Below are 41,963 nucleotides of genomic sequence, written 5' to 3' on the forward strand. Positions count from 1 at the left end.
GTTTAACCGCTTCATGTTTTTCTACACTTGTAAACTTTTTTCTCACAATCAAACACCCCTATTGTTTAGATGACTGTCCAACAATAGGGGTGCAGTTCAGGACGCGAAGTGTCTTGGGGGAGCGAACAGCTGGGCACCTATCAGGTGTGGAATCATTCATTCGTGAGTATTGTCACAGTCTCTCTGTTGAATGGATATATTCTTTATGAAAGATGAAGTCTAGCGGACACAAAGCACCTCCGAACGCAGTGGGATGAAGAGTCGCTGCCCAAATCCACTTTTAAAGAAAGGTAGTCTGACGCTAACCCACCGGACGCTGAGTGTCTTAGAGGAGCGAAAAGCCGGGTCTCTAGCATGTGGAGTTCTTCATTCATGTGTATTGTCCCAGCCCTACATGTTCATATTTTTATTCATTCATTACAATGTGATTTTTCCACATAAGCTGAATTATTTAATGATTGGTTAAACATTATTCAATTTGTTAAATAAAACATGCACCAAAACAAAAAAATACATTGTGAAAAATTGAAACATTTTTTAAACTATAACGTATAGATGATTGTTCACACTTTTTAAAAAGGAGGGTAGCGCTCATACATAGCTAATCTCATAAAAAGAGAATAAGCTTAGATTGACAAAGCCATATGTAAGGAGGAGTGACCTATGGAAGATATCCAACAACTTTATTTTTACGGTCTGATTATTGGAGCTGTACTTACAGTTATCTATATATTACTCAGTGATATTCTAGATGGACTATTTGGATTTCTTGATGGGATCTTCAATCCAACGCTAATTTTATCTTTTGTTACTTTCTTTTGCGCGTCTGGCTACTTGTTAGAACGATTCTTTCCTATCGACTCTTTTGTCATTATTTTCTTATCAGCAGGGGCTTCATTATTACTAGTAACCATGCTGAATGTCTTTATTTTAATTCCTTTATCAAATGCAGATTCAACATTAGGGTATAGCGAAGAGGATTTGAAAGGTCGAATAGGAACGGTCATTACCTCCATACCAGAAGATGGCTTTGGAGAGGTTTTAATTGAGAATCATAGTGGCCATATTTCAAAGTCGGCTAAAAGCTTCGATGGTGATTTGATTAGCCAAGGACTCGAAATCATTGTCATAGACGTCAAGTTAGGTGTTCTGTACGTGTCAGAAAGAAAAAGCTTAGAAAATAGGGAGGTTTAATGAATGGGAATTGATACAATTTTTATCGTGATAGGTCTTGCTGTAGCTATTGTCATTGCTTTAATTGCTGTCTTTATTACTAAATACCGCACAGCTGGACCAGATGAAGCTTTAATTGTAACAGGGAGTTATTTAGGCACTAAAAATGTGAATACAGATGCAGTGGGTAATCGTATTAAAATCGTACGAGGTGGTGGTACGTTTGTATTACCTGTTTTCCAACAAGCAGAGCCTTTATCTTTATTATCTAGTAAATTAGATGTGCAAACTCCTGAAGTTTATACCGAGCAAGGTGTACCGGTTATTGCTGATGGAACTGCTATTATAAAAATAGGAAGCTCTATAGGTGAAATTGCAACAGCAGCGGAGCAATTTTTAGGAAAGCCTAAATCAGAACGTGAGCAGGAAGCGAAAGAAGTACTAGAAGGTCATTTACGCTCCATTTTAGGTTCTATGACTGTAGAGGAAATATATAAAAATCGAGAACGTTTTTCTCAGGAAGTACAAAAAGTTGCTTCTCAGGATTTAGCAAAAATGGGTTTAATCATTGTTTCCTTTACGATAAAAGACCTTAGAGATAATAATGGCTATTTAGAATCACTAGGGAAACCAAGAATAGCACAAATCAAAAGAGACGCAGATATTGCAACAGCTGAAGCTGATAAAGAAACTAGAATTAAGCAGGCTGAAGCTAACAAAGAAGCACAGCGTTCTGAATTAGAGCGTGCAACAGAAATTGCAGAAGCAGAGAAGACCAATCAATTAAAAGTAGCAGAATTTAGAACGGAGCAAGAACGTGCGAAAGCAAAAGCCGATCAATCGTATCACTTAGAAGAAGCACGTTCGAGACAAGAAGTTACGGAGCAACAAATGCAAATTCAAATTATTGAACGTCAAAAGCAAATTGAATTAGAAGAAAAAGAGATTCAAAGAAGAGAGCGTCAATACGACTCTGAAGTTAAGAAAAAAGCAGATGCAGATCGTTATGCTGTTGAGCAAGCAGCTGCAGCAGCAAAAAGCAAACAAATTGCCGAAGCAGATGCCGAAAAGTATCGTATTGAAGCAATGGCAAAAGCAGATGCCGAAAAAGTTCGATACGATGGTTTAGCGGAAGCAGAAGCTCAAAAAGCTAGAGGTGAAAGTGAGGCAGAGGTTATCCGTCTGAAAGGTTTAGCAGAAGCCGAGGCAAAAGAAAAAGTAGCAGAGGCATTTGAGAAGTATGGTCAAGCTGCTATGTTAGACATGATTTTAAACATGCTTCCTTCCTATGCAAAAGAAGTTGCTAGCCCACTTTCTAATATTGAAAAAATTACGGTTGTCGATACAGGTGGTAAGGGAGAAGGTAGTGGAGCAAATCGAGTTACTTCATATGCAACGGATTTAATGTCGACTCTACAAACTACTCTAAAAGAGTCTTCGGGAATTGATGTAAAAGAATTGATTGAAAACTTCTCTGGAAAAGCCAATGTTAGAAATTCAATTGATGGTCTTACAGAAGAAATTAAAAATCAAAAGTCAGAAGAGCCAAGTACTCCAGCTACTACAAATGAGGATGCCTCTTAATTGATGCTCTAAATAGGTTTTAGTAAATAGCCATTTTCTTATGGACCGTTTTGGTGCATGAAGAGATGGCTTTTTTGCTTGAATTTCTAATAGAAAAAAGGGATATTGCTAATTTTGTAACAAAATAAACAGGATGTGTCTTGCAGATAGCTTCTATTATTTCATATAATTGGGTAGGACGACGAACAAGAAGGGTAGTTGATTCATCATGCAGAGAAGGTTAACGTTAATCATTATGATCATTGCTCTGCTTAGTATTGTCTTAACGTTTGTTTTGACAGATACTGCTGAGGTTGGTCACTCCATTGGTGATATTGCCTATGATTTTACCTTACCTAGTAATCAGGATGGAATTGAGAGATTGAGTGATTATAGTGATAAAGTGGTTATTCTAAATTTATGGGCATCTTGGTGCGAGCCTTGTGTCGATGAGATGCCTGAATTAATGGATTTTGCTGAGGATTACCAAGAATCCAATATTGAAGTAATAACGGTTAATATGCAAACGTTTGAAAGAACGTTAAATGATGCTCCTAATTTTATTGAAGAAATTGGTTTAACATTACCTGTTTTTTTTGATTCCGAAGGCGTCGTTTATGAGAAATATCAACCAATGAATTTCCCGATGACTTATATTATTAATGATGAAGGAATCATTGATGATATTTTTAAGGGAGAAGTTAATTATGAGATGTTGGAAAATAGTATACAGCACTATGTAAATGAAAGTAGCTAAAGCTACTTTCAGACCGTAGACAAAACGCATTTTGAGGATCGTTCTCAAAGGCGTTTTTTTGTTCAAAGCACTTTTGCCGAAAGAGTGCTATGACAGCGAAGAGCCATATCGTGACAAACAAAAAAGCAGCTAAATTTTGATGCAACATATTTTACCCTTACAAAATACACGCTTAGTTTATCAAAAAAAGAGTCTGAAAGAAGAAATCGTCAATATAATGAATAAAGAAATCTTATGGAGGAGAGTGAGGGTTTGTATAATGTAGATGAAGTACAAGTGTTATCAATATTGTTCGAAGATGAGCAGATTCAATGGCTAGAGACAGACGGTTTCAGCCGAAAAGCGATTCTTTATAAAACCTTTTTTCACTCTGTAAAACCAAATGACATCATTACGATTAATGTTACTGCAACTAACCTACGATTAGGAACAGGTGGCTTTGATATAGTAACAGCTCCTCATTCTATTTCAAACTCCTCTTCATTAAAAGGGCATATTATGAAGTTGAGGTATACACCGTTGCAACATAGTATATCTGCCATTGATTCTCCTGAGAGTCAATATTATTCTTTCTTTAAAAATTTAAATAAAGAACAAAGCCATTTAGAAAAACAGTTTATTTTACTTGCAGAGCTGCATAGTATGCTACCAGTTATATGGGGTGTAGTGAAAGAAGTGAGTTCATCTAGTAATATGATTTTTATCATAGACGACCAAGCCGCTTTACCTTTAGCAGTTAGTCACCATATGCAAAAGCTGCATCAAGATAACCAAGTATCTTCGATAACAATTGGTCAAGCATTTGGTGGTACATATGAGGCAACGACTTTACAAAACGCGCTACTATTTGCCAAGCATTATTTACAAGCTGATTTGATTATCATTGGGGTCGGACCAGGGGGGGTAGGTACAGGAACAAAATTTGGATTCACAGGCCTACAACAGGCAAATTGGGCAAATACGGTAGGGGCAATGAATGGAGTTCCTGTTTGGATCCCAAGAATATCTTTTGCTGAGAAGCGTTCTAGACATTACGGCATCAGCCATCATACTTTAACGAGTCTCTTTCATTTTACCTATGCTCCTTCCTTACTTCCTTTTCCGCCATTGAAAGATAAACAGGAGAAAAAGATAAAAAAACAAATTTCAGAAATGGAAGACTCACACCGTACTATTGTATCTCATCAATTTAAATGGTCGAAAGAAAATAAAACAGAAAATTTATTAGAAGCTGCTTTAACTCATTATGATGATCACATCTTATCCATGGGGAAAAGTGCTCAAGAGGACCCAAGCTTTTTTTTAGCAGCTGTACAATCTACATTAACAAGTTTAGGGCGAACGGAGTGAACACTATCACGCCATTCCTTTACTGTTTCAAAATGTTTATTGGCTTCTTTTAATTTAGCTAAAACCTCCCAAGCCTTTCCAGTGATTTGAACACCCTGTTCGTGAACATAAATTTTCATTTATATCATACCTTTCAGCATTTTTTCCTTCTCCATTCAATAGTGATGGCCTTTTTACAAAAAGCTTGTCACGAATTTCTATTTAAGAAGCCAGAGCCTGTGTTAAACTCATATGTAGATAGATAGAAATTTAGAACAAAGGATGGGGCTTATGGATCATTTAATAGAAAAAACCATTTCAAAAAAAGAAATTTATAAGGGTAAAATAATCAATTTGCAGGTTGAAGAAGTTCAATTACCGAACGGAAATACTAGTAGTCGAGAAATTGTAAAACATCCAGGAGCGGTAGGGGTAATAGCTCTTACGAAAGATCACAAGATTATTATGGTTCGTCAATATCGAAAGGCTTTAGAGAAGATTTTAATAGAGATACCTGCAGGTAAGCTAGATGCTGGTGAGAAACCTATAGATTGTGCGAACAGAGAGTTAGAAGAAGAAACGGGCTACCATGCGACTAGTTTGGAATATATCGTGTCTTTTTATACTTCACCAGGTTTTGCTGATGAGAAAATCTATCTATATTTTGCTGAACATTTAACAACAGGAGTAAGAAAACCAGATGAAGATGAATTTTTAGATCTATTAGAAGTTAGTTTAGAAGAAGCTGAACAAATGATAGACAATGAAGAGATACATGATGCAAAAACGATTTATGCGGTATCCTACGTAAAAGGGTTACTAGAAGCAAAAAAATCAAATTAATAGATGGCCGTCATAGTTTTCCTTTTCTTTTCATAGAATAGATTTATGAAGTAGAGTAGAGAGGGAGGATGAAGATGAGAACAACCAATCTGAAGGATTTAATTTCTGCACATTTGGAAGAAAATAAGTCCATCTATGTTTTTACAATCGTTCTTTTTATTATGGGGATTATTTTTGGTGCGATTATTGTTAATAGCATGAGTCTTACACAAAAGCATGATTTATATATGTATTTAACACAATTTTTTGGACAAGTATCTAATGGCCACGTTGCTGAATCTTCGGATATATTTAGTAAAAGCTTTATTCACTATGCTAAATATATTGGACTAATGTGGTTATTAGGCTTATCTATCATAGGCTTACCTATTATATTTGTCATTTTATTTCTAAAGGGTGTCGTAGTTGGATTTACAGTCGGATTTCTTGTTAATCAATTAGGGTTTCATGGTTTTTTGCTTTCATTTGCTAGTATCATGCCTCAAAATTTCATTTTAATCCCAGCTTTTATTATTGTGGGAGCAACGAGTGCTGCTTTTTGTATTCGCTTAATAAGACAGCAATTTTTAAAACAATACGCCGTTCCAATCTTTCCTATGTTTATGCGTTATTCTTTGTTAATTTTATGTGTTGGAGCAGCGGTTGCTTTTGCTGCCGTTATTGAAGGATATCTTTCTCCTTCTTTAATGAGAATGGTTATTACTTATTCTCTATAATTATTATTATTAAATAACCATTTTATTTTTCTACTTAATAATGATTATCGATTGACACATTTTTTTTAGCTGATTATAATGAAAGAAGGTTATTAGCTAGAGGGGAGGCAATTGTGATGGAGAAGCGTTTAGAACGAATTAAGAAGCACTTACATTCGCAGGGCTATAAATTAACACCACAAAGAGAGGCAACTGTTCGGGTGTTATTGGAGCATGAGGAAGATCATTTAAGTGCTGAAGATGTCTACCTCCTCGTTAAGGAAAAGTCACCAGAGATTGGTCTAGCTACTGTTTATCGAACATTAGAGCTTCTTGCAGACTTGAAAATTGTTGACAAAATCAATTTTGGTGATGGGGTTTCAAGGTTTGATCTTCGACAAGAAGGAGCGGCCCATTTCCACCATCATTTAGTATGTATTGAGTGTGGGTCAGTGGATGAAATACAGGAAGATCTTTTAGGAGATGTAGAAGCGATTGTAGAACGCGATTTTAATTTTCGTATAAAGGATCATCGCTTAACATTTCATGGAATATGCTATCGTTGTAACAGTAAAGGAAACAAAGAAAATAAAAATGAATCTCAAAACGCAGAAACTGTATAACCAAAAAGTCTTCTAATTAGATGGAAGACTTTTTTCATTGCTTGAACTTTTTTTGAACATTCGGTATAAATAGAGGGGTTTTTGGCATAGCTTGTAACAATAGGAAGAGCACTTAGTTACAGTGGTCCAATTTTGTTCAAAAGGAGTGGTTATCATTGAAGGCGACATTACATCTTTTTTTACATACTATAAAGGTTTTTCTACTATTTACGGGATGCACAGCCCTATTTTATTATGGTATTCTATGGATAAGCGAAGAATATGATAGTTTACATCGCTACGATGAACCTGCTGGCAAAGCAGTAAAAGTATTTCAAATGAATGGAGATACGCCTGAATCGATGGCCGAAAGGTTAATGTGGTTTTATCGACTTGGTGAATAAATAATTAGGAGCGAATGCACTTTGTTGAAGCTAGTCGAGCAATTTATTGATTTTATTCGAATTGAACGTGGTTTAGCCGATAATACGATTCAATCCTATAAGCGTGATTTAGAAAGCTATGTTCACTTTCTTAGAAAGGTAGAAGATGTTCATTCGTTTCAAAATGTTGAGCGAGAATCGGTACGCCAATTTTTATACTTCTTGAGAGACGAAGGAAAAGCAGATAGTTCAATAGCTCGTATGCTCTCTTCAATAAGAGCCTTTCATCAATATCATCTTCGATTGCAGCGTTTAAATCAAGATCCTAGTGCATTAATTGAAATTCCTAAGCCTGTCAAACGTTTACCGAAAGTGCTGAACTTAGAAGAAGTAGAAGCTTTACTTACCGTCGCAAAGGGCTCAAAACCTTTACAGCTGAGAAACCAAGCAATGCTAGAGCTTCTTTATGCAACGGGGATAAGAGTAACTGAGATGGTACAATTAACATTAAGCGATCTTCACTTATCAATGGGGTTTATTCGTTGTATTGGAAAAGGAGAAAAGGAACGAATTATTCCATTGGGGAAAATGGCTACAGAATCTATTCAACATTATTTAGAGCACTCTAGAGGAGTCTTAAAAAAAAATCAGCAGCACGACTATGTGTTTGTGAACCACTTTGGTCGCCCTTTAACTAGACAAGGGTTCTGGAAGATACTAAAACAGCTGACAAATGATGCAAAAATTACAAAAGAGCTTTCACCTCACACATTAAGACATTCATTTGCTACGCATTTATTAGAAAATGGTGCGGATTTGAGAGCTGTACAAGAAATGCTTGGACATGCAGACATTTCAACGACACAAATTTATACGCATGTGACAAAAACAAGATTAAAAGATGTTTATTCAAAGTATCATCCACGGGCATAAAAAACGAAGCAAGGCGTTTTTTATGATTAAGAGGTCAGACTTCTGACGAATAATGGATGATGAAAATGGTAGGTGGGTGGGTATAGTATTATAGAAGTCACATTTGATGGAACAATTAACACTACAAAACATTTCATCAAATGGGGTTAATAAGGAGGAAAAAGATGAATCAGCACTTTAAAAGAATTTTCTTAATTGTATTAGATTCAGTAGGAATAGGTGAAGCCCCAGATGCAGCACAATTTGGGGATGTTGGAGCTCATACATTAGGACATATCGCAAAAGAAATGAAGGGCTTACATATGCCTAATATCGAAAAATTAGGCTTGAGTCATATTGAACCAATTGAAGGAATATCAAAAGGTCAGGAACCGATTGCTCATTTTGGTAAAATGCAAGAGGCTTCTAACGGTAAGGATACAATGACTGGACATTGGGAAATAATGGGTCTAAATATTAAGGAGCCATTTCAAGTATTTCCAGAAGGATTTCCTGACGACTTAGTTAAACAGCTTGAAGAAGCAACAGGTCGAAAAATAATTGGAAATAAAGTAGCTTCTGGAACAGAAATATTAGTAGAACTTGGGCAAGAGCATGTTGATACAGGAGCGCTTATTGTATATACATCTGCTGATTCAGTGCTTCAAATTGCAGCTCATGAATCCGTCATTCCACTTGAAGAATTGTATGACATTTGCGAGAAAGCAAGAAAGCTGACCTTAAAGCCTCCATACCGTTTAGGAAGAATTATTGCAAGACCTTTTGTAGGAACGGAAGGAGAATGGGAGAGAACAGCTAATCGACATGATTATGCTTTAAAGCCCTTCTCGAGAACCGTGATGAATGAGTTAAAAGATGGAGGATACGATTCTCTCTCCTTAGGGAAAATATCTGATATATATGACGGAGAAGGTATTACGAAATCGATACGTACGATATCTAATGATGATGGAATGGAAAAATTAATTGAAGTTATGAAAACAGATTTTAATGGATTGGCTTTCTTAAATTTAGTTGATTTTGATGCGAAATATGGACATAGAAGAGACCCGATAGGCTACGGGGAGGCATTGGAGCAGTTTGATGTTCAACTTGGTCAGGTTTTAAATCTATTAAATGAAAGCGATTTGCTCATCATCACAGCTGATCATGGTAATGATCCAACATTTAAAGGGACCGACCATACTAGAGAATTTGTTCCATTACTCGTATATAAAAAGGATTTAGAATCTGGAAGTTACTTAGGTATTAGAGATACCTTTGCCGATATAGGAGCAACTATTGCAGATAATTTTAATGTGAAAGCACCTGAATATGGGAAAAGCTTTTTACAGGATATTGAGTAAGAAAAGGCATGCTAGGAAGGTTAAGAAAATATATTAGGGGGAATACGTGTGGTAATGAAGCAGCATATTGAAGAAACGTTAGAATTATTAAGTAAAAGAGGAATTAAGAAGCCGAAAATTGGCTTAATCTTAGGTTCTGGATTAGGTGTACTTGCAGATGAAATTCAACATTCGATTAAAGTTCCGTATCAAGACATTCCGCATTTTCCAATATCAACTGTAGCTGGACATGCTGGTCAACTCGTTTTTGGAGAATTAGAGGGTCAAAGTGTTATCGCGATGTCTGGTCGCTTTCATTATTATGAAGGGTATTCCTTAGAAGCTGTTACTTACCCAGTTCGAGTATTTAAAGCTTTAGGAGTCGAGCAATTAATCGTAACGAATGCAGCTGGTGGTGTAAATACGGATTTTAATGCAGGAGACTTAATGATTATTTCTGATCATATTAACAATATGTATCAAAATCCTTTAATGGGAGCGAATGACCCTGAATTAGGTGAGCGTTTTCCTGATATGTCTAGCGCTTATTCAGAGAAGCTTAGGAGCTTAGCGAAAAACGAAGCTGCAAAGCTACAATTAAATGTGCAAGAAGGGGTTTATGTTGCCAATACAGGTCCTTGTTATGAAACACCTGCAGAAGTTCGGATGATTCGAACAATAGGTGGAGACGCAGTAGGTATGTCAACAGTTCCGGAAGTCATTGTTGCCCGCCATAGTAATATGGAGGTTTTAGGTATATCATGTATTTCTAATATGGCAGCAGGTATTTTACCTCAGCCTTTGACTCATTCTGAAGTAATCGAGACAACGGAAGCTGTGAAAGCAGACTTTATGGAGCTTGTAAAAAGTATTATTAGAGAAATGATTTAAAAAGGAGAGTTGTTAAACATGCGGATGGTCGATCTTATTGAGAAGAAAAGAGATGGACAGGCATTAACAGACGAAGAAATTAACTTTATCATTCAAGGGTATACAAAAGATGAAATACCTGATTACCAAATATCTGCTTTAGCGATGGCCATTTATTTTCAAGATATGAATGCCAAAGAGCGTGCACGCTTAACGATGGCGATGGTCGAATCAGGAGATCAGCTTGATTTATCCTCTATTGAAGGAATAAAAGTAGATAAACACTCCACAGGTGGAGTCGGCGATAAAACAACGATCGCTTTAGCCCCTCTAGTTGCAGCTTTAGGTGTACCAGTGGCGAAAATGTCTGGTCGTGGTTTAGGTCATACGGGTGGTACGATTGACAAGCTAGAATCTGTACCAGGATTTAGTGTGGAATTAACAACCAATGACTTTATTCAGCAAGTGAATCAACATAAATTAGCGGTAGTAGGTCAAACGGCCAATTTAACGCCTGCAGACAAGAAATTATATGGCTTAAGAGATGTGACGGGTACGGTTAATTCCATTCCCTTAATAGCTAGCTCGGTTATGAGTAAAAAAATTGCTTCGGGAGCTGATGCTATTGTTTTAGATGTAAAAGTTGGTTCTGGAGCTTTTATGAAAGAAGTGGACCAAGCAAATGAACTTGCAACAGCAATGGTCGAAATTGGTAAAAAATTAGGTAGACAAACGGTAGCGATTATATCGGACATGAATCAACCTTTAGGACGAACAGTAGGAAATGCTTTAGAAATTCGTGAAGCCATTGAGTTACTCAAAGGAGAGGGGCCGAAGGATTTACATGAGCTTTGTTTGGAGTTAGGAAGTCAAATGGTTTATTTAGCGGGCAAAGCTAAAGATTTAGCGGATGCTAAAAAACAAATCCAATCTGTAATAGAAAATGGAAAAGCGATTGAGTCATTAAAAAATTTCCTAGAAGCTCAGGGTGGTGACCCTTCTGTTGTAGATGATACGAACAAATTGCCGCAAGCGAAACATTTAGTTGAGGTGTTAGCGGAAAAATCAGGTTATGTGGAAAAGATAACGGCAGATAAAATTGGAACGGCTGCGATGAAATTAGGAGCAGGCCGCGCAACAAAAGATTCTTCCATTGATTTGGCTGTTGGAATTGAGCTCCACAAAAAAATCGGAGATTACGTAGAGGCAGGACAAGCTTTAGCTACTTTACACAGCAATAACGAACAGGTCGAAGAGGTAAAAAGTATTGTAAAAGAAGCCTATACAATGATTAATGACAAGGTTGAACAAAATCCTCTTATTTATGACACGATTCATTAAAGCTTTCAAATGATGTTACTAACTTTCTATTATATTTCTTTAATGTTTGGAATCGATGTTTAAATGATAACCAAAAGGTGAATAGATAAAAGGAAATATAATATGGAAGGGGTAATAAAAATGGCAGATGTAATTTTAAAAACACAAGCTAAAGCACATGGTGGTAGAGATGGGCATGTAAAATCAGATAACGGCGTAATTGATTTTAAATTAGCGATGCCTAAAAAAGGACAAGAAGTAAACGATGCTACAAATCCAGAACAGCTTTTTGCAGCTGGGTATTCTGCTTGTTTTGATGGTGCCCTAAACTTAATGGCTCAAAAAGCCAAAAAAGAAATAGAGTCAGAAATCGAAGCTGAAGTATCATTGGTTAAGGATGAAAGTGATGGAGGCTTCAAAATAGCTGTAACTCTAAATGCTCTAGTCCAAGGAGTTTCCGACGATGAAGCAAAAGAGCTTGTTCATAAGGCACATCAATTCTGCCCATATTCCAAAGCAACTGCTGGGAATGTAGATGTGACACTAAATGTCAAAACAAAATAATAGGGTTGGATTTTATAAACCGATTAAGAAAAAGAGTCGAGAAGCTTTAGCTTCCGACTCTTTTTTGTATATGTTCATCCAAAAAGATTTAATGTTCTCAAGGTCCATTTTCCTACTAAATTAAGAGGTTTTTAACAAGTATTCATGTGTTTTTTGTATTAATAGCTGTTCCCAATTCGTATTCGTGAAGGTGTGATCAGCAAAAGGAATCCAGCTTCCACAAAATCTTTCGGGTTCGTTATTGGCTAAAAAGGCTAGCTTATATTTCTCGAGATTTAATGATGAAATATCTTGATCACGATCGCCATGTAAGGCTATTAATTTCCCTTTGAATTCCTCCATTTTTTTAAGCGGATTATGATGTTTTAAATCTTGGAAAAACTGCTTACTTAATATGAATCCATTAAAATCATATTCACCATTTAAGTAAGCTATTTCTTGAGCGTCTTTTCCTGTTATGGATAGTAGCTCTTCATAAGGGTCACTAACAGCTGACCATAGAATGACCTCCTGTATGAATGGAAAATCGGCGGCTACTAAAGCACTTATCGCACCTCCCAAACTATGTCCTAATAAGATGATTCGTTTCTGGTCGATTTCTTCTAATGTTTGAGCATATTGAATAATCTCTTTTAATTCTATTAGTTGTTTCGATAGTGTCACCTCACCATAATCTCCAGAGCTTTCACCACAACCACTAAAATCAAATCTCAAGGTGGCAAAGCCTTGAGAAGCAAAAAAGCGTGAAGCCTTAATAAATAGGCGATGCTCACCGATTTTGTTACCTGCAAAACCGTGGGTGAAAATAATCAGTGGAAATGGCTGGACAGTTGATTTAGGTGATGTAAAGGAAATAGATAGTTGTTGGTCATTAACAGGTAATTCAAAACAAGTATTTTGCATATCATTCACACCTTCAATGTATTGTATTCCTATTAATTTACTTGGTATTAACACTCATTATAAAGAATCCTTTCAATTTGTGCAACTAATACTTTCTCCTTTATTCGTATAAAGAGTTGGAAATATGGAAAAAATAAAATGAAATTATATGGTGACGTGAGCTACGATCAACGTCCTAATTATTGAAAGAATTAGATGGAGGTTATATAAGTGAAACAAATAACAGTGTCGGTATTACTATGTTTAATGATGACAAGCTTTTTTGGAACGAATACGTATGCAAACGAACAAACAGGAGAAATTCAATTAGCAGAGCAATCAGCATCAGCTATCGTCATTGAAAGAGATACAGGACAGGTTTTATTTGAAAAGAATAGTCATGAACAGCTACCACCTGCGAGCATGACTAAAATTATGACTATGCTCCTTATTATGGAGCGAATTGATAATGGGACTTTATCCTATGATGAAAAAGTAAGAACAAGTGAGAATGCAGCTTCTATGGGAGGGTCACAGGTTTTTTTAGAACCGGGTGAAGAAATGACTGTTACCGAAATGTTAAAAGCGATAGCGGTTGCCTCAGGTAATGACGCATCTGTCGCGATGGCAGAGCATATTGCGGGTACAGAAGAAGAATTTGTTTCATTAATGAATGATAAAGCAAAAGAATTAGGGTTAAAAAATACAAATTTTATCAACTCAAATGGATTACCAGCCGAAAATCATTATACGACTGCTCATGATTTAGCTGTCATTTCTAAAGAGCTATTAAAGTATGAAGATATTACAAAATTCACGAGTATTTATGAAGATTATTTAAGAAAGGGTACGGATAAAGAATTTTGGTTAGTAAATACGAATAAGCTGGTCAAATTTTATGATGGAGTAGATGGGTTGAAAACCGGTTTCACAAAAGAGGCTATGTACTGTCTAACTGCTACTGCTGAAAAAAATGGAATGAGGGTCATCTCGATTGTGATGGGTGCGCCAACACCAAAAGAACGAAATTCTCAGATTACAGAGATGCTTGATTATTCGTTTAGTCAATATATGACTCATCCTATGTATGAAAAAGATCAATTAATGGGTGAAATTGAAATCATAAAAGGGGATAAAAAGGTAGTTTCTGTTTTAACAAGTGAATCTATTTCTCTTTTGACCAAAAAAGGTGAATCGGTGGATGAAGTCGTTGAAAGAATAAAATGGAATGATGAGTTAAGAGCGCCTATTCAAAAAGGAGAGCAAGTAGCGACGCTGATTTTAGAACAAGATGGCAAGATTTTAAGTGAATCCCCTCTAGTTGCAGCGGATGATGTCGAATCTGCTTCGTGGTGGCAATTATTCAAAAGAGTTTTCTCGAAATTTGGAGGAAATTAAAATTTTCCACTACTTTTTTCGAAATTGATCTAGTTTTGTCAGGTGGCAGGTGTTATGAATGAACGAAGCGAACTACTCTCTAAAGGTTTTTATAGTAAAGCAAAAGGGAGTTGAAAATAGTGAGCTTATTCATTGATTTAGAACGTAAGGGATCTGTTTTACTTGTACGTCTAGAAGGAGAGCTTGATCATCACACAGCAGAAACACTGCGTACCCAAGTTGAAGAGAAGATAAAGCAAACTCAAATTAAGCATATTGTGTTAAGCTTAGAACAGCTTACATTTATGGATAGTTCAGGTCTTGGCGTTATTTTAGGACGCTACAAGTATGTGAAAAGTTTGGGCGGAGAGATGGTCGTTTGTTCGATTTCACCTGCGGTTAAAAGACTTTTTGAACTTTCAGGATTGTTTAAGATTATTCGTTTAGAAGATAATGAGCAGTTTGCACTTCAAACCTTGGGGGTGGCTTAAATGAACAAAAATGAAATGGAGATTCGCTTTTCTGCTAAAAGCGAAAACGAATCTTTTGCAAGGGTAACAGTAGGAGCTTTTATTGCCCAATTAGATCCGACAATGGATGAAATGACTGAAATGAAAACGGTCGTATCAGAAGCTGTCACGAATTCAATTATTCACGGCTATCATAATAATCCTGATGGAATGGTCTATATTCATGCTGTTATAGATGAGCAGACAATTGAATTAACTATTCGTGATGAGGGAATGGGAATTACAGATATTGAAGAAGCTAGACAGCCTTTATTTACATCAAAGCCTGAGTTAGAACGATCAGGAATGGGCTTTACAATTATGGAAAACTTCATGGACGAAATAAATATCAATTCGGAACCGATGATTGGAACCACTATTTTTCTGAAAAAACACCTAACTAAAAGCAAAGCAGTTTGTAATTAAGGGGTTTTGCCAATGGATGTAGAGGTTAAACAATCTAAACAGAAAGAAGCGCCATTGTCCGATAAAGAAGTGAAAAAGTTAATTGAAGAAAGTCAATTAGGAAATCAAGAAGCTAGAGACAAAATTGTTAATCGAAATACCCGTTTAGTATGGTCCGTGGTTCAGCGCTTCATGAATCGTGGGTACGATCCAGAGGATTTATTTCAAATTGGATGTATTGGTTTAATTAAATCAGTTGATAAGTTTGACTTATCTTATGATGTTAAGTTCTCTACCTATGCAGTTCCTATGATTATCGGTGAAATACAAAGGTTTCTACGAGATGATGGGACTGTGAAAGTTAGTCGTTCTATAAAAGAGCTTGGCAATAAGGTGAGAAAAGTAAAGGATGATTTAACGAAAACGTTAGGGAGAGTACCGACTGTACAAGAAATTGCCTCTTATTTAGAGATTCCTGCTGAAGAAGTGGTTTTTGCAGCGGAGGCTAATAAGTCGCTATCTTCCATTCATGAAACTGTATATGAAAATGACGGAGATCCTATTACGTTACTCGACCAAATTGCCGACCAATCAGAAAGCAAATGGTTCGATAAAATTGCTTTAAAGGAAGCAATAAGAGATTTGGAAGAAAGGGAAAGACTTATTGTTTATTTGCGATATTATAAAGACCAAACACAGTCGGAAGTCGCTGAGCGATTGGGTATATCTCAAGTCCAAGTTTCAAGACTAGAAAAGAAAATCCTCGATCAAATGAAATTAGTGATGACAGAAGAAGTAGAGAAATAAAAAAGCGGAAAAAGAGCCCTGGACACACCATATGAGAGAAAATTGAAATGATGTGTAATGGATGCAAACATCAAGAACGATCCATGAACCCTCCTTACTGTGAAAAGGAGGGTTTTTTTTTGAAAGGGTAGATTCCCTGTGAAAGGCGTAAGCTAGTGGACACAAGGCACGGAGACTTCAGTGGGAATAAGTGACCCTGCCAAAATTCACTTTTAAAAAAGTTCATTCTGCAGCTCCCAATCAAAAGAGAAGTGTATTGGGGGAGCGAACAGCCTGGCACTAACTTGTGAGGAAACATTCGTTCATGAGTATGCTCTCATCCTCCTTTTTCTATTACATCATAACGAAAAAATGAAACTTTATTTATTTTCCACCGTATAAGAATATATACAAATAAATAAGGACGGTGAAATGAATGCAACCACTATTGAAAATTGACTCACTTGGGAAATTTTTCAAGGATAAGAAAGTCATTTCTGATATATCTTTAGAGGTTCAAAAAGGTGAGATCATGGCGATACTTGGTCCGAATGGGGCAGGTAAGTCTACGACCATTCGAAGTACTTTAGGTATTATGTATCCAGACGAAGGAGAAATACAATTTAATGGAACGCCTGTGAAAGAAATTCCCCGAGAAAAAGTAGGCTATCTTCCAGAAGAAAGAGGCTTATATAAGAATGTAAAAGTAATGGACATTCTTCTCTATTTTGCAGATTTAAAAAATTATCCACTAGTAAAGGCAAAAGAACGCGCCCTTCAACTTTTAGAGAGACTTGGTCTTGAAGGAAAAGATAAAAGCTCGATAGAGGAGCTGTCTAAAGGGATGGCTCAAAAAGTACAATTTATTGCGTCTATCATACATGAGCCAGAACTACTCATATTAGATGAACCTTTCTCTGGTCTCGATCCTGTTAGCCAAGACTTGTTTAAAAAGGAAATAAAATCATTAGCGAATCAAGGAACAGCTATTCTACTGTCTTCACATCAAATGAATATTGTCGAAGAATTATGTGATCGCTTGTTTATGATACATAAAGGGCAAAAAGTGATTTATGGAACATTAGATGAAGTCAAACGTAAATTTGCTAATTTTAAGTGTACGATTTTAGGAAGTAACTCAGAATCAGTGCTTCAAACGATTCCTGAAGTTGAAAGAGTAGAGCAGGTTGGAGAGAAATCAGTTTTATTTTTGCACCAAGATGTTAAAATTAATCAGTGGATTCGAGGGCTTCCTGCTGAGTTACATATTGAGGAATTAACGATTGATCGAATTTCACTTCATGAAATCTTTATAGATATTGCTTCAGACCGAATAGAAGGGGGAGAGTGGCCAAATGAAAAATAGTTGGAAAGTAGCCAAATGGGAAATTAAACGAAATGTAAAAAATAAATCATTTATTATTTCAATACTATCGACTCCACTTCTCTTTATATTATTTTTCTCGATCCCAATGCTTTTTTCTGGAGACAGCTCTGATGAAAATAATCCACTGACTATTTATATCCATGATGAACTTGAAATATGGGAAGAAATTGAAAATAGTATTGATGACCTTGAGAGTTTAAACTGGGAAGTCGATCATCAAATTGTCCATGAGGATGTAATGCTCTCAGATTTAGAGAATATGGAATCATCGATATATTTTAGCTTAACAGAAGAGACTTTAATGAATGGTCAAATACAAATTTATTTAAGCAACGACTTAGATGAAAATGATGTAATCAGTTTATATGCTATTGAGCCTATTTTGAAAAGTATTCAATTAGAATATTTAGGGTTTGATGAACAAGAAGCGATGCTCGCAACTAATCCTATTACATTTCAACATGAATCTCCATCTGATGCTTCCGAAACAAGTGAATCAAGTGATGAGGGGATGGCGTTTTTAGAAAGGCTAGTTCCGGGTCTTTTTGCAGCTGTGATTCTTTTTTCCGTTGTTATTTCTGGAATGATGATTTTTACAAGTGCCTCACAGGAAAAGAAAGAGAAGGTTTCTGAGATGATTCTTTCTTCGATTAGTCCAACGGAATTAATGCAAGGAAAAATTATTGGTTACTTCTTTATTGGAATTATTCAAGTTATAGGCTGGATAGCAATCATTTTACCATTCCTAGTTTGGTATGTGACCTTCCCTATTTTACAGTATCTTTTCGTTCCTGAATTATTAGTGCTTATTTTGATAGCGGTTTTAGGATACTTACTATTTGCTTCGATTTTTGTAGGAATAGGTGCTACAGTGGATGAAATGAGCTCTACAAGTAACTTTCAAGGTATGGTTATGATGCTTCCTTGGATACCATTCATTTTAATTGGCCCAGTCATTGCCGATCCATCAGGCATTATTGCTCAAGTAGGAAGTTTTGTCCCTATTACAGCTCCTGGAGTATGGTTAATTCGCCTATCTATACTAGAAAATTGGCCGTGGGTCGAAATAATCATTTCTTTGCTTATTTTGGCTATATCTATATGGATCACAATGAAAATGGCAGGGAAAGTATTCAAAACGGGCATTCTATTGTATGGGAAAAATGCAACACCAGCAGAGATTATCAAGTGGTTAAAGCAATAAATATAGAAAGTTAAGGGTAAAAGAGGAGGGGTCTACCCACTCTTTTACCTTTTTTTATATATAAAAAAGTCCTATTGACGCTATTTTTTGAAAACGTTTACAATGTGATTGACAACGTTGTTATAAAAAATAAAATGATTACTGGGGAGGGTGTACATGAATAATAGAAAAAAAGTACTGCATTTATTTTTCTGTTTTCTTATCGTTTTTTCTACATTTCCAGGAAGTGTTTTAGCCAATGACACGACAACAACTGGAGAAGGAGATATGATTTCAATTTCTTCTGATTGGAAGGGGAGTGTTTTTGGTGATGTCGGAGGACAAGCAAATATCACAGCAGAAAATTTTTTAATCCAAGAAAATGACTCATCTGTTGTCATGAAGGCACTAAATAATCGCGGGAAGATGGCTAGTAGTACTGAAGGAATTGCTTATTATTATCAAGAATTACCTGAGAGTAGAGATTTCTCAATAAGTGCTACAGTAACCGTCAATCAATGGACTGCTAATAATCAAGTTTCTTTTGGGATTATGCTAAGAGAGAATATTTTGGAAAATCAAAGTGAAGGTAGCTTTACGGGCGATTATTTAGCTGTAGGTGCATTAGATCAACAATTAAAGGGATTTAAAAAGCAAGATGGTGTTCAGGAAAAAAACGGCTATGAATTTACAGCGAGTGCTCCAAATGAAGGAGAAATATATGAATTAACATTGGAAAAAGAAGGTTCACTTTACCGTTTGTCTGTGAATGATGAAGTAAAGTGGGTGGATCAATATACAGGTGAGCTTCATTATGGTGGTTTTTTTGCTGCAAGAAATACCGAGATAGAAATTCAGAATATTCAGTATATAATAAGCGATCCTCCAGAGATTTCTGTACAAGAATTATTAATCGATCCAACATCTATGAAAAGGGATTACTTAGTAGGTGAGGAGCTAGATTTATCAGAACTTAAAGTAACGGCAGTTTATGAGGATGGAAGCACTGAAGATTTGGAAAATGGCCAATATAGAGTAACCGGTTTTTCTAATGACATGATAGGTGACCAGACTTTAACTGTCCATTATTCAGGAGTAACGGCAACTTTTACGGTTTCGGTAAATGAACCTGAGGTAACAGAGCTCTCGATTCGCTATTTACCTGCTATTACACAATATATTATAGGAGACCGTTTTGATGCTTCTGGATTAAGAGTATCTGCTTCTTTCAATAATGGGGACCAGAGAATGTTAGAAAATGAAGAATTTACGATTTGGCATGATGAACAGCTAGTTGACCAGAATTATCGTTTTAGTGACGTAGGGGAGGTAACATTTACGATAAAAGCGGAGAGCGAAATCATCACTGCTTTCTCGGTTCAGGTTGAAGATTTAGAAATAAAAGAACTTGAAGTTAGAAGATTACCAGAAAAACAAACGTATTTTATTGGTGATGAATTAGATTTATCTGGGCTGATCCTATATGCCGTCTATGAAAATGGCCAAACGGTAAGGCTTACTGCACAGGATTATGAAGTAACTAGTCTTGATACAAGTGAAGCTGGAGAAAAAAATATTGAAATTGATTTTAAAGGAGAAAAACAATTCATTCCGATTATCGTTAAAGAGAAAGAAAGAATCGGGTTGGAGATTACAAAGTATCCACAAACCACTTATCAAATCGGAGAAAATTTTGAAAGAGAAAATCTAGAGGTTTCCTATCTATATGATAATGGAGATCGAGAAGTAATCCCGAGCGATGATTGGAGCATTGATTTATCAAACTACGATTTTGAAAAACCAGGAGTTTATCCAATATTTATTCGTGATCATCAAGAAGTATTCCCTGCTGTCGAGTTAAATGTAACAGTAAGGGAAGAAGTGGAGCTCGATTGGAAAAGCATTCGTTTTGGACAGTCTATATCAGCATCTCGAAATTTCCATGAAGTCGTAACAGATGATGTAATTAAACTGACGGCTTTAGAAGGTGGAGGTAAAGTAACAGGTGATCACGATGGTATTACCTTTTATTATGTTGAATTAGATGCACTAAATGACAACTTTGAATTATCGGCCAATATTAAAGTGGAAGAATATGCAAAAACTCCACATGACGGTCAAGAGTCTTTTGGAATTATGGCAAGAGATATCATAGGTACGGAATTAGATTCAAGTGTATTAGCCTCTAATATTGCGGCCATAGGTGGTTTTAGTGGAGGTAGTAGAAACGAAAATGGTACGCAATTATTTGCTAGAACTGGAGTTCTTTCTCCTGATGGTGAGGGTAGTGCAGGCATTCAATCTAAGATGGTAAAGAATGAGAAACCAAGCATAGAAAATACACATCCAAACGAGAATTATCGTTTAACGTTGAGTAAGAATAACTCAGGCTTTGTAGGAGCATTGAATGGTGATAATGAGCAAATTCTATATACGCCAGAAATTTTGACCTCTCAAAATGAAGAGAAAATGTATATAGGGTTTTATACAGCAAGGTTAGCCACCATTGAAGTAAGTGACATAGAGCTGAATATTACTGATGCTCAAACAGATCCCCCTAAAGTAGAGCCACCTCGTGAGCCAGTCACACCTGAGATTGAAGTGGTATCTCTAAATCAAACCTCTGACGAGGAGTATGTCCTAAGAGTTCAATCAAATGTAAATGGAGTATTAACAGTCAAACAAAATGAACAATTTTTAGATGAAGAATTTGAATTAACAGAAAATGAAGTACTTAATATTACTACAACCATTGCAGCGAATGACTTCACAGATTTTAGCCTTAATTTTTTACCTGATGATACGGAATTATTAACCTCTTATAATCGAATCGTTGAAAATTTCACCGTCGAAATGAGGATGTATCAGGAAAGTTCAGATATATTCGTTGCTCCAGATGGTACATCAGCAGGAGTAGGAACTAGAGAGCAACCACTTGATTTAGATACTGCCATTTCATTCGTAAAAGCGGGTCAAAAAATCATCGTAACAGAAGGGGACTATATTAGAAACCAGCCTTTGAATATAAAAAAATATAACGATGGAAATGAAGAAGCGTTAAAATATTTAGTGGCAGATGAAGGAACTCGTCCTGTAATAGATTTTAATCAACAAACAGAAGGTGTCATTCTAAGCGGAAATTATTGGCATGTGAAAGGCTTAGATTTCGCTCGCTCAGCTCCAAATACAAAAGGTTTTACGGTCGGAGGGAGCTATAACATTGTTGAAAGAAGTCGTTTTTATGAACATGGCGATACCGGATTACAAATTAGTCGAACCGATGGATCTCCAAACTTTGAAGATTGGCCATCTCATAATTTAATTCTTAATAGTGATTCGTTTTTTAATCGAGATCCATCCGAAAATAATGCAGATGGTTTTGCAGCAAAATTAACATCGGGAGAAGGCAATATTTTTAGAGGATGTATTGCTCATAATAATATTGACGATGGCTGGGATTTATACACGAAATTAGGAACGGGTGCTATTGGAGCGGTCATCATTGAAGATAGTATCGCCTATCATAATGGTTATCTTAAAGACGGTTCGGCAGGTGCTGGAGATAAAAATGGATTCAAACTTGGAGGAGAAGGGATTCATGTAGAGCACATCATTCGTAATAGTATGGCATTTGGGAATGGAGCCTATGGCTTTACAAGTAATAGTAATCCTGGAGTAAGAGCAGAGAATAATATTGCTTTTGACAATGCTGGAGGTAATTTTGCTTTTACTACTTATAGACATATAGAAACAGATTTTAAGTTACATGATATGGTTTCTTATCAAATACAACATGATGTAAGGGATCAATATCCTGAATCAAATGAAGCTACCAATAATTATTTCTTTAATGGTCAAGATTCGCAAAATATTAACGGTATTACGTTAAATGATAGCAACTTTAAAAGCTTAGAAGAGGTTGTCCCTTATGAAAGAGACGAAAATGGAGATATAATTTGGGGAGAATTTTTAGCCTTTATTTCACCAGATTTAGAGGATGATGATACTGGAAGCGGAGACGGAGATAGCGGAAGCGGAGACGGAGATAGTGGAAGTGGAGAYGGAGAYAGCGGAAGCGGAGATGGAGACAGCGGAAGCGGAGATGGAGACAGCGGAAGCGGAGACGGAGATAGCGGAAGCGGAGAYGGAGATAGTGGAAGCGATGAGAAAGTAGAAGATAGCAAAAAGGAGCAGTCAAAGAAAGACCATGACTATTTACCACAAACAAATGCAGGTTATTATCAATGGTTATTAAATGGCGCTATTCTTATACTTTTAGCTAGCTTTATTTTCATTCTTTTAAGAAGAAGAACACAAAAGAATCAATCATAATTTTTTACGATGAGCTAAGGTGAAGGATCTTCACCTTAGCTCTTTTTTGAATGAAAATTTATCAATGTTACATACTAATTATTGTATATGTTGCAAAGGAATCAACCCTTTTACATAATTAAAAGGTTTTATTTAAATGGTTGTTCATTGCTGATAGTCGATAGATGGAGGTTAGTTCGTTGGATGAAAAAAACAATAAAGTGAATCAATACCATAAAAATATTGAACTATTTCAGCCTAAACGCTCTTTCACAAAAAATGGACTGATTGCTTTTTTTATTGGTGGAATCATTTGTACATTAGGACAAGCTTTAAGTAATTTATACCTTACTATTTTTTTGATCAATGAAACAGAAGCTTTTAGTTTAATGTTATCAACGATTATCTTAATAACAGCTTTGCTTACAGGAATGGGAATATTTGATCGATTTGGTCAATTTGCTGGAGCTGGTTCATTAGTTCCGGTAACAGGTTTTACAAATGCTATGTCTAGTGCTGCTTTAGAATATCGAAGTGAGGGGCTTGTTTTTGGTGTTGGAGCCCATATGTTTAAGCTAACAGGTGCTGTTATCGCCATTGGAGTATTTGCTTCATATATAGTCAGCCTTATCCGATTATTAATCGCTTTTATCATTCATTAATTAATTTGGGGAGTGAGGAACATGAAAAGAGTCGGAAAGCAAACATGGGTTTTCCAAACTCCTATTTACATAACTAGCACAGGAACGGTGGTTGGCCCTATTGAAGGAACCGGACCATTAAATGAGAGTTTTGATAAATATTTTGATCATCTTTATTGTGGTGAGGAAACTTGGGAATTAGCTGAAAGGAAATTAATGACAGAAGCGATTGATATTTGCTTGGAAAAGGCTAATCGAAAGAAAGAAGAGATCGATTTTTTCCTTGCGGGGGATTTATTAAATCAAATGGTAACTTCAAATTATGTAGCTAGAGAGTTACGTATCCCTTATTTAGGAATGTTTTCAGCTTGTGCAACTTCCATGGAGATGATTGCGATGGGCTCAGTATTAGTAGATGGGGGGTATGCTGATTCTGTTTTATGTGCGACAAGTAGCCATCATTCAACGGCAGAGAGGCAATTTCGATATCCTAATGAATTTGGTATTCAACGAGCACCGACCTCCTCCTATACGGTAACAGGGGCAGGAGCTGCTATTGTTGGTAGAAACAAATCCAACATTAAAATTACGGCTGCTACCATTGGTAGAGTTGTTGACTATCAAATTAAAAACCCTTTTCAATTTGGAGCAGCAATGGCACCTGCCGCAGCTGAAACCATTCATTCTCATTTGCAGGAAACAGGTATGAATATTTCAGATTATGATTTTATAGCTAGTGGAGATTTAGCATGTGTAGGAAGCGGGATTTTGCGCAAACTATTAGAAGAAGAAGGAGTTATTTTACCAGAAAGATATGATGATTGTGGTGTGATGATTTTTAACCCATCTAAAGAGCTTTTTTCAGGTGGAAGTGGTGCTGCTTGTTGCGCAGTTGTTACCTTTGGCCACCTTTTCAATGAAATGAAAAATGGTCACATAAAAAAGTTATTGGTGGTGGCAACGGGGGCATTATTAAATCCTTTTATGATTTATCAAAAAGAGTCTATACCAAGTATTGCGCATGTCGTGTCGTTTCAAGCGGAGGAATAATTGATGGAATATATAGTAGCTTTTATTGTAGGAGGTTGTATTTGTTTATTCGGACAAGCTTTGCTTGATATAGGAAAACTATCTCCTATCCATACATTATGTTCTCTCGTCACCCTTGGGGCTTTATTGGATGGTTTTCATTTATACGATCGTTTAATAGACTTTGCGGGAGCGGGAGCAGTTGTTCCGATTACAAGCTTAGGTCACTCATTTGTTCACGGTGCCATGCTTGAAGGAGGTAGAGAGGGGTTTGTTGGAATTGGAATGGGAATATTTGAAGTGACCTCTGGAGGCCTCTCTTCAGCAATCCTTTTTAGTTTTTTAGCTGCCTTATTTTTTAAGCCCAGGGGGTGAATGTAGATGAAGCAAGTGATTCTCGTAACTGACGGTGATGAATCGGCAAAAAAAGCGATTGAATTATCCGCCAAGTATTTAGGTGCCACCTGTATAACCGAATCAGCCGGAAATCCGACTACTTTAACCGGAAGTGAAATCATAGAGCTGATTCTTTTAGCTCCCTGTAATCCTGTCCTCGTTATGTTTGATGATAGTGGCTGGCGCTATGAAGGACCAGGGGAGCATGCCATGAGGTTAGTTCATGATCATCCTAACATTGAAGTGATAGGAGCCATTGCAGTTGCTTCCTCAACACATTCAAAGGAATGGGCGAAGGTGGATGTTAGTATCGACCGATATGGTGAATTAACGGAATATGGAGTTGATAAGGATGGTTTTCCAGATTTGCAAATTGGGAGAATAAATGGAGATTCTGTCTATATTCTGGATGAATGGAACCTTCCTATTGTTGTTGGGATTGGAGATATCGGTAAAATGGGTGGTTATGATTCACCAGATAAAGGAGCACTCATTACAAGAGAAGCCATTCAACTCATTTTAGAAAGGAGTGGAAAATTTGACTCATAAATTAGAGGAGAAATATTTTGTTCGAAACATTGATGAAAACCAAGCTTATTTAAAGGAACGTTTAAAGCTCGATCGTTCTTTTGATGTAGGTGTTAGAGAGTTGAAAATTTTAGAGCGGAAGGTTTGTATCTATTATGTGACAGGCTTAACCGATAATTTATATATAATCGAAATTTTAAAAGAACTCATGAACCTCGAGTCTCGAAATCGAAAAACATCCGACCCTTTTAAGGCGATTAAAAATCATTTAACTCATGTTCAAGTTGAGGAAACAAAATCAGTTAATCAAGCTATTACCCATATGTTATCTGGGCTTATCTTTATTATTGTAGAGGGTTATAATGAGGCTTTTGTTGTCGATGTGAGACAGTATCCATCTAGAGGGCCAGAAGAGCCTGATACTGAACGAGTTGTTCGCGGAGCAAGGGACGGTTATACAGAAAATATCATCATAAACACCGCTTTAACGAGAAGAAGAATTCGTGATGAACGGCTCATACATGAAATCCTTCAGGTAGGCATTCGCTCTAAAACAGATATATGTATTTCCTATATTGAAGGTGTGGCCGATCCAGATTTGGTACATATAATCAGAAAGGAACTTGAAGCAATAGAAATAGATGGATTAACGATGTCAGATAAAGTCATCGAAGAATATATTGTGAAGCAAGGAGTCAATCCGTTTCCATTAGTTCGATATACGGAAAGACCAGATGTAGCGGCCACTCATTTGCTAGAAGGACATGTCGTAATTATGGTTGATACTTCTCCTAGTGTCATTATTACACCGACAACCTTTTTTCATCACATCCAACATGCTGAAGAATATCGACAGGCGCCAGCAGTTGGAACCTTTTTAAGATGGGTTCGGACGTTTGGAATTTTAACGTCCCTTTTTATTATTCCTTTTTGGTTACTTTTAGTTATACAACCGAACCTTCTGCCCCCAGCTCTAGAATTTATAGGCCCAGAGGAAACGAATAATATACCGATATTGTTGCAAATATTGTTTGCCGAATTCGGTATTGAACTTTTGAGGATGGCAGCCATACATACACCATCTCCTTTAGCAACTGCTTTAGGTTTAGTCGCTGCATTACTCATTGGTGATATGGCGATTGAGGTAGGCTATTTTACGACAGAAGTAATATTATATGTGTCATTAGGTGCGATTGGAATGTTTGCTACTCCAAGTCATGAATTAGGTATTGCATTAAGGATCGCGAGGATTACGTTAATTTTGGCTATTGGATTTTTCAAAGTTCCCGGCTTTGTAATAGGGACTTTGATTTTAATCTTATTTTTAACGGCAACCAAGCCTTTTAATAAACCATACTTATGGCCATTTATTCCTTTCGATCCACCAGCACTTTGGCAAATCATTATTCGAGCAACGGTTCCATCAATGAAATGGCGACCAAGTATTGTCAATCCACAAGATCCAATTAAGCAGGATTTAAAAAAAGAATAAGGTTTTAATAGAAAGGATTCTGTTGAAAGCAAGGAAGGAATATGATAAAGTTAGTAACAACAATTTATGAACCTCATCAAAAATGGGGTAGAGGTGCAGGAAGAAAAAGTATGCAAAAGGAGCTAGTGGGTAGCCATGAATTTTGCAGAAAGGTCAACTTGCCGAAGGATATGAGTGTACCACTGCTCCTATTTCTGGGTCGTTATTGAATAAATAACGGACTGTCACTGATAAAATTCAGTGGAGAGCTATTCAAAAATGAGGTTACGCCTGTAAAAGCAGTTAGTGTAACGACACTGGCTGTTTTTTGTTTATAAGTTCTCCATAGAAAATGGTAGGTCGTTAAAGGGGAGAGAAAAGATGTATTTACACGGAAGTAGTCAAATAAATGAACTAGGTCATTTGGAAATTGGTGGAGTAGACACCGTTACATTAGCGCGCGATTACGGTACTCCTTTATTTGTTTATGACATGGCATTAATCAAAAAAAGAGCGTATGAATTCCAAACAGCTTTTCAAGAAGAAGGAGTTTCCTTCCAAGTTGCTTATGCTAGTAAAGCATTTAGCTGTCTAGCGATGTTTCAATTAACTAATGAGCTAGGATTAAGCTTGGATGTCGTTTCGGGCGGCGAGCTTTATACGGCCATACAAGCCAATGTTCCAATGGAAAAAGTTCATTTTCATGGTAATAACAAGAGTCGTGAAGAGTTAGAAATGGCCGTTACTGCTGAAATAGGCTGTATTGTTGTTGATAATTTTTACGAGCTCGATTTATTACAACAAATCTGTCGTGAACAACAAAAAACGATTAATATATTATTAAGAATTACACCAGGTGTTGAAGCGCATACGCATGATTACATCTCTACTGGCCAAGAGGATTCTAAATTTGGCTTTGATTTAGAAAGTGGTCAAGTAGAACAAGCGATTGAACAGTCACTTAAATCGGATGAGCTTAGTTTGTTAGGTATTCATAGTCATATTGGCTCACAAATTTTTGAAACGACAGGCTTTGTGATGGCTGTAGAAAAAATATATCAATATATAAATACATGGAGAAATAACCTACAGTTTATTCCAAAAGTTTTAAATCTAGGCGGAGGATTTGGAATACGTTATACAGAAGAGGATGCTCCATTACCTGCTGGTCATTATATTAAATCGATGGTAGAAGTCGTTAAAGAAAAATCTTTAGAGCATAATATGGCGGTTCCGGAAATATGGATTGAGCCAGGTCGATCCTTAGTTGGAGATGCGGGAACAACACTTTATTCGATTGGTTCAGCAAAGGATATTCCATCAGTACGTCATTATTTATCAGTGGATGGTGGGATGAGTGACAATATGCGCCCGGCATTGTATCAAGCTAAATACGAAGCTGTGCTAGCTAATCGTGCAAACGAAAAAACAGAAAATGTATACTCGATCGCAGGGAAATGCTGTGAAAGCGGAGATATGTTAATTTGGGATTTACCTTTACCAAAAGCTAATCATGAAGATATCTTAGCTGTTTTTTGTACCGGTGCTTATGGATATTCAATGGCTAATAATTATAATCGAATTCCTCGCCCTGCCGTTGTTTTTGTGGAAGACGGAGAAGCGTACTTAGTGATTGAACGAGAATCCTATGCAGATTTAGTAAAGCTCGACCGTCCTTTAGCTTTAGCTGTAAAATAATATACGTAAAAAATCTGAAATGATAGATGGTTTCAGATTTTTTTGTGTCGTAAAGAGTAACTAAGAGAATTTAATCTCCTAACATCATATTCGCATCATTTCCCTTTGCACTAAAAATCATGTACAATAAAGTGAATCTAAAAAGATGGAGGCATACATATATGAAAAAAGGAAGCATTCAATTTGAAAATGGTGAAAAAATCGTCATTGATTTTTACGATGAGGCTGCACCGAATACTGTTAAAAACTTTGAGGATTTAGCAAATAAAGGATATTACAATGGACTTACGTTTCATCGTGTTATTCCTGGTTTTGTAGCACAAGGTGGTTGTCCTACTGGTAATGGAACAGGTGGCCCAGGATATACAATTAAATGTGAAACAGAAGGAAATCCACATAAGCATGTAGCAGGTGCATTATCAATGGCGCATGCAGGTAAAGATACAGGTGGCAGCCAATTTTTTATTGTTCATGAGCCACAGCCTCATTTAGATGGCGTTCATACGGTCTTTGGTCAAGTCGTAGAAGGGTTAGACTCTATTTACCGCATTCATCAAGGTGATGTGATGCAAGAAGTAAAGGTTTGGGAAGAATAATTTTATAAATCAAGCTCTGGAAAGAAAATAATCCAGAGCTTTTTTTTTCAGGATTTTTATTCTTTCAACATGTCTAACACAGCATCTATGGCGTTAGATGGTATTTCAAAATCCAATTCAATAAAGGTGGAAACAAAAGTGATGATAGAACTATTTTCGTAAATAATAATAGATGCATTTGACAGGTTTTCCTGGCTGCTACCAACATTTAATAATGTTTTCGTGTTCGGTGTATACAGTTTGAATTCCTTAAATCTTTCTGACAGTTGCGGTTGCTCGCTTAAGCTCCAATCGTCCATTTGAAAAGCATCAATAAATTCTTCTATTTTTTTATCTGAAGTAATCGTATTTTCTACAACTCCTTCATTTGAAAGGACTTCAATTTTTTGTTCGTTCTCGGGTCGTTCTTGTTCTTTCGATTCTGTTTGCTGACAAGCGACTAAGCAAGCAATGAAAGTGAAACTGAGGACAACGGAAAACATTTTATTAACATTCATTCTCTAATCACTCCTTTTTTTGTAATCCTAAGAGTTATATAAGTCTTTCATCCATTCAACAATATTCTTTTGATGAATTTCTCTTAAATCTTCTACCTGTTCATGGCCAATGATCGCTCCATTTTTTATCGCTATGACTTCATCTAAAATAGACTCTAATTCTAGAATCTCATGTGATGTAATGATGACAAGCTGCTTTTCTAGGTCAACAAAGGTTAAAAGGCTTTTCACAATTGAATCTCTTACAAGGGGATCAAGACCAGACAAAGGCTCATCCATGAGGATAATAGGAACCTCTCTAGCTAAAGATAATACGATTTTAACGCGTCCACGATTTCCTTTAGAAAGATGCTTCCATTTTTTACTTTTGTCAATATTTAAGAATTCGCACATTTGAAAGGCTTTTTCCGTATTAAAGTCTTGAAATTGAGAAGCGTAAAAAGCAATGGTTTGTTCAATTGTATAAAAAGAGTAGTACGTATCTAATTCTGACAAATAACTAACAGAAGAAGCGATTTGTCTTGTGACCTTTTGACCCAATACTTCAATATGACCTTTAGTAGGGTAGGCAAGTCCGGCGATTAACTTTAATGTGGTAGATTTTCCGCTTCCATTTTCTCCTACGAGACCGATAATTTTTCCTTTTGTTAAGGTCAAATTAACATCAGCTAAAGCAATTTTATTAAAATATTTTTTTTCAACTTTTGTTAGAGTAATCAATTTTTGGTCCCTCCATCTAGACGATTTAAAAACTTGTTTAACCCTTCTAATACTTCTTTTTCGTTGTAGCCCATTTCGAACATGTTTTGCACAAAAAGAGAAATCTCAGAATGCTTTTGTTGCTCTCTCATTGCTGACAATATCGTTTCATCTTCCGAAATAAACGTGCCTTGACCTCTTTTCGATTCCACAATGTTCTCTCCTTCTAATTCGCGATAAGTTCTTTGTACTGTATTTGGATTTACGCCCATTTTCACTCCAAATTCTCTTACAGAAGGAAGCTTTTCTCCAGGTAATAATTCCTTCCGAATAATTTGTTTTTTGATTCTATCGGCTAATTGAATGTAAATAGGTTTATTAGATTGAAACGATTCAGTCATACTATTACACCTCAATTTTTTTATCGAGAATCCAACTCGTTATAAAAAATAAACAAAATATTAGGAGTAAATCAAATAAGAAATCACCTAAAAATAACGAAGGTTGAACGGTTCTAATATCGATATCTGAACCAACTTGAGTGAAATCAAATTCCATCCCGACCATGATAGGAGCCAAAGTAATCTCTCCCCATCCAGTTAACCAATCAAAAAAGGCGGTATCAGTGAACAGACTATATAAATTTAACAATAAAAAGATTCCTACTATCATAATCAACAAACTGAAAAAGGACGGAAGAAATTGCTTTAAATAGCGATAAATAATCCAACAAAACATAATAAAGACAGTAATCATAATCATAACCAGTAAGACAGCACCTAGAGTAAGCCAAATAACTTGCCATATAGACTCTTTTGCAATAAAGCTATCTAATGAAATAGGAGATAGGTTTGTTGTTAGGATGACGATGCTTAGGGCAGCTGGAATGCTTATTGAAATCAATAAAGATAAAAGACCAGAAGTTATTTTTGCTAATAGCAATACGTAGCTTGGAAAAGGACTGTGCAGCCATAAATGTAAGGTCGAATTTTCTCTTTGTAAGCTATTTAATACGTAAAATACTAAGAAAAAAATATGACATACCATTAAAAAGATCAAAATCACAAGTGTGGGTAGAGATAGAGTGTTTTCCAGTTTGAAGCCTAAATAAACGGCCGAAATCGTGCAGATAATCGAAATAATCGATATGGTTAGTAAAAAGGGAAAACCTAATCGAAATTCCTTTTTGACAAGATGTAACCATGCATTCATAAAAAATTCCTCCTAAAGTAAAATTGTATTAATTGAATAGTACACTAATACATTAATACTTGCAAGCCCATTTTTTTAAAAGATAAACCGATATTATGAATGGTTTTAATAATGAGAAATAATGTTGCTTTTAACGAGTAGGAGTTTTTCTTTCCGAATTTTCGACCTTTTTTTTAAAACCTATTGATTAAACGAATAAAGATCATTATACTGATAATGATTATCATCGGGTGCAATCTCATTTCTTTATATTTCGTTATACTAACGAAAATTCAATGAAACAAATTCTTTAATGAATCGGAGAGTGAAATTCAGAAAACATAGTAAGGCTTTGAAGAGAAAAAAGAAATATTAAGGGTGTGTCATTTTGAAAAGATTTTTTTCCTACTATAAACCATATAAATGGTTGTTTATACTAGATTTTTCATGCGCAATTTTAGTAGGGTTATTAGAATTAGCCTTTCCTTTAGCTGTCAATCGCGTAATTGATCAATTATTACCTCAAGGGAATTGGTCGATTATTGTTTGGGCTTGTCTAGGATTACTTTTAATTTATGTACTAAATACTTTTCTGCATTTCGTTGTAACATATTGGGGACATAAGCTAGGAATTAATATTGAAACAGATATGAGGCAGAAGCTATTTAATCATATGCAAAAGCTGTCTTTTGGCTATTACGATAATAATAAAACAGGTCACTCAATCTCAAGATTAACCAAGGACTTAGAAGAAATTGGCGAAGTGGCCCATCATGGTCCAGAGGATGTTTTTGTTGCGATTATGACCTTGTTAGGTGCCTTTTTATTGATGTTGGGAATCAATTGGAAATTAGCAATCATCTCTTTTATTGTCATTCCTTTATTAATGATTTTTGCTATTCATTTTAATAAAAAAATGACCGTGACCTTTAGAAAAATGTTCGGAGATGTAGCGGAAATCAATTCAAGAGTAGAAGACAGTATAGGGGGAATTCGAGTTGTACAAGCATTTGCTAATGAAAAACACGAGCAAAAGCAGTTTTCAACTAATAATGAAGCCTATCGTCAAACGAAATTGCAATCCTATAAAATAATGGCCCAAAATATTATGTCCAATTATATGCTAATGAGAATTGTGACGTTATTTACTTTATTATTTGGTACGTTTTTTGTTATTAATAATCAATTAACTGCAGGTGAATTTGTTGCATTTATTCTCTTATCTAATATTCTTTTAGGTCCGATCCAAAAAATAAATGCGGTTATAGAAAGCTATCCTAAAGGAATAGCTGGATTTAAACGTTATACAGAAATTTTAGATACGGAGCCGGATATTGCCGACTCTCCAAATGCTTATGAAATAAACGTAACAGGTAAAATTGATTACAAAGGTGTAAGTTTTGGTTATGAAAAACAAGACAAAATATTAAATGAAATTAGCTTAACGATTCAACCAGGTGAAACGGTTGCTTTTGTTGGTCCTTCAGGGGCTGGCAAAACAACATTATGTAGCTTATTGCCTCGCTTTTATGAAGTAGAGGCTGGAGAAATTATGATAGATGGCCATAATATTCAAGATGTTAAGCTGAATTCCTTACGTTCTCAAATCGGAATCGTTCAACAAGATGTCTTTTTATTCTCAGGAACCATTCGTGAAAATATAGCTTATGGTAAATTAGACGCTAGTGATGAAGAGATTATGTCCGCAGCTGAAAAGGCTCAGCTTACTGATTTCTTAAAATCACAGCCAAATGGGCTAGAAACAGTTATTGGAGAAAGAGGAGTTAAATTATCAGGAGGGCAAAAACAAAGGCTAGCTATCGCTAGGATGTTCCTCAAAAACCCTCCGATTTTAATATTGGATGAAGCGACTTCTGCTTTGGATACTGAGACAGAAGTGGCTATCCAAAAGTCATTAATGGAGCTTTCTAAAGGGAGAACGACCCTAGTTATTGCGCATCGACTTGCCACGATTAAAAATGCGGACCGAATTATGGTTGTGACAAAAGAAGGTATTGCTGAAGAAGGAAGTCATCATGAACTTCTGGAATCAGAAGGGATTTATTCTCGACTACATTATGCTCAATTTGGTTAAAAGTAAAGCTAGTAAAGTTTTAAAGATGGCAGATTATTCTTGCCATCTTTTTTTATTTAGGGTACTGGACTTTTAGTTCTGATTAGTTGATTAGTAGAATAAAATCGATTGAAAAAGAAGGAGGTAAAAATGATGAATGAATTAACCGTCTTTGGAATGGGGAGAGTTTCTGCAACACCTAATTTAGCAAAAATCATTTTAGGGGTTCAAAATGTAGGGGATTCTGTAGAAGCCATACAAGCTGAAAATGCGAATTTACTGTTAAATGTCATGAATGCCCTTAAGAGCTTCCAAATAAAGGATGAAGATATCCGAACAAGTGAATATCAGATTATTCCTGTCTATGATTTTATCGACGGAAATCAGCAGTTTAAGCATTATCAGATTACCCATTTACTTGATGTTAATATCAGAGATTTAGATGAAACTGGAGAGATTATCGATGCGGCTGTTCGAAGTGGTGCCAATCAGGTTTTGTCAATTGAATTTACATTAGAAGATGTCTCAGAAATCGAAGAACAGGCATTAGTAAAAGCGTTAAATGATGCCAAAAGAAAAGCACAGGTAATAGTGAATACGCTAGATGTTGAGTTGGATGTACCTCCTATCTATGTAAAAGAGATAAAAGAAGGGAGTCAACCGTTTTTTCAAAGAACGATGCTCTTTGAAAACAGTTCTGCAACTTCTATACAACCTGGAAAGCTTATTATTACAAGTCAAGTTGAAGTGATGTACCATTATCTTTAAAAAGGAAAATAACGAAAGTAAAAGTCGTGGTAAAATAAAGGAAATCACTATAAAATGAGGCAATCGTTATGATATGGACTTTTATTTTGGCAATTGGAATCATCGTACTAGGTTTAGGATTAGGTAAATGGATTCGATATTTGTTTGAGCACCAAATTATTTCAAATAAAATCCCGTTAGATCGTGTCTTAAAAGGTCTTCTTAGCTTTGTGTTGTTAGGGATTAATCCAATTATTTTAATGGGGGCCTTTTGGCACGTTGAATTAAATGATCAGCGCCTTTTTCTCTTACCTTTACTTGGTATCCTTACCTTGAGTCTTGGAGGAGTTTTAGCTCTTGGTCTTTCAAAAATATACAAGTTAAAAAATGCACAAACTGGGTCAATGTTTGTAAGTGGAGCATTTATTAATATTGGTAGCTTTGGTACTTTGTTCTGCTATTTATTTTTAGGTGAAGCGGGTATTGCTTATGCAGCCATGTTTCGCTTATTTGAAGAGCTTTTTTATTATAGTGTTTGCTTTCCGATTGCCAAGGCATTTGGAGAAAAAGGTAATAAAAGGGACATGTCAGGGCAAAAAGCTTGGAAAAGATTTATTTTTGACCCTTTTATCATGATTACATTTCTAGCCATTTTAATAGGTGGAGGACTGAATATATCAGATTTTAGTAGACCGGATTTCTTTGAACCATTAAATCAATGGTTAGTTCCTTTATCATCTTTTTTGTTAGTTATTCCATTAGGTTTTTCCATGAGGCTAACAGCCGTTCGAAGGTATTTAAAAGAAAGTCTGTCACTCTCTGCAGTAAAGTTTGTTGTTGTGCCTATTACGATCGTTTCACTAGCTTTATTAGTAGGAATGGGAGAAATTTATAATGGTCTGTTAGTAAAGGTAATATTAATACTCTCATGTATGCCACCGGCTGTTTCTTCTTTAGTACCGCCTCAGTTGTATAAATTGGATGTGGATTTAGCGAATGCGAATTGGATTGTAAATACAGCATTATTAATAATCGTCTTACCTATATTATATTTTTTAATACAGATATTTTAAGTTACATTTAATTATCAGAAACGAGTAGAATTTTTAAAATAAAAGTAATTGAGTGAATTTCATCATTGATTTATAAACGGATAAAACCGAACGTTTCTTATAAAATATGTTTTAAACGTTTTTAATTTACTTCTTGATTGAAACGGTAGGTAGTGACTCCCAAAGGATGAGCGCAGTCTGAAGATCCACTATGACGAAGCTCTGCGTAGTCATAGTTAGCTGAAGACAAGCCCTTGGGAAAGCATCTACCTAAAGTGAAAATCAAAAACCAAATCGTTCGGTTTTCATTATAAGATATGTATGATGAAATGGATTCAATTAGGTACTATTTACTTAAAAAAAGTAAAATAAATGTAATTTTTAATGATAAACAAGACCTTAATACCGTACTATATGAATTATTTATGGTAGTATAGTTCTGTGGGGGTGGAAAGGTAATGGTTAATCATGACCAATGTATGAATTTAGATCCTGTATTTGAATTGATTGGGAAAAAATGGACTGGACTCATTATTCATGCTTTATTAAAAGAATCAAAAAGATTTAGTGAATTACATACGACTATTCCGTCATTGAATGCAAGAATGCTATCTGAGAGATTAAAAGAACTAGAAGAAAAAGGCATCGCAAGGAGAACGGTTTATCCAACGACACCTGTAAGAATCGAGTATGGTCTTACTGAGAAAGGAAAGGCATTAGAGCCGGCTTTACTTGAATTATCGAAATGGGCGGACGATTGGATTCATGAATAATAGGTGACTTTTTCTCCTAATAAAGAAGCTTTTGTACCTACAACGTAAGGATATTATTTAAAAGCAATAACAAGTAATCTTACATAATCGATGTTCCAAACATTTTGAACCGTATCATATAAAGAGTTTTTTAATTTCTTTTCTATATACGAAAAAACGAACTCTTGCTGCTCTAAATCGAGCGAATCAAATACAGCAGGAGTAAACATTTTGTACCAATTGCGTAAGCCATCTTCACCAATAAGTGGAGTCACTCTATGGTATAGTTTTGCAAAAGTAACGGTTAATTGGTGTGCTTCTAGTACTGTTGTATATTCTGACACACTCGGAAAATACCAATCTGGAAGCTTATTTTTTTGTTCCAAAAGTTCAAAGTGTTCTAAAGCTTCACTTAAAGCTTCTCTTAATTTTTCGACATTTCCCTTTCCTCCAAATTCAACGACTAACCTTCCATTTGTTTTCATTGCTTTTGCAATAGAACTTGTTAGTGAATCTTGTTCTTGAATCCAATGAAAAACCGCATTTGAAAAAATAGCATCATATGTAGAGACGTCCTCTAACTGACAGGCATGTCCCACTTCAAAAGTAAGGTTTGGATACTTAGAAGCCGCTTTTTGGATCATCGAGGGGGAATGGTCTACTCCTTTTACAATTGCACCTGTTTCAGCTATTTTTTGAGTTAAGTCACCAGTACCACAGCCCAAATCTAGAATATGTTCTCCTTTTTGGCTTTGCAATAAGGTCACTAAACTCTGACCATAGTCAGAAACGAAATGATGATGCTCGTCATATAAGGTAGAATTCCAATTTGTATTCAAACTTAACACCTACTCTATACTTATTTTTGAATATTCGAACATCATTATACCATAGTCGTTCTTATAGCTTGCTTTTTATGAATTCGAATGATAAACTTTTTTAAACAACTAAATCATTTCTTTCGGGGCAGGGTGAAATTCCCGACCGACGGTAAATAGAGCGATCTATAAGTCCGTGACCCAATTTATTTAAATTGGTTGATCTAGTGTGAGTCTAGAACCGACAGTTAAAGTCTGGATGGGAGAAAGAGTAGAGCTAGGCATTTCTATTTTTAGTAATAAAAAAGAATTGTTTTATTTGAAGTGCCTACAAAATGACTTTTGGATGATCAAATTTTTGAAATCCTCAAGTTTATTTGAATTGCTTAATTAATCTAAAAACCCACTGCCTTGAGGAAATATTTCTTCAAGGTATTTTTTTATTTCATAAATTTTAGTAATTGAGTGAATTTCATCATTGCTCTATAAGTGAATGGAACCGACCATTCATTATAAAAATGTACTGAATGTTTTCTAATTCACTCTTTGATTGTAACGGTAGGTAGTGACTCCCAAAGGATCAGCGCAGTGTGAAGATCCACTCTGGCGAAGCTCTGCGTAGTCAGAGTTAGCTGAAGACAAGCCCTTGGGAAAGCATCTACCTAAAGTGAAAATCAAGAATCTAATCGAGTGGTTTTCATTATAGGTATGAATGATGAAAAGGGTTTAAAGTAAATTAAAAAATTAAATGAATGGTTTGTTAATTAACTTGTTGATTGTAACGGTAGGTAGTGACTCCCAAAGGATCAGCGCAGTCTGAAGATCCACTCTGACGGAGCTCTGCGTAGTCTGAGTTAGCTAAAGACAAGCCCTTGGGAAAGCATCTACCTAAAGTGAAAATCAAAAACCTAATCGTTCGGTTTTCATTATAAGATAGAAATGTTGAAAGTGGGTTCAATTATATAGGGATTTGTGGAATTAGACATGTGAGAGGTGATTGTAGTGAGAGACCATGAGTTTATGCAGTTAGCACTTCAATTAGCAAAACAAACAGAAGGTCAAACTACTCCGAATCCTATGGTCGGTGCAGTAGTAGTTAATAATGGTAGAATTGTCGGAATGGGAGCTCATTTGAAACAAGGAGAGGGCCATGCAGAGGTGATCGCCCTTAAAATGGCAGGCGATCAGGCGAAAAATTCTACGATTTATGTAACCCTAGAACCTTGTAGTCATTTCGGGAAAACACCACCATGTGCTGACTTAATCATTAAAAGTGGAATAAAAAGAGTGGTAGTAGCTACCTTGGATCCAAATCCAAAAGTTTCAGGAAAGGGTATCGAAAAATTAAAGTTGGCAGGGCTAACCGTTGATGTAGGAATAGCTGAAAAAGAAGCGATTGAACTTAATGCCGTTTTCTTCCATTATATTTTAACCGGCATGCCATTTGTGACATTAAAAGCAGCAACGACACTAGATGGAAAGCTAGCTACTGTTACAGGAGAAAGTCAGTGGATTACTGGAGAAGAAGCTAGAGAGGACGCTCATTACTATCGCCATTCTCATGATAGTATTTTAGTAGGAATTGGAACGGTTTTAGCTGATAATCCTTCTTTAACGACAAGGTTGAAGGGTGGAGGTATCAACCCTATACGGATTATTTTAGATCGGAATCTTCGAACGCCCCTAAGTTCTAAATTAATCAATGATAAGCAGAGTCAAACATGGATTTTTACAAATAAGGCAGTCAAGGAATCTGACATTCAGAAATTTGAAATGAGAGGTGTTGAAGTATTCAATATAGGAACGGATTTAAAAACAGTGTTAAAAGCATTAGCTGAAAAAGGAGTTACTTCAATACTCGTTGAAGGTGGTGCTGAGGTTCATGGTGAATTTATTAAGCATCATTTAGTTCAGCAGGTGGTTTCCTATATTTCCCCAAAACTATTCGGCGGTGCAAATGCGCCAACCTTTAGTGGAGGGGCTGGAATTGAAAGTTTGTCTAATACCGTGCTACTTCAAATAAAAACGGTAGAGAAGCTAGGGCCAGATATTAAATTGGTTTCAGAGGTTTTGGAGGGATAAATGTGTTTACTGGAATTATTGAAGAAAAGGGAAAAATAGAAGCTCTTCAAAGAAACGGCAATGCGATGGTTATGACCATTAAGGCAAGTAAAGTGATTGTTGATGTCCACTTAGGAGATAGTATAAGTATTAATGGTGTTTGCTTAACCGTTGTCTCCTTCAATCATCATCATTTTAGTGTAGATATTATGCCAGAAACGATTTATTCAACTAGTTTAGAAGGCCTTAAAAAAGGTGATGAAGTTAATTTAGAAAGAGCGATGAGTGCCAATTCTCGCTTTGGTGGTCATATTGTGTCGGGACATGTTGATGGGGTCGGTACAATCCTGAGTAAAAAACGAGAGCATAATGCTGTCTATTTTCAAATTTCTGTAAAGGATAGGCTCTCTCGTTATATCATTCCAAAAGGTTCTGTTGCGGTTGATGGAATTAGTTTGACAGTCTTTGATGTAACAGATCATATTTTTACGATTTCAATTATTCCACACACCCTGCAAGAGACGATCCTTGGTAGCAAACAAATTGGAGATATTGTAAATATCGAGTGCGATATTATAGGCAAGTATGTAGAGAGAATGCTTGGTATCAAACAAGAAGAAACACCTTCAACATCAAAATTAAATCAAACATTTTTAGAAGAAAACGGCTTTAGTTAAAAGGGGTGTCTTGAAATGGAAAAAGAAAGTTTTCATACAATAGAAGAAGCGATTCAATCCTTACAAAAGGGAGAAGTGGTTATTGTATGTGATGATGAAGATCGTGAAAATGAAGGAGACTTCATCGCGCTTGCCGAATTTGCAACCGCAGAAGTGATTAATTTTATGGCTACATATGGACGTGGGTTAATTTGCACACCCATTACGGAAGAAAGAGCCTCTGAATTACAATTAGTTCCAATGGTGGATGTCAATACCGATCCTCATGGCACGGCTTTTACAGTGAGTGTTGACTTTGAAACAACCACAACAGGTATTTCCGCATTTGAACGCTCAGAAACGGTACTCGCCTTAGTAAATGAAAAGGTCCATAAGCATCAATTTAAAAAGCCTGGTCATATTTTTCCGTTAATAGGGAAGAAAGGTGGAGTTCTTCAAAGAGCAGGTCACACAGAAGCTGCGATAGATTTAGCGAGATTAGCTGGTTCAAAGCCAGCCGGTGTCATTTGTGAGGTAATGAATGAGGATGGCTCAATGGCAAGAGTTCAACAGCTGAGAGAACTTGCGAATAAATTCCAATTAAAAATGATTACGATAAAGGATTTAATCCGATATCGTCATCAAAAGGAAACACTGGTTAAAAAAGAAGTTGAAATTCAACTTCCTACAGCACTTGGGCAATTTAGAGCGGTAGGTTACACCAATAAAATTGACCAAACAGAAAGTGTAGCACTTGTAAAAGGTGTTATTAGCCCAGATACTCCTACTTTAGTTCGCGTGCACTCTGAGTGTTTAACGGGTGATGTATTTGGTTCTCACCGTTGCGATTGTGGACCTCAGCTTCATGCAGCCTTAACTCAAATTGAAGAAGAAGGCAATGGTATATTGTTATATATGAGACAAGAAGGAAGAGGAATAGGGCTAATGAATAAATTAAAAGCCTATAAACTTCAGGAGGAAGGCTATGATACAGTTGAAGCTAATGAAAAACTAGGCTTCCCAGCTGATTTAAGAGAATACGGTATTGGAGCGCAAATTTTGCGTGATCTGGGCGTGAAGCAAATGAGGCTTTTAACGAATAACCCAAGAAAAATTACGGGATTAAGTGGTTATGGATTAACGGTTACGGAAAGAGTGCCCATTCAATTGCCTCATAATAAAGACAATGAAAAATATTTACGAACTAAAACGGAAAAGCTTGGGCACTTTTTAAAATTTAATCAATAAATATCCATTAGGAGGATGAACATGGGACAAGTATTCGAAGGACATTTAGTAGCAAGTGATTTAAAAGTGGGGATTGTTGTTGCGAGATTTAACGAATTTATTACAAGCAAATTATTAGGTGGAGCAAAGGATGCTTTAGTACGTCATGGAATAAAGGAAGAGGATATTGATGTAGCGTGGGTTCCCGGTGCATTCGAGATCCCTTTTGCTGCTAATCAGCTATTAAACACTAATAATTATGATGTTGTCATTACGTTAGGGACGGTTATAAGAGGCGCAACTCCGCATTTCGATTACGTATGTAATGAAGTAGCAAAAGGCGTTTCACAGTTATCTTTAAGTTCAGGTAAACCGGTTATATTTGGGGTATTAACAACTGATACGATTGAACAAGCAGTTGAAAGAGCAGGAACGAAGGCTGGAAATAAAGGCTGGGATGCTGCAACAACAGCGATAGAAATGGCTAATTTAGCAAAAAGTATTCATTAAAAAAGAAGCTGAGTAGGAGAGAGTTGGGAGTGACCCCCGTTTTTGAGACAGGGTAAAACACCTTTTTAAATAATCAGTTGTCGATAATCTATTGGCGACTGGTTATTTAGTTTCGTTTGGATA

General features: G+C 36.0%; 42 protein-coding genes and 2 riboswitches. Of the genes, 35 read left to right on the forward strand and 7 right to left on the reverse strand.

Annotated features, from left to right (window positions below; translation table 11 throughout):
• The first annotated feature begins 663 nt into the window (after positions 1 to 663).
• From AZF04_RS11590 to AZF04_RS11605, 4 genes are all read left to right on the forward strand, one after another.
• On the forward strand, positions 664 to 1,194 hold the full coding sequence (locus AZF04_RS11590; RefSeq protein ID WP_061948859.1) for a hypothetical protein: 531 nt from the start codon (positions 664 to 666) through the stop codon (positions 1,192 to 1,194).
• A gap of 3 nt (positions 1,195 to 1,197) precedes the next feature.
• Positions 1,198 to 2,757: a flotillin family protein gene (locus AZF04_RS11595; RefSeq protein ID WP_061948860.1), complete on the forward strand. Its 1,560-nt coding sequence runs from the start codon at positions 1,198 to 1,200 to the stop codon at positions 2,755 to 2,757.
• A 208-nt stretch (positions 2,758 to 2,965) separates the two neighbouring features.
• Entirely contained in the window at positions 2,966 to 3,493 is a 528-nt protein-coding gene (locus tag AZF04_RS11600) for a TlpA disulfide reductase family protein (protein ID WP_061948861.1), read from the forward strand.
• Between the two features lie 252 nt (positions 3,494 to 3,745).
• Complete coding sequence (locus tag AZF04_RS11605; RefSeq protein WP_061948862.1) at positions 3,746 to 4,843, forward strand: DUF3866 family protein; 1,098 nt, start codon at positions 3,746 to 3,748, stop codon at positions 4,841 to 4,843.
• Here AZF04_RS11605 and mciZ read toward each other — a convergent pair.
• A complete protein-coding gene (mciZ, locus tag AZF04_RS21940; protein ID WP_082795334.1) occupies positions 4,774 to 4,962 on the reverse strand; it encodes a Z-ring formation inhibitor MciZ in 189 nt (62 codons plus the stop codon). The two genes, AZF04_RS11605 and mciZ, sit on opposite strands and share 70 nt — an antisense overlap.
• Before the next feature lie 151 nt (positions 4,963 to 5,113).
• On the opposite strand from mciZ, the gene AZF04_RS11610 reads away from it, so the two are divergent.
• The 9 genes from AZF04_RS11610 (at position 5,114) to AZF04_RS11650 (ending at position 12,357) form a co-directional block, all read left to right on the forward strand.
• Positions 5,114 to 5,665 carry an NUDIX hydrolase gene (locus AZF04_RS11610; RefSeq protein WP_061948863.1) on the forward strand — a complete coding sequence of 184 codons (552 nt, stop codon included), beginning with the start codon at positions 5,114 to 5,116 and terminating at the stop codon, positions 5,663 to 5,665.
• Between the two features lie 74 nt (positions 5,666 to 5,739).
• Positions 5,740 to 6,381 (forward strand): stage II sporulation protein M, encoded by a 642-nt coding sequence (gene spoIIM / locus AZF04_RS11615; RefSeq protein ID WP_061948864.1) that lies wholly within the window; start codon positions 5,740 to 5,742, stop codon positions 6,379 to 6,381.
• Between the two features lie 116 nt (positions 6,382 to 6,497).
• A complete protein-coding gene (fur, locus tag AZF04_RS11620) occupies positions 6,498 to 6,983 on the forward strand; it encodes a ferric iron uptake transcriptional regulator (protein WP_061948865.1) in 486 nt (161 codons plus the stop codon).
• Positions 6,984 to 7,138: 155 nt separating this feature from the next.
• Complete coding sequence (locus AZF04_RS11625; RefSeq protein WP_045488325.1) at positions 7,139 to 7,366, forward strand: YqzK family protein; 228 nt, start codon at positions 7,139 to 7,141, stop codon at positions 7,364 to 7,366.
• Positions 7,367 to 7,387: 21 nt separating this feature from the next.
• On the forward strand, positions 7,388 to 8,278 hold the full coding sequence (xerD, locus tag AZF04_RS11630; RefSeq protein WP_061948866.1) for a site-specific tyrosine recombinase XerD: 891 nt from the start codon (positions 7,388 to 7,390) through the stop codon (positions 8,276 to 8,278).
• 164 nt (positions 8,279 to 8,442) lie between these two features.
• Entirely contained in the window at positions 8,443 to 9,624 is a 1,182-nt protein-coding gene (deoB, locus tag AZF04_RS11635) for a phosphopentomutase (RefSeq protein WP_061948867.1), read from the forward strand.
• A 54-nt stretch (positions 9,625 to 9,678) separates the two neighbouring features.
• On the forward strand, positions 9,679 to 10,494 hold the full coding sequence (locus AZF04_RS11640) for a purine-nucleoside phosphorylase (RefSeq protein ID WP_045488367.1): 816 nt from the start codon (positions 9,679 to 9,681) through the stop codon (positions 10,492 to 10,494).
• Between the two features lie 18 nt (positions 10,495 to 10,512).
• Positions 10,513 to 11,814: a pyrimidine-nucleoside phosphorylase gene (locus AZF04_RS11645; RefSeq protein WP_061948868.1), complete on the forward strand. Its 1,302-nt coding sequence runs from the start codon at positions 10,513 to 10,515 to the stop codon at positions 11,812 to 11,814.
• 120 nt (positions 11,815 to 11,934) lie between these two features.
• On the forward strand, positions 11,935 to 12,357 hold the full coding sequence (locus tag AZF04_RS11650) for an organic hydroperoxide resistance protein (protein WP_045488314.1): 423 nt from the start codon (positions 11,935 to 11,937) through the stop codon (positions 12,355 to 12,357).
• 120 nt (positions 12,358 to 12,477) lie between these two features.
• On the opposite strand, the gene AZF04_RS11655 is transcribed toward AZF04_RS11650, so the two are convergent.
• On the reverse strand, positions 12,478 to 13,260 hold the full coding sequence (locus tag AZF04_RS11655) for an alpha/beta hydrolase (protein ID WP_061948869.1): 783 nt from the start codon (positions 13,258 to 13,260) through the stop codon (positions 12,478 to 12,480).
• 246 nt (positions 13,261 to 13,506) lie between these two features.
• Here AZF04_RS11655 and AZF04_RS11660 point away from each other — a divergent pair, with 246 nt between their 5' ends.
• The 14 genes from AZF04_RS11660 (at position 13,507) to AZF04_RS11725 (ending at position 29,556) form a co-directional block, all read left to right on the forward strand.
• Complete coding sequence (locus tag AZF04_RS11660; RefSeq protein WP_061948894.1) at positions 13,507 to 14,637, forward strand: D-alanyl-D-alanine carboxypeptidase family protein; 1,131 nt, start codon at positions 13,507 to 13,509, stop codon at positions 14,635 to 14,637.
• Positions 14,638 to 14,756: 119 nt separating this feature from the next.
• Positions 14,757 to 15,107, forward strand: coding sequence for an anti-sigma F factor antagonist (gene spoIIAA / locus AZF04_RS11665; protein WP_061948870.1), 351 nt, complete (start codon positions 14,757 to 14,759; stop codon positions 15,105 to 15,107).
• Positions 15,108 to 15,551: an anti-sigma F factor gene (spoIIAB, locus tag AZF04_RS11670; protein ID WP_061948871.1), complete on the forward strand. Its 444-nt coding sequence runs from the start codon at positions 15,108 to 15,110 to the stop codon at positions 15,549 to 15,551.
• 12 nt (positions 15,552 to 15,563) lie between these two features.
• Positions 15,564 to 16,337, forward strand: a complete 774-nt coding sequence (gene sigF, locus AZF04_RS11675) for an RNA polymerase sporulation sigma factor SigF (protein ID WP_061948872.1) — start codon at positions 15,564 to 15,566, stop codon at positions 16,335 to 16,337.
• 415 nt (positions 16,338 to 16,752) lie between these two features.
• A complete protein-coding gene (locus tag AZF04_RS11680; RefSeq protein WP_061948873.1) occupies positions 16,753 to 17,682 on the forward strand; it encodes an ABC transporter ATP-binding protein in 930 nt (309 codons plus the stop codon).
• Positions 17,672 to 18,907: an ABC transporter permease gene (locus AZF04_RS11685; RefSeq protein WP_061948874.1), complete on the forward strand. Its 1,236-nt coding sequence runs from the start codon at positions 17,672 to 17,674 to the stop codon at positions 18,905 to 18,907. Before AZF04_RS11680 ends, AZF04_RS11685 begins: the two co-directional genes overlap by 11 nt.
• A gap of 156 nt (positions 18,908 to 19,063) precedes the next feature.
• Positions 19,064 to 23,218 (forward strand): bacterial Ig-like domain-containing protein, encoded by a 4,155-nt coding sequence (locus tag AZF04_RS11690; RefSeq protein ID WP_064504119.1) that lies wholly within the window; start codon positions 19,064 to 19,066, stop codon positions 23,216 to 23,218.
• 179 nt (positions 23,219 to 23,397) lie between these two features.
• A complete protein-coding gene (gene spoVAC, locus AZF04_RS11695; protein ID WP_235599978.1) occupies positions 23,398 to 23,859 on the forward strand; it encodes a stage V sporulation protein AC in 462 nt (153 codons plus the stop codon).
• A 21-nt stretch (positions 23,860 to 23,880) separates the two neighbouring features.
• Positions 23,881 to 24,888: a stage V sporulation protein AD gene (spoVAD, locus tag AZF04_RS11700; protein WP_061948876.1), complete on the forward strand. Its 1,008-nt coding sequence runs from the start codon at positions 23,881 to 23,883 to the stop codon at positions 24,886 to 24,888.
• Between the two features lie 3 nt (positions 24,889 to 24,891).
• Positions 24,892 to 25,242: a stage V sporulation protein AE gene (gene spoVAE / locus AZF04_RS11705; protein WP_061948877.1), complete on the forward strand. Its 351-nt coding sequence runs from the start codon at positions 24,892 to 24,894 to the stop codon at positions 25,240 to 25,242.
• 6 nt (positions 25,243 to 25,248) lie between these two features.
• On the forward strand, positions 25,249 to 25,812 hold the full coding sequence (spoVAEA, locus tag AZF04_RS11710) for a stage V sporulation protein SpoVABEA (RefSeq protein WP_061948878.1): 564 nt from the start codon (positions 25,249 to 25,251) through the stop codon (positions 25,810 to 25,812).
• Positions 25,802 to 27,283, forward strand: coding sequence for a spore germination protein (locus AZF04_RS11715; RefSeq protein ID WP_061948879.1), 1,482 nt, complete (start codon positions 25,802 to 25,804; stop codon positions 27,281 to 27,283). Before spoVAEA ends, AZF04_RS11715 begins: the two co-directional genes overlap by 11 nt.
• An 80-nt stretch (positions 27,284 to 27,363) precedes the next feature.
• A riboswitch (Lysine riboswitch) is annotated at positions 27,364 to 27,542 on the forward strand.
• A 101-nt stretch (positions 27,543 to 27,643) separates the two neighbouring features.
• On the forward strand, positions 27,644 to 28,960 hold the full coding sequence (gene lysA / locus AZF04_RS11720) for a diaminopimelate decarboxylase (RefSeq protein WP_061948880.1): 1,317 nt from the start codon (positions 27,644 to 27,646) through the stop codon (positions 28,958 to 28,960).
• A 161-nt stretch (positions 28,961 to 29,121) separates the two neighbouring features.
• Entirely contained in the window at positions 29,122 to 29,556 is a 435-nt protein-coding gene (locus AZF04_RS11725) for a peptidylprolyl isomerase (RefSeq protein ID WP_061948881.1), read from the forward strand.
• A 56-nt stretch (positions 29,557 to 29,612) separates the two neighbouring features.
• Here the strand turns inward: AZF04_RS11725 and AZF04_RS11730 are convergent, their stop codons facing one another.
• Genes AZF04_RS11730 through AZF04_RS11745 form a run of 4 tightly spaced genes read right to left on the reverse strand, consistent with a single transcriptional unit; the run spans position 29,613 to position 31,964 of the window.
• The gene (locus tag AZF04_RS11730) at positions 29,613 to 30,053 is read right to left on the reverse strand and encodes a hypothetical protein (protein ID WP_061948882.1); all 441 of its coding nucleotides are present in this window, start codon (positions 30,051 to 30,053) and stop codon (positions 29,613 to 29,615) included.
• A gap of 27 nt (positions 30,054 to 30,080) precedes the next feature.
• On the reverse strand, positions 30,081 to 30,773 hold the full coding sequence (locus tag AZF04_RS11735) for an ATP-binding cassette domain-containing protein (RefSeq protein WP_061948883.1): 693 nt from the start codon (positions 30,771 to 30,773) through the stop codon (positions 30,081 to 30,083).
• Positions 30,770 to 31,153: a GntR family transcriptional regulator gene (locus tag AZF04_RS11740; RefSeq protein WP_061948884.1), complete on the reverse strand. Its 384-nt coding sequence runs from the start codon at positions 31,151 to 31,153 to the stop codon at positions 30,770 to 30,772. Before AZF04_RS11740 ends, AZF04_RS11735 begins: the two co-directional genes overlap by 4 nt.
• A 4-nt stretch (positions 31,154 to 31,157) precedes the next feature.
• Positions 31,158 to 31,964, reverse strand: coding sequence for a hypothetical protein (locus AZF04_RS11745; RefSeq protein WP_061948885.1), 807 nt, complete (start codon positions 31,962 to 31,964; stop codon positions 31,158 to 31,160).
• A gap of 364 nt (positions 31,965 to 32,328) precedes the next feature.
• On the opposite strand from AZF04_RS11745, the gene AZF04_RS11750 reads away from it, so the two are divergent.
• The 4 genes from AZF04_RS11750 to AZF04_RS11765 all read left to right on the forward strand — a co-directional run bounded on the left by AZF04_RS11750 (position 32,329) and on the right by AZF04_RS11765 (position 36,589).
• A complete protein-coding gene (locus tag AZF04_RS11750; RefSeq protein WP_061948886.1) occupies positions 32,329 to 34,038 on the forward strand; it encodes an ABC transporter ATP-binding protein in 1,710 nt (569 codons plus the stop codon).
• 129 nt (positions 34,039 to 34,167) lie between these two features.
• Complete coding sequence (locus AZF04_RS11755) at positions 34,168 to 34,785, forward strand: SIMPL domain-containing protein (protein ID WP_082795336.1); 618 nt, start codon at positions 34,168 to 34,170, stop codon at positions 34,783 to 34,785.
• 68 nt (positions 34,786 to 34,853) lie between these two features.
• A complete protein-coding gene (locus AZF04_RS11760) occupies positions 34,854 to 35,837 on the forward strand; it encodes an AEC family transporter (RefSeq protein WP_061948888.1) in 984 nt (327 codons plus the stop codon).
• Positions 35,838 to 36,274: 437 nt separating this feature from the next.
• A complete protein-coding gene (locus tag AZF04_RS11765) occupies positions 36,275 to 36,589 on the forward strand; it encodes a winged helix-turn-helix transcriptional regulator (protein WP_061948889.1) in 315 nt (104 codons plus the stop codon).
• 53 nt (positions 36,590 to 36,642) lie between these two features.
• On the opposite strand, the gene AZF04_RS11770 is transcribed toward AZF04_RS11765, so the two are convergent.
• Positions 36,643 to 37,407, reverse strand: coding sequence for a class I SAM-dependent methyltransferase (locus tag AZF04_RS11770; protein WP_061948890.1), 765 nt, complete (start codon positions 37,405 to 37,407; stop codon positions 36,643 to 36,645).
• A gap of 114 nt (positions 37,408 to 37,521) precedes the next feature.
• A riboswitch (FMN riboswitch) is annotated at positions 37,522 to 37,661 on the forward strand.
• A gap of 727 nt (positions 37,662 to 38,388) precedes the next feature.
• On the opposite strand from AZF04_RS11770, the gene ribD reads away from it, so the two are divergent.
• The 4 genes from ribD to ribH are packed head-to-tail and all read left to right on the forward strand — an operon-like array spanning position 38,389 to position 41,840.
• Entirely contained in the window at positions 38,389 to 39,468 is a 1,080-nt protein-coding gene (ribD, locus tag AZF04_RS11775) for a bifunctional diaminohydroxyphosphoribosylaminopyrimidine deaminase/5-amino-6-(5-phosphoribosylamino)uracil reductase RibD (protein ID WP_174522659.1), read from the forward strand.
• 2 nt (positions 39,469 to 39,470) lie between these two features.
• Entirely contained in the window at positions 39,471 to 40,124 is a 654-nt protein-coding gene (gene ribE, locus AZF04_RS11780; RefSeq protein ID WP_061948891.1) for a riboflavin synthase, read from the forward strand.
• Between the two features lie 15 nt (positions 40,125 to 40,139).
• Positions 40,140 to 41,351 (forward strand): bifunctional 3,4-dihydroxy-2-butanone-4-phosphate synthase/GTP cyclohydrolase II, encoded by a 1,212-nt coding sequence (locus AZF04_RS11785; protein ID WP_061948892.1) that lies wholly within the window; start codon positions 40,140 to 40,142, stop codon positions 41,349 to 41,351.
• A 21-nt stretch (positions 41,352 to 41,372) separates the two neighbouring features.
• Positions 41,373 to 41,840: a 6,7-dimethyl-8-ribityllumazine synthase gene (gene ribH / locus AZF04_RS11790; protein WP_061948893.1), complete on the forward strand. Its 468-nt coding sequence runs from the start codon at positions 41,373 to 41,375 to the stop codon at positions 41,838 to 41,840.
• Positions 41,841 to 41,963 lie beyond the last annotated feature (123 nt).

The organism is Alkalihalobacillus trypoxylicola (genome assembly GCF_001590785.1).
GTDB classification, from domain to species: Bacteria; Bacillota; Bacilli; order Bacillales; family Bacillaceae_D; genus Alkalihalobacillus; species Alkalihalobacillus trypoxylicola.

Coding starts and splice junctions, on each gene's coding strand:
- AZF04_RS11590 (WP_061948859.1), top strand. CDS start 664: ATGGAAGATATCCAACAACTTTATTTTTACGGTCTGATTATTGGAGCT.
- AZF04_RS11595 (WP_061948860.1), top strand. CDS start 1,198: ATGGGAATTGATACAATTTTTATCGTGATAGGTCTTGCTGTAGCTATT.
- AZF04_RS11600 (WP_061948861.1), top strand. CDS start 2,966: ATGCAGAGAAGGTTAACGTTAATCATTATGATCATTGCTCTGCTTAGT.
- mciZ (WP_082795334.1), bottom strand. CDS start 4,962: ATGAAAATTTATGTTCACGAACAGGGTGTTCAAATCACTGGAAAGGCT.
- AZF04_RS11610 (WP_061948863.1), top strand. CDS start 5,114: ATGGATCATTTAATAGAAAAAACCATTTCAAAAAAAGAAATTTATAAG.
- spoIIM (WP_061948864.1), top strand. CDS start 5,740: ATGAGAACAACCAATCTGAAGGATTTAATTTCTGCACATTTGGAAGAA.
- fur (WP_061948865.1), top strand. CDS start 6,498: ATGGAGAAGCGTTTAGAACGAATTAAGAAGCACTTACATTCGCAGGGC.
- deoB (WP_061948867.1), top strand. CDS start 8,443: ATGAATCAGCACTTTAAAAGAATTTTCTTAATTGTATTAGATTCAGTA.
- AZF04_RS11640 (WP_045488367.1), top strand. CDS start 9,679: ATGAAGCAGCATATTGAAGAAACGTTAGAATTATTAAGTAAAAGAGGA.
- AZF04_RS11645 (WP_061948868.1), top strand. CDS start 10,513: ATGCGGATGGTCGATCTTATTGAGAAGAAAAGAGATGGACAGGCATTA.
- AZF04_RS11650 (WP_045488314.1), top strand. CDS start 11,935: ATGGCAGATGTAATTTTAAAAACACAAGCTAAAGCACATGGTGGTAGA.
- AZF04_RS11655 (WP_061948869.1), bottom strand. CDS start 13,260: ATGCAAAATACTTGTTTTGAATTACCTGTTAATGACCAACAACTATCT.
- AZF04_RS11660 (WP_061948894.1), top strand. CDS start 13,507: ATGATGACAAGCTTTTTTGGAACGAATACGTATGCAAACGAACAAACA.
- spoIIAB (WP_061948871.1), top strand. CDS start 15,108: ATGAACAAAAATGAAATGGAGATTCGCTTTTCTGCTAAAAGCGAAAAC.
- sigF (WP_061948872.1), top strand. CDS start 15,564: ATGGATGTAGAGGTTAAACAATCTAAACAGAAAGAAGCGCCATTGTCC.
- AZF04_RS11680 (WP_061948873.1), top strand. CDS start 16,753: ATGCAACCACTATTGAAAATTGACTCACTTGGGAAATTTTTCAAGGAT.
- AZF04_RS11685 (WP_061948874.1), top strand. CDS start 17,672: ATGAAAAATAGTTGGAAAGTAGCCAAATGGGAAATTAAACGAAATGTA.
- spoVAD (WP_061948876.1), top strand. CDS start 23,881: ATGAAAAGAGTCGGAAAGCAAACATGGGTTTTCCAAACTCCTATTTAC.
- spoVAE (WP_061948877.1), top strand. CDS start 24,892: ATGGAATATATAGTAGCTTTTATTGTAGGAGGTTGTATTTGTTTATTC.
- spoVAEA (WP_061948878.1), top strand. CDS start 25,249: ATGAAGCAAGTGATTCTCGTAACTGACGGTGATGAATCGGCAAAAAAA.
- lysA (WP_061948880.1), top strand. CDS start 27,644: ATGTATTTACACGGAAGTAGTCAAATAAATGAACTAGGTCATTTGGAA.
- AZF04_RS11725 (WP_061948881.1), top strand. CDS start 29,122: ATGAAAAAAGGAAGCATTCAATTTGAAAATGGTGAAAAAATCGTCATT.
- AZF04_RS11730 (WP_061948882.1), bottom strand. CDS start 30,053: ATGAATGTTAATAAAATGTTTTCCGTTGTCCTCAGTTTCACTTTCATT.
- AZF04_RS11740 (WP_061948884.1), bottom strand. CDS start 31,153: ATGACTGAATCGTTTCAATCTAATAAACCTATTTACATTCAATTAGCC.
- AZF04_RS11745 (WP_061948885.1), bottom strand. CDS start 31,964: ATGAATGCATGGTTACATCTTGTCAAAAAGGAATTTCGATTAGGTTTT.
- AZF04_RS11755 (WP_082795336.1), top strand. CDS start 34,168: ATGATGAATGAATTAACCGTCTTTGGAATGGGGAGAGTTTCTGCAACA.
- AZF04_RS11760 (WP_061948888.1), top strand. CDS start 34,854: ATGATATGGACTTTTATTTTGGCAATTGGAATCATCGTACTAGGTTTA.
- AZF04_RS11765 (WP_061948889.1), top strand. CDS start 36,275: ATGGTTAATCATGACCAATGTATGAATTTAGATCCTGTATTTGAATTG.
- AZF04_RS11785 (WP_061948892.1), top strand. CDS start 40,140: ATGGAAAAAGAAAGTTTTCATACAATAGAAGAAGCGATTCAATCCTTA.
- ribH (WP_061948893.1), top strand. CDS start 41,373: ATGGGACAAGTATTCGAAGGACATTTAGTAGCAAGTGATTTAAAAGTG.